Source organism: Bacillus cereus group sp. N8, assembly GCF_016483685.1.
Lineage (GTDB): Bacteria > Bacillota > Bacilli > Bacillales > Bacillaceae_G > Bacillus_A > Bacillus_A proteolyticus.
In genome coordinates, this window is sequence record NZ_JAEHBK010000001.1 from 516,409 (window position 1) to 574,079 (window position 57,671).

Consider the following 57,671-nt stretch of genomic DNA (forward strand, 5'->3'; position numbering starts at 1 on the left):
TATAAACTTAGGGGGAAATGAAAAATGGGAACAATCGTATGTCAAGATTGTGAAGGTACAATTGCACACTTTGAAGATGAGAAAGTAACGGTACTTTACGGGAAATGTGGATCTTGCGGATGTGATCACACAGAGCATACAAAAGCCCAATAATTGATAGGAAATGGACAGCTAAAAGTTTTTAGGACCATAAACTTAGGGGGAAATGAAAAATGGGAACAATCGTATGCCAAGTATGTGAAGGAACAATCGGACATTTTGAAGATGAAAAAACGACAGTGCTTTACGGAAAATGTGGTACAAATTGTGAATGTGCTAATAGAGACAATGCGAAAGCTTAATTATAAATAAGTAGATTATTATTAAAACTCAGGGGGAAATGAAAAATGGGAACAATCGTATGCCAAGTATGTGAAGGAACAATCGGACATTTTGAAGATGAAAAATCAACAGTACTTTACGGGAAATGTGGATCTCATTGCGAATGTGACCCAAAGGAACACTCAAAAGCTTAATAATGAAGAAAAAACGCCTACACATGTAGGCGTTTTTTTAATAGATTGTAGTTGTATGTCCGACTGTTGCAACGATTGCATCATCTCGAATTGGAATAAATCCTATTGATGTTTGTGGTGTGCTAGGCGAACTGTAGTGGCTCATAGCACGACTATCGATACGAGTAATAGTATCAGTCAAGAAAGCCGAAATAAATGCATAAGGGACTCGTCGTTCATTTAATGAGTAGATAATTTCCTCTTTTGTTTTTACACCTACGCCATGTCCGTAAAAAAAGAAATTTCCTAAATAGATTGTGTTTTCTCCTTGCCACTCGATTGTAGCTGGATTCACTTGTGGATTTTTAAAGTAAACGAGATCGCCTGGAACAAGATCGCCACCCGTTTTTGTTATGAGCTTTAAATCATGATCATAGTCCCATGTATAAAGTAAAAGGTTTGCAAATAGCCGGTTGAAAGTTTCTTCCTCATACAATGATAGTAATGCTTTGTAAAAAATAATTATCATAGCGGTTGCGCATTCAGTTCCATATAGTTTTCCGTTTTTGAAAATATCTTGGATGGCAATGGAAGGCGATATGTTTGGAAGTAGTTTAAATCCGCCAAGGGATGTTCTTTCCCAAAACTGAGTGTTGCAAAAAGATTGTTGAAATGTACGAAACTGAAAGCCACTTTGAAAAAGTTCTAGCGCGGAAGTAATAATATTAACTCGTAAATTAAGATCAAAGCTGAGTTCATCAGCTGTTCGGAAGGAATAAACTTCTTGATTTCCTGCCATTATGGATAAAATTTGTTGTTTCTCAGCTGCAAATGGCTCATATTCATTTGTGATATAAGGATGTACAATAGAACGGCCTATTACAATCATAATAGTATCCCCACCTATACGTTACATTCTTTAATATCGTATGAGAAAAGGAAAAAAAGGTGAAAGAAAAGCCTATCAACTGATAGGCTTGTACTCTTTAATAACACGTAATGTTTGTAACGTCATATCTTCGGGTCCTTGTACAGGTAACCCTGCTTCTAAATTTTTACGAATATACTCTAAGTTTTCTTGTGTAATAATTTCCCCCGGAGTAAAGATTGGAATCCCTGGTGGATAAACCATAACAAAATCAGCTATTATACGACCTGCCGCATTTTCAAATGGAATGACTTCCGTCTCTGAATAAAAAGCATCTCTAGGAGAAAGTGCTAGCACAGGTATTTCTGGAATGTCTACTTGTACTTGAACACCTGTATCTACTCTATTTCTGTATGTTGTTGCTAAATCTTGTAATGCTGTGATAAGTGTATCAGTTTCACTTTCGGTATCTCCAAAAGTGATAAGACAAAGTATGTTATATAGATCAGAGAGTTCTACTTCAATGTTGTAATGTTCTCTAAGCCATACTTCAGCCTCATGGCCAGTAATACCTAAATCTTTTACAGATACAATTATCTTTGTAGGATCATAGTTAAAAGTAGCATCTGTTCCTAGCATTTCTTTTCCAGGACAATAAAGATGCTCAATAGCATTAATAGCATCACGAACATGTTCAGCTAATTTTATTGTTTGTTCTATGAGAACTTTTCCTTCTGTAGCAAGACGTTTTCTAGCAACATCAAGGGATGCTAACAAAATGTAAGAAGTTGATGTCGTTGTAAGCATGCTAATAATGGATTGGACATGCTTTACGTTCACAAGACCTTCTTTTACATTAAGAATAGAGCTTTGGGTTAAAGACCCTCCTAATTTGTGAACACTTGTTGCTGCCATATCTGCACCTGCTTGCATAGCCGAGATTGGTAGTTCATCATGAAAATGGATATGAACACCGTGAGCCTCATCAACAAGTACAGGAATATCATAAGAATGAGCTAATTTTACAATCTGCTCTAAATCTGCAGCAAACCCAAAGTATGTTGGATTAATAACAAGTAAGCCTTTCGCATCTGAGTGCTCTTCGAGAGCTTTTTTGACAGACTGCATTGTGATCCCGTGTGAAATACCAAGCTTCGGATCGATCTCAGGATGCATGAAAATCGGTTTTGCACCTGAGAAAATAATAGCTGACATTACAGATTTATGCACGTTTCGTGGCACGAGGATTTTATCACCAGGGCCGCAAACGCTCATCACCATTGTCATAATTGCACCACTTGTACCTTGAATAGAAAAGAAAGTATGATCTGCACCGAAAGCAGCGGCGGCTAAATCCTGAGCTTCTTTAATCATACCTTTTGGATGATGTAAATCATCGAGTGGCGCAATGTTAATTAAATCAATTGCTAATGCATTATGCCCAATAAATTCGCGAAATGTTGGATCCATGCCCTGTCCTTTTTTATGACCTGGAATATGGAATTGAACTGGATTTCGCTTACTGTGCTCAACTAAAGCGGTAAACAATGGTGTTTCGTATTGGGACAATCTATACACCCCTTCTTCTTCGTAATATTTATTAGAATTTGTTTTATATGATTTCATCTCATTCTAAAAGGAATTTAAGATGACTAACTTTTAGAACGTGACTTGTTTTCCTGCCATTCACAAAAGCTTTTTTGGGGATGGTAGTCTCACTTTACTTTCTATAAAACAAAAGCATTATATCACCAATAATTATAGATGTATAGAAAAATTTCATTTTCAAGGTGAGTATGTTTAATAGTTATATTTTAAATACTGCAAAGAGGAAGACAATTCCATTGAAATGGATAAATGGTGTATAATGCAGAGTGGCTATAGTGAAGAATAAAAGGTTCTTTTAAAGGTAGCATAATGGAAAAAGAAAGAATACTGAATGAGGTGCAAAAATGGAATATCAATATCCACTTGATTACGATTGGTCAAATGAAGAAATGGTAGCAGTTGTAAAGTTTTATGAAGCGATTGAAAAGGTATATGAAAAAGGAGTTTTGAGAGAAGACTTGATGGAATTATATCGTCGTTTTAAAGAGATTGTACCATCGAAGGCAGCGGAGAAAAAAATTGATAAAGAATTTCAAGAAGTAAGTGGATATTCTATATATCGTGCGATTCAAAAGGCAAAAGAAGTAGCGGAAAAAAAGATTGTAAAAATGTAAAAATATTTTGAAAAATAAAATACAAAGTGCTATAATGTGATAACAACTAAAAACGGACAATATAAATTGTCCGTTTTCTACTATCGATTTATCGATTAGAAATTGCATATAAAGGAAGGAGTGATTGCATCGTAGATTCAATCTTAGCAAGGAATTGTTCGTTGGTCATTGCTGAAAACTCCTCTGGTGATATATGAATACCGATTAATAATTCTGCTTTTTTCACAGTAGCTAAACGTTCAATCATCTTTTGTAAGTCTTCCGTTTCAAGCGTTTTATGTAATTTTACACCTGGTTTAGTATGGTCAATGGACCATACGAAGTCATTTGGAATATTCGTTTTTAAATCATTTAAATGTTCTAAGAAGGCGTGAGCCGTCTCCACTTTTTGCGGACACTCATAGATTAAACCAAAGTATATGAAAGCGTGAGTACCCCATAAACCAATTTGAAAATGTGGTAACATTTTATATCCACGTTTATTTGTTGAAAAAGCAACCCAAGTATCATTTGGTGGATTGACTTTGCGGCGTGCGTGTTTGGCTACATGGTAGAAAAAGTTTTCATCGGTTTGTTTTGATAAGTATTCTGCAAACTGTTCCCCTAAAGCTTCTAGCTTAGGATGAATATTCGTTTTAATTGCGCTCATTCGTTCTTCAAGACCATCAACAGTAAAAACTTCAAAATCAGTTGATGTGAATGTTTGTAGTGGCATGATTGTTCCTCCAACTCCTATTTTGTTTTATTTTAGCATAGCTTGTACTATTCATAAAAAAAACAGCACAAAAAAATTTTAATAAAAAAATATAATTTTGTTGCATAGATGATTTATCCAACATAGTATAGTATAAAACAAAAAATCAGAAAATTGAATCAATTCTAGTCCGAGGGCAAACGAATATTGGGAGGAGGCAAATAATATGAGACAGGTGATTAATGCGTTAAAGAGAACAGATGCTGAAAAAAGAATTCCGGTGCTACGTTTGGAGCTAGATTATGAATTAGCAACTTTATATGATGCAATGATGGAGAATGACAAACAGAAAAAAGAAGAGTGTGTAGAAAAATTAGAAGTGTTAAGACTTGAAATGATTCGTTTAGAAGCGTAATAATAGTATATGAATAAAAAATTAGTTGGTGCGAACCTTATAAAGGGTTCGTTTTTTCTGTGAACAGTATAGATCGGAGTGTTTAAACATGCACGAGATATGGAAAGATATTGATACACACGCAAAACAGTGGATTCGAGAAGCGGGAGAACGTTTAATGGGATCGCTGAAAAAAGCACTTATTATAGAAACAAAATCTAATGCAGCGGATTTAGTAACAAACATGGATCGAGAAACGGAGCGGTTTTTAATTGGGAGAATTAAAGAAACATTCCCGTCCCATAATATTTTAGGAGAAGAAGGCTATGGAGATGAAATCACTTCTTCTAATGGGGTTGTTTGGTTAATTGATCCAATTGACGGCACGATGAACTTTGTTCACCAAAAAAGAAATTTCGCAATTTCAATTGGAATTTATGAGAACGGTATCGGAAAAATTGGCCTTATTTATGATCCAGTTCATGATGAATTATATCATGGGATAAAGGGAGAAGGGGCCTTTTGTAATGATTTACCTATTCCCATGCTAGAAGAAGGAACAATAGAACAGGGAATTATAGCTCTAAATGCGATATGGCTTACTGATAATCCATTGCTGAATACGAAAAAAATGATGAGGCTTGTTAAGAAAGCGAGAGGAACGAGGTCTTATGGTTGTGCTGCGCTAGAAATGGTATATGTTGCAACGGGAAGATTAGATGCGTATGTAACACCGCGTTTATCGCCATGGGACTTTGGCGGGGGACAGATTATCGTAGAAGAAGTTGGCGGGAGAGTAACAACCTTCTCTGGAACTCCTCTTTCTATCATAGAGAAGAGCAGTGTGTTAGTTGCAAAACCAGGAGTATATGAAGAGTTATTACCATTTGTATCGCAGTAACAAAAAAAGTAAGAGGCTATAAAAGAAGCTTCTTACTTTTTAACGTTATTGCGATTTACGCATTTTTCTTTTTGTTACAAAACCGTATCCAACTGTAACAAATGTGCCGATAATGCAAATGATAACACCGATGGGACTATTTTCAGCAATCATAATACCGATACCAATTAAGAAAATAACACCGATAATTGCAGTTAATAAAAAGCGATATTGAATGTGTTCCATTTCTTCACCCTCCAATCTCATTTTACTTTCACAAAAGTAAGAATACAACTATATTTTCATTCTTGATTTTATTTTGATTGCCATAGTATCCCCTTCGCTCTTATAATAGAGAAGGATTAAAAAGACATTAGGAGTTGGACATGTTGAAAAAACGACAAGATTTACGAAATATAGCAATTATTGCCCACGTTGACCATGGTAAAACAACACTTGTTGACCAGTTATTACGTCAAGCGGGGACTTTCCGTGCAAACGAACACGTTGAAGAACGTGCAATGGATTCGAATGATCTAGAAAGAGAACGCGGTATTACAATTTTAGCAAAAAATACGGCGATTCACTATGAAGATAAACGAATTAACATTTTAGATACACCTGGTCACGCTGACTTCGGTGGAGAAGTAGAACGTATCATGAAAATGGTTGATGGTGTTCTACTTGTTGTTGATGCATATGAAGGTTGTATGCCACAAACACGATTTGTTTTAAAGAAAGCTCTTGAGCAAAACTTAACGCCAATCGTTGTTGTAAACAAAATTGACCGTGACTTCGCTCGCCCTGATGAAGTAGTTGATGAAGTAGTTGACTTATTCATCGAACTTGGTGCAAACGAAGATCAATTAGAGTTCCCGGTTGTATTTGCATCAGCAATGAACGGAACAGCAAGCTTAGATTCAAATCCAGCAAATCAAGAAGAGAATATGAAATCATTGTTTGACACAATCATTGAACATATTCCAGCACCAGTTGATAACAGCGAAGAGCCACTTCAATTCCAAGTAGCGCTTCTTGATTACAATGACTATGTTGGTCGTATCGGGGTTGGACGTATATTCCGTGGTACAATGAAAGTAGGACAACAAGTTGCATTAATGAAGGTTGACGGAAGTGTAAAACAATTCCGTGTAACTAAATTATTTGGTTATATTGGATTAAAACGTCAAGAAATTGAAGAAGCAAAAGCTGGAGATTTAGTAGCTGTTTCAGGTATGGAAGACATTAACGTAGGTGAAACGGTATGTCCGGTTGAGCATGAAGAGGCTTTACCATTATTACGTATCGATGAGCCAACATTACAAATGACATTCCTTGTAAATAACAGCCCATTTGCAGGTCGTGAAGGTAAATTCATTACATCTCGTAAAATTGAAGAGCGTCTTCGTTCACAATTAGAAACAGATGTAAGTTTGCGTGTAGATAATACAGATTCTCCTGATGCATGGATCGTATCTGGACGCGGAGAATTACATTTATCTATCTTAATTGAAAACATGCGTCGTGAAGGTTATGAACTACAAGTATCTAAGCCTGAAGTAATTATTAAAGAAGTTGATGGCGTAAGATGTGAGCCTGTAGAGCGCGTGCAAATCGATGTGCCTGAAGAATATACTGGTTCTATTATGGAATCAATGGGTGCTCGTAAAGGTGAAATGTTAGATATGGTGAATAACGGAAACGGTCAAGTTCGCCTTACTTTCATGGTTCCAGCACGTGGTTTAATTGGTTACACAACAGAATTCTTAACATTAACTCGTGGTTACGGTATTTTAAACCATACATTCGATTGCTACCAACCAGTACATGCTGGACAAGTTGGTGGACGTCGCCAAGGTGTTCTAGTTTCACTTGAAACAGGAAAAGCATCACAATACGGTATTATGCAAGTTGAAGATCGCGGTGTAATCTTCGTTGAACCAGGTACAGAAGTATATGCTGGTATGATTGTCGGAGAACATACACGTGAAAATGATTTAACAGTTAACGTTGTAAAAATGAAGCAACAAACTAACATTCGTTCTGCGACGAAAGATCAAACTTCAACAATGAAAAAACCACGCTTAATGACTTTAGAAGAGTCATTAGAGTACTTAAACGAAGACGAGTACTGTGAAGTAACTCCAGAATCAATTCGTCTACGTAAAAAGATTCTTGATAAGAGCGAGCGCGAAAGAGCTGCTAAGAAAAAGAAATCTGTAGAAGCGTAAAATAATAGAACAGCTACCTTTAATAAAGGTAGCTGTTTTTTTATCGTGTGTATTTTTTAGAATATTTACTCTTTTTTTGTGGACAGTATTTTTTTCGCGGGTTACTCTTGTATTAAGTACATAAAGTGATTTTATTTTTTTATGAGAAGGGGGATAAATAGTGTTAGAAAGAATGTCGTTTTTTGCGAAATTGTGTAAAGTTGACGAAAATCCAGAACTAGGGATGTGGTTACTGTATGGCATCATTATTATATTAAGTGCGCTTGTGTATAACTTGGGATTCGCAAGAAAACTGTCGATAATAAAAAATATAGTGATATATATATCATTAGCGATTGGATGTACGGTTTTAACGTTCTTTGCAGTTTTTTTACCTGTGGGGGAGGGGCTTGTTGTAGCGGCAATTGTACTTGGAATTTATAGATTACGTTTACGTCAAGTGAAACAACAAAAAGCAGGGTGAAAAGGGGGAGCTTCATGCGCTCGGTACAAGATGCACTATATAATTGGTTAACAATTAAAACTGTTGCGGAAGCGCGTCCAGATGATAGCGCTGCACAAGAAACGTATGTATTATTTCGAAATATGATATATGAAGAGCATAAATTACGAAATGTAGAAGTGGAAAAGAACGAGGAAATGTATTTAATTACATATGAAATTGATGGAGAAATAAGGTGTGCAAGATTTCCAGTAGAAGCGATTGATTGTTTTTTGGATCAGATGAATCGTGAACCAGAAAAATACAAATAAGTCCTTATCTATATGATTAAGGACTTATTTACGGTTTACCAATCGTCTTCTACTTTTTTATCACGATATAATCGGAAATTACCACTTGCATGGCGTTCCATAGTACGCTCTGCAATGCGTTCCGTACATTCCATGCACATATATGTATGAATAGGGCGATTACGCAATTTTTTTGCCATAGGATTTTCGTCATCTAACATATCTTTTTTATCACAAATCATACATCTGACTCTCATTTCGTCACCTCAATACGAATTCTATCAGTATAAGTATATCATGGAAGTATAATGTTTTTGAATAATAGCGGGAAAAAATAATATTTTCGCAATTCGAAAAATAAGTTATGATAGGGATATAGAAAGATTATTTGGAGGTGGAGATATGGCGAATGTAGTAGAGCCTACATTGACAGATGATTTAGTACAATCGTTACGTAAAGAGTGTATCGTTATGGTAGCAACGACAGATTTCGAAAAACAAATTCCTAACGTAAGTGCTATTTCTTGGGTATATGCAGTGAGTGAAACTAGTATTCGATTTGCGGTAGATCAACGCTCACGTATTGTGGAAAATATACGGCGCAATATAGGGGTAGTATTGACTATAATGGCGAATGAATCCGTATTTTCCATATGTGGTGAAGGTAACATTTTAACAGATAGAATGGAAGGGATTCCTCTAAAATTAGCTGTAATAGAAGTGAATGTGCAAGAAGTTCGTGATGTTATGTTTTATGGAGCAAAACTTGCTACAGAACCAGTATATGAAAAAACATATGATCTTCGAGCTGCGAAAAAGCTGGATAATCAAGTGTTGGTAGGAATGAAAGAATTATAAATGGGATGAATAGGAAAGTCGTTCATTAACTTTTGTAATCGAGTATTGTGATTTAATGTGAAAAATAATAATTAAAAGTAATATATTGAATAGAAATGAATAAAAAATAAAGAAAAGGTTTAATTTCTATGAATTTCGATTCTACCTCGTTTATACGTTACATATAATTATAACAATGGTTCGTCCATATTTTATGGATGAAACCCTTGTTCTACAAATTTAAAAGTGGAGTCAGGGGGTAACAGGTTGGATAAAATTTATGTGTTAGATACGAATGTACTTTTGCAGGATCCTTTATCTATTTTTTCATTTGAAACAAATGAAGTAGTGATTCCAGCAGTTGTATTAGAAGAGGTTGACTCGAAAAAACGTTATATGGATGAAGTAGGACGAAATGCTCGTTATGTGTCTAAGTTAATAGACAAATTTCGTGAAATAGGAAAGCTGCATGAAAGTATTTCGCTAGAAAATGGTGGTACATTTCGTATTGAATTAAATCATCGCTCATTTGTTCAACTACAAGATATTTTTGTAGAAAAAACAAATGATAATCGAATTTTAGCTGTAGCGAAAAACCTATCTTTAGAAGAGCAAGAAAAAGAGGACGGGAAATCAGTTATTTTAGTAAGTAAAGATGTACTCGTAAGGGTAAAAGCTGATGCAATCGGATTACAGGCCGAAGATTATTTAAGTGATCGAGTAATTGAAGTGGAAAATATATATTCAGGATTTTTAGAAGGGTATATATCAAAAGAACAGTTAGACTATTTTTATGAAAAAGGTGAGCTACCTTTATCTGAAATCGCAAATCATCCTTTTTATCCAAATCAGTTTGTTGTAATGAAAGATGCACTAGGGGGCTCTAGTTCTGCACTTGGGATTGTGGATCATTTAGGTAAGAAGGTAAAGAAACTTATTTTTCACAATGAGCAAGTGTGGGGGATACGCCCACGAAACGTGCAGCAAATTATGGGATTAGAATTGTTGCTTCGGGAAGATATTCCGCTAGTAACGTTGACCGGGAAAGCTGGTACAGGAAAAACATTACTTGCATTAGCCTCGGGGCTCATGCAAACGGAAGATTTAGGATTATATAAAAAACTACTGGTTGCGAGACCAATCGTACCAGTAGGAAAAGATATCGGTTATTTGCCAGGAGAAAAAGAAGAAAAATTAAGACCGTGGATGCAGCCGATTTTTGATAATCTAGAGTATTTATTTAATACGAAAAAACCTGGAGAGCTAGATGCAATTTTAGCTGGAATGGGTTCGATTGAAGTAGAAGCGCTTACCTATATACGTGGGAGAAGTATTCCAGACCAGTTCATTATAATTGATGAGGCACAAAATTTAACGAAGCATGAAGTAAAGACGATATTAACAAGGGTAGGAGAAAAAAGTAAGATTGTATTAATGGGAGATCCTCAGCAAATTGATCACCCGTATTTAGATGAATATAATAATGGTTTAACATATGTTGTAGAGAAGTTTAAAGAGCAACGTATTAGTGGTCATGTAAAGTTTGTTAAAGGAGAGCGTTCTAATTTAGCTCAACTAGCAGCGGATTTATTATAAAAAGGAGTGAGCTTCAGCTCACTCCTTTTTTGTCTTTTAATTATACAATTTAAATGATTGTGAATTTACGGATGTTACGAATCGGATTTTGTTTATTAGATCCATCGTGGAAATATAGATGAACAGGTCCGTCTTCTCTTAATGGTTTACCTTCTTTTGAAAAACCGAGAATTGCTTGATTGGCTGTTTCTAACGGGAGTGTAATCGAATTGTCTGTGGTTTCAATTTCGACTTGAGTAGCACCTTCTAAAATTTCAGCATTTTTAAGAAATGGCTGAAGTGGTATACCAAATGTTCCGTTAATAAGCTGTTCTTTTTTATATTTCTTTACGCTTTGTTGGATTGGCGGGAAGGCAGCGCCATCACGGATTTCGCGATCCCAATGCTCTGAAGTATGTTTTAAGTATGTTTCTAATTCGGATGATTCTTCTCTAGTTTCATCAAAGTAAGTTGTCAAATCTAATTTTCGATCATCAAAAATCCAAACAGTTGGATCGATAGTGATTGGAAAACGTACTTTTCCATTAATAAATAAAATTTCGCTCATTGTTGTTCCCCCATTTGTGTTATACTCCCACTTTTCAGTATAATAGTATTAGACACTGTTGTCACAAAAAATGTTTCTATTGCAATTTATTAAAACTATCGCTAATATTAATAGATAGGTGAGAGTAGGACGGAAACGGAGGGAATCAATTTGGCGTCTGAGACAGTATCAAATCATCAGGAAAAGGCACTAGCCCTTCTACAAGCGGATGCGGAGAAAATCTTAAGACTTATTAAGGTGCAAATGGACAATCTTACAATGCCGCAATGTCCATTATATGAAGAAGTGTTAGACACACAAATGTTTGGATTATCCCGCGAGGTCGATTTTGCAGTTCGCCTTGGTCTTATTGCAGAAGAACAAGGGAAAGCAATGTTAGGAGAGCTCGAACGTGAGTTATCTGCACTTCATGAAGCATTTACAAACAAACAACAATAACGGGTTCAAATAGGGGGGCTCAAACTGAAATAGTTTGGGCTTTTTATTTGTATAATAAAGCAGGAAGAACCTATATACATATGGAATACAACAATAATTAAATTGAAACAGAAAGAGGAAATGAAATGAAAAAAGTATGGAAATCAATGGATTATTCATTGTTACTTCCTCTTGTTATCTTATGTGTGCTGGGAGTTATAATGGTATATAGTTCTAGTTCCATTGTTGCGATTTCGAGGCATAACTGGCCAGCAAATTACTTTTTTAAAAAACAATTAATTGCTCTAGCTATTGGAACGATAATGTTAGCGATTATCGTTTCTATTCCTTATAAGTTGTGGAGAAAGCGAATAGCTTTGATTGCAATGGGAATAGGGAGTATTGGTCTATTATTAGCAGCCTTGATTTTCGGTAAGGACGTAAATGGTGCAAAAGGATGGATATTAGGTATACAACCAGCTGAGTTTGTGAAAATAACGGTTATTATTACGTTAGCAAACTTTTTTGCTAAGAAACAAGAAACGCAAACAGCTTTTGTACAAGGGATAATTCCTCCTCTAGCTGTTGTCGGTGGAGCGATGGGGTTAATTTTACTTCAAAATGATTTAGGGACTGATATACTAATAGGGGGAACTGTACTGATTATGTTCTTTTGCTCGGGAATTAATGTTAATTTAAGTATAAAGCGATTCCTCTTAACGTCTATAATATGGATTCCAGCGCTATATTTTATTGGGAATTATATGTTAAGTCCGTACCAAAAAGCTCGCTTTTCAGTTTTTCTTGATCCATTTAACGATCCTCAGAATGATGGGTTCCAATTAATAAATTCTTTTATTGGAATTGCTTCAGGAGGGCTAAATGGTCGAGGATTAGGAAATAGTGTACAAAAATATGGATACTTACCAGAACCGCAAACAGATTTTATTATGGCAATTATATCTGAAGAGCTTGGTTTTATAGGTATAGCTGTCATTTTAATCTGTTTACTACTCATTATTATTCGTTCATTTAGAATTGCACAAAAGTGTAAAGATCCGTTTGGAAGTTTAATTGCAATTGGAATTGCAAGTTTGTTTGGAGTTCAAACTTTTATTAATGTCGGTGGTATGTCTGGGTTAATACCACTTACAGGGGTACCATTACCGTTTGTAAGTTATGGTGGTAGTTCTTTATTAGCTAATCTGCTTGCAATGGGTATACTGTTAAATATTGCTAGTCATGTAAAGCGACAAGAGAAACAACAAAACGAAATGACTAAAGAAAGAGAACAAGGTGGACCGCATCTTGTTGTTGTAAAATAAAAAGCACACTGGGATGAAGAACTCAGTGTGCTTTTTATTTCGTCCACTTTAATGTGATATACTATTTTGTTATATTGATTAAAAATATATCACATTAAAATTAATGTGATATACAATAAGGTTGTTAGAAAAGGAAGAGGTATGCTATACTGTTTTTGTGAAACAAATTGATCAGAAAACTTATCATTTGTTGAAAAATAAGGTATGATGGATAAAAATAAAGTGAAGCTTTCTAAGTATAATATAATGTGGAAAGTGAAGAACTTCACGCTCTTTAGAGTGTGTATGTATTTTATCTCTAGAGTGGTAGGAAAATAGAGGGGGAAAATCATGACAAAGCTGCAACGTATTCAAAAAGTATTGGTAGCTAACCGTGGAGAGATAGCAATTCGTGTGTTCCGAGCATGTTCAGAACTTGGATTAAACACAGTTGCAATTTATTCGAAAGAGGATAGCGGTTCTTATCATCGCTATAAAGCCGATGAGTCCTATTTAGTTGGGGAAGGGAAAAAACCAATTGATGCTTATCTAGATATTGAAGGCATTATTGAGATTGCGAAAAGTAATCATGTAGATGCAATCCACCCTGGATATGGTTTCTTGTCAGAAAATATTCAATTCGCAAAACGTTGTGAAGAAGAAGGAATTATCTTTATTGGTCCAAAAAGTAAGCATTTAGATATGTTTGGAGATAAAGTTAAAGCAAGAACGCAAGCGCAGTTAGCACAAATTCCAGTTATTCCTGGTAGTGATGGTCCAGTAAATTCATTAGAAGAAGTCGCAGAATTTGCTGAAAAGTATGATTACCCGATTATTATTAAAGCGTCCCTTGGTGGTGGCGGTCGAGGTATGCGTATAGTACGAGCTAGTGAAGAATTAAGAGAATCGTATAATCGCGCGAAATCAGAAGCAAAAGCGGCCTTTGGTAATGATGAAGTATACGTTGAAAAATTCGTTGAAAAACCTAAACATATAGAAGTACAAATTTTAGCAGATGAAGAAGGCAATGTTGTTCACTTATTCGAACGTGACTGTTCGGTGCAACGTCGCCATCAAAAAGTTGTCGAAATCGCACCGAGTGTATCGCTTTCAGATGATTTGCGTCAACGTATTTGTGATGCTGCTGTTAAGTTAACGAAAAATGTAAACTATTTAAACGCAGGAACGGTAGAATTCCTTGTAAAAGGTGATGAGTTTTACTTCATTGAAGTAAACCCACGTGTTCAAGTTGAACATACAATTACAGAAATGATCACAGGAGTGGATATCGTTCAATCACAAATATTAATAGCTGATGGACATGCATTACATAGTAAAATGGTAGGTGTTCCTAAGCAAGAGGAAGTGGTTGTGCATGGATTTGCAATCCAATCTCGTGTAACGACTGAAGACCCACTAAATAATTTCATGCCGGATACAGGGAAAATTATGGCGTACCGATCAGGCGGTGGTTTTGGTGTTCGTCTTGATACAGGTAATAGTTTCCAAGGTGCAGTTATTACACCGTACTACGATTCTTTACTTGTAAAAGTTACTACTTGGGCACTTACTTTTGAACAAGCCGCTGCAAAAATGGAACGTAACTTAAAAGAATTCCGTATTCGTGGTATTAAAACCAATATTCCATTCCTAGAGAATGTAGTAAAACATAAAAACTTCTTATCAGGGGAATATGACACTTCATTTATTGACGCTTCACCTGAACTATTCTTGTTCCCGAAACGTAAAGACCGCGGAACAAAAATGTTAAATTATATTGGTACAGTAACAGTAAATGGCTTCCCAGGAGTAGGGAAAAAAGAGAAACCAATTTTCCCAGATGCTCGTATACCAAATGTGATACACTCAGAGCCAATCCAAAATGGAACGAAACAAATTTTGGATGAGCGTGGGGCGGATGGATTAGTAAAGTGGGTACAAGATCAAAAGCGTGTACTTTTAACTGATACAACATTCCGTGATGCACATCAGTCATTACTTGCAACTCGTGTTCGTACAAAAGATTTACATCACATTGCAGAGCCGACAGCGAGAATGTTACCAAACTTATTCTCAGCGGAAATGTGGGGTGGTGCAACGTTTGATGTTGCATATCGTTTCTTGAAAGAAGATCCATGGGAACGATTACTAGATCTTCGTGAAAAAATGCCAAACGTTTTATTCCAAATGTTACTTCGCTCTTCAAACGCAGTAGGTTACAAAAACTATCCAGATAATTTAATTCAAAAATTTGTGGAGTGTTCTGCTCAAGCTGGAATTGATGTCTTCCGTATTTTTGATAGCTTAAACTGGGTAGAAGGTATGAGAGTTGCGATTGATGCTGTACGAGATACTGGTAAAATTGCAGAAGCGACAATGTGTTACACAGGAGATATTCATGATCCGTTACGTAGTAAATATGATTTAAATTACTATAAAAACTTAGCAAAAGAGTTAGAAGCATCAGGAGCTCACATTTTAGGAATTAAAGATATGGCGGGCTTACTAAAACCAAATGCAGCATATGATCTAGTTTCAGCATTAAAAGAGACGGTATCGATTCCGATTCACCTGCACACACACGATACGAGCGGAAATGGTATTTTAACGTATACGAAGGCAATTGAAGCAGGTGTTGACATTGTCGATGTAGCAGTAAGTTCTATGGCTGGTCAAACGTCACAACCAAGTGCGAACACGCTATACTATGCGTTAGGCGGAAACGAAAGACAGCCAGACGTTAATATAGATTCATTAGAAAAACTATCTCATTACTGGGAAGATGTACGTAAATACTACGCGCCGTTTGAAAGTGGTATGAATGCACCTCACACAGAGGTATATATGCACGAAATGCCAGGCGGACAGTATAGTAATTTACAACAACAAGCGAAAGCGGTTGGTTTAGGAGATCGCTTTGATGAAGTTAAAGTGATGTATCGCCGTGTTAATGATATGTTTGGTGATATTGTAAAAGTAACACCATCATCTAAAGTTGTCGGTGATATGGCATTATTTATGGTTCAAAATCACTTAACAGAACAAGATATTTTAGAGCGTGGACATTCTATGGACTTCCCAGGATCTGTTGTTGAAATGTTCTCGGGAGATTTAGGACAACCATATGGTGGTTTCCCGAAAAAATTACAAGAAATAATTTTAAAAGGGAAAGAGCCATTAACAGTAAGACCAGGTGAATTATTAGAGCCAGTAGATTTCGATGCTTTACAAGAAGAGTTATTCCATAAACTTGGACGCGAAGTGACGATTTTTGATGTAGTCGCATATGCGTTGTATCCCAAAGTATTTATGGACTATGAAAAAGTTGCTGAGCTTTATGGAAACGTATCTGTGCTTGATACACCGACATTCTTCTATGGAATGAGACTAGGTGAAGAAATCGATGTGGAAATCGAACAAGGTAAAACATTGATGGTTAAACTAGTATCAATCGGGGAGCCTCAGCCAGATGGAAACCGTGTACTTTACTTGGAGTTTAACGGTCAACCACGTGAGATTGTTGTGAAAGACGAAAGTGTAAAAGCAACAGTTGCACAACGTGTGAAAGGGAATCGTGAAAATCCAAACCATATTAGTGCAACAATGCCAGGAACAGTTATTAAAGTAGTTGTAAAAGAAGGCGATGAAGTGAAAAAAGGCGAGTCTATGGCAATTACAGAAGCGATGAAAATGGAAACGACAGTTCAAGCGCCGTTCAATGGTAAAGTGAAGAAGGTATATGTTAATGATGGTGATGCAATTCAAACGGGTGACTTACTCATTGAGTTAGATCACTAAAATAAAGAAAAGAGCTGTGTGAAAGCAGCTCTTTTTTTAGTATAAATAATCCCTTGCCGAATTGGCAAGGGATTAAAGTTTTACTTTGTTTTATTTTGCTTAGAATTCAATTCAGCTTCTTTTGCATTGACCGTACTTCTTGTACCTAACATAACTAAATAGCACAGTACAGCAAACAAGCAAGAAATGAAGAGAGAATGTAATAATGCCATTGATAAACTAGCATTTGTAAATACGACTAAAACTCCCACTACAGCTTGAAGTGTAACAAGGATAAATGAAATAATCCATCCCCAGTATACTACACGTTGCTGTTTGTAATGGCGAATAGCGATAATCATCGCATATAGTATCCAAGCGAAAATTAACATCGCTGCAACTCTATGTCCCATTTGAACCCACTCATGTAGTTGAGTTGGCATAGGTCTATTTTTGCTACATAAAGGGAAGTCTGGACAGGCTAAGCTCGCTCGTTCGTGACGTACTAGAGCTCCTGTGTAGACAACGATATAACTGTAAATTGTTACACCGTAAATATGAAATTTCATTTTTTTGTCCATAATAAGAGAACGTGCATCGAATTTTTGATCAATTTCAAAAATAAGACACGTTAACAAGATAACAGAAGCAAATGAAATTAAGGAAATACCAAAGTGAATAGCTAATACAGCAGGCATTTGTCCCCAAACAACTGCCGCCGCTCCCATTAATGCTTGGGCTACTAAAAATACGAAGGATAAAATTGCTAACGTCTTTGTTTCGCGCACATGTTTATAATATTTCCAGGACAAAATACAAAGAAGAGTAACAAGGATTCCTGCTGATCCTGATGTAAGGCGGTGACTTAGCTCAATAATAGTTTCCATTGATAAATTAGATGGAATCAATTCACCGTTACAAAGTGGCCATGATTTACCGCATCCTTGGCCAGACCCTGTTTTTGTAACTAAAGCGCCTCCTAGTAAAACTATTAGTAAATCGAGACTTGTAATGACTGCTAACCATTTAATAAAGCGTTGCAATCTCTTTCACCATCTTTCTGCTATGAAGTTATTGCGAAATATTTTCATTCCATTATGTATAGAATAAAACGTGCTACAGTCCTATGATATATAAAAAATAATAAAATAGCAAAGAAATGAAGGGTGAGGGCAATGTACGTATCGCGAAGAAAAAAATGGGAATTAACATACATATTTTAGGTGAAAATAAGGCGATTTTAAAAAGAAATAGGGAGAATATATGCTAAATATGACAAAATAGTTTATTATAGAAGATAACATCGTGTTATGATAAGGATAGAGTAGAATAAAGTTTTTTAATGTTCGACACAAAAAGTTCATGTTTTCTTCACAAAAAGTTCGGGAAATATGATTTAATATATTGGAGTATGGGCGTAGATTAGTAGTAGAATGGGTTAACAATATTTCTACTGTAATAATATTGCTATATAAAGCGAAATATTTCATATGAAATAAAAGCTAAGAAAGATGATAGGTTTAAGAGGGGGTTAAAGTGATGAACCATGCAACAAGTGAGCTGCATGATGAGTCAGCTGTTTCAAGTGTACCGGAAACAACTCGGTTACAAGATTTATCAGCACTCGTTAAAATGGGGATTGTAAACTCAAATACACTTACTGTATTTACAGGATTTTGGCTGGCTTTACATTTTAATGGATTAAGTGTTATGGACCATCTAGATAAGCTGTTTTTCACAATCGTTGGTTCTGCATTAATTATGGCAGGGGTATGTTGTTTAAATAACTACATTGACCGAGATATCGATCCATTAATGGAAAGAACAAAAAACCGTCCAACGGTAACAGGTAAATATAAACCTGGATTTGCACTGGCGTTTGGACTTGTAATTTTACTACTTGGATTTGCATTTTTATTACTTACTACACCAATGGCAGTATTCATCTCATTTATTGGTGCCTTCACATACGTTGTTTTATATACGTTATGGACGAAGAGAAAATATACATTAAATACTGTTGTAGGTAGTATATCAGGAGCAGTTCCACCTTTAATTGGATGGGCGGCAATTGATCCGTCTTTAAATCATCCAATTGCTTGGATGTTATTTTTAATTATGTTTATTTGGCAAATCCCACATTTCCTCGCATTAGCGATGAAACGTGTTGATGAATATCGAAATGCAGGAATCCCAATGCTTCCTGTTGTACAGGGATTTGATATTACGAAACGTCAGATTATGATTTGGACAGTATGTTTATTACCACTACCATTTTATATGAGTGGGCTTGGAATAACATTCATGGTAATTGCAACATTGCTTAACATCGGATGGATCGTACTAGGGTTTTATGGCTTCCGTAAGCAAGATGACATCAAATGGTCCGTAAAAATGTTTGTTTATTCCCTGAATTACTTAACAATCTTATTTGTGTCAATGATTGTAGTTACATTCTTCTAAGACAACGACATGATTGGATTTCTTTACGTTGAGATTTACTTTACTTAACTATAAAGTACAATCTAATTCACAAAGAAAGTGGGGGTTGTTTGTATGAAGAAACAGTGGCGACTGCTTTCGTTCGTTTCACTGCTGGCTTTACTGTTAGGGGGATGCGGTAAAGCCTTTCAATCTACTTTAATTCCGCAAGGAGAAGTAGCAAAAATGCAATATGATTTGCTCTTACTAGCGAGTGCAATCATGATAGGAGTAGTACTTGTAGTTACTATTATTTTCTTATATGTAATTGTGCGTTTCCGACAAAAAAAGGGTGAGGAAGATTATATTCCAGAGCAAGTTGAAGGAAATCACAAACTAGAAATTATATGGACAGTTATTCCGATTATTCTTTTGTTAATCTTGGCTGTTCCGACTGTTACATATACATTCAAGCTTGCTGATGTAAGTGCGATGGAGAAAAAGAATATTGATAAAGATACTATCGTTGTTGATGTAACAGCGAATCTTTATTGGTGGGAATTTTCTTATAAATCAGAAAAAATAGTAACTTCTCAAGATTTAGTCATCCCCACAGGTAAGAAAGTGTATTTGAATTTGAAGGGTGCCGATATTAAACATTCGTTTTGGGTTCCATCTTTAGCTGGGAAAATGGATACAAATACAGATAATGTAAACAAAATGTGGTTAAAGGCAGATAAATCGGGCACTTATAATGGTTTTTGTACAGAATTTTGTGGCCCATCACATTCTTTAATGCAATTCAAAGTGAAAGCTCTGGATGAAAGCGAGTACAAAAAATGGCTTGCTGATATGAAGAAGATTGATGGAAAAAAAGATGTAGCTTCTACAAAGGCGCAAGAGGGTCAAGAAATATTTAATAAAAGCTGTATTGGTTGTCATGCGGTTGGATCAAATGATAGTAGACCACCTTCTGCTCGTATCGCACCGAACCTAGCAAACTTTGCAGATCGCGATACAGTTGCTGGTATTGCCGAAAACAATGAAGAGAACTTAAAAAAATGGCTCAAAGATCCTGAAAGTATGAAGCCAGGTAATAAAATGACTGGTAAATATGGCAACTTAACGGATGATCAAATTAATGCATTAAATGCATATTTACAAACGTTAAAGATTGAAAAGTAAAGAGGGATCATTTGCGAAGGGGAGGTTGAAAACGTGAGTTCTGTAGCAAAAAAACAGGGGATGGGTGCTGTCATATGGGATTATTTAACGACAGTAGACCATAAAAAGATTGCCATTCTCTATTTAATTGCAGGTGGAGTGTTTTTTATAATAGGCGGAATAGAAGCGCTATTTATTCGCCTTCAGTTAGCGATTCCTAACAATGCTTTTCTTGTTGGGGATGCTTATAATCAAGTATTAACGATGCACGGTACAACAATGATTTTCCTCGCAGCTATGCCACTCGTGTTTGCATTTATGAACGCCGCAGTACCACTTCAAATTGGAGCACGTGATGTGGCGTTCCCGTTTTTGAATTCACTCGGATTTTGGTTGTTTTTCTTTGGTGGAGTATTTTTAAATTTAAGTTGGTTTTTAGGAGGAGCACCTGATGCAGGTTGGACATCGTATGCATCTTTAGCTTTAGCCTCAAAAGGGCATGGTGTTGACTTTTATGTACTCGGCTTGCAAATATCAGGTATCGGTACATTAATTGGAGGTATTAACTTCCTTGTTACAATTATTAATATGCGAGCGCCAGGAATGACCTATATGCGCATGCCGATGTTTACATGGACAACATTTGTAACATCGTCACTTATATTATTCGCATTTCCTCCATTAACTGTAGGATTAGGCCTTTTAATGCTAGATCGCTTATTTGGCACAAGTTTCTTTAATCCGGCATTGGGCGGGAATACAATTATATGGGAGCATTTATTCTGGATCTTCGGTCACCCAGAAGTATACATTCTTATACTCCCAGCTTTCGGAATATTCTCAGAAATCTTCGCCACATTTTCGAAAAAAAGATTATTTGGTTATTCATCAATGGTGTTCGCGACTGTATTAATCGGCTTTTTAGGGTTTATGGTATGGGCGCATCATATGTTTACTGTTGGTCTTGGTCCTGTTGCGAACGCTATCTTCTCAGTTGCAACTATGGCAATTGCAGTTCCAACAGGTATTAAAATATTTAACTGGCTCTTTACAATGTGGGGTGGAAGTATTAGGTTTACAACACCAATGATGTGGGCAGTAGCCTTTATTCCATCATTCGTTATGGGTGGAGTTACAGGCGTTATGCTTGCATCTGCACCAGCTGATTATCAATTTCATGATAATTATTTTGTAGTAGCACATTTTCATTATGTAATTGTCGGCGGTGTTGTATTTGGTTTACTTGCAGGTGCACATTATTATTGGCCACTTATGTTTAATAAGGTATTAAATGAAACGCTAGGAAAGATAACATTTTGGTTATTCTTTATCGGTTTCCATTTAACGTTCTTTATTCAGCATTTCCTTGGATTAATTGGTATGCCACGTCGTTATTACACATACCTAGAGGGACAAGGATTAGAAATGGGGAATATGATTAGTTCTATTGGAGCAGTATTTATGGCTCTTGGCACAATCGTTCTTTTATTCAATGTAATTAAAACAACAGTGTCAAAAGAGAAGGCTGGTCGTGACCCATGGGATGCACGTACATTAGAGTGGACAATGCCAGCACCTACACCGGAATATAATTTCAAACAATTACCATTTGTTCGCGGGTTAGATCCGTTTTGGATTGAAAAACGTGAGGGTAATAAAGAGATGACAGCTGCGGAACCGGTTGGTGATATTCATATGCCAAACCCTTCGTTTTCACCGTTTATCATTTCTTTAGGTTTATTTATAGCCGCGTTTGGTGCGATGTATATGCAGGGTGGAAAAGATAAGTTTTGGTTGTTAGTAGCAATTATTGGTTTAATCATTACATTTGGTACAATGTTCCTTCGCTCAGTAGTCGATGATCATGGATATCATATTCATAAAGAAGATTTAGAGGATAAGGGGGGCAAGGCATAATGCATGTAGATGAAAAATTAACGAATGAAACATTTCCAGCAGAGCCTGAAAAAGCAACCCTTGAGGGAAAAAATAAGTTTGTCGGTTTTTGGTTATTTCTTGGAGGCGAAACAGTGTTGTTCGCTTCCTTATTCGGCACATATTTAGCGTTAAAGAACTCTACAAATGGCGGACCGACATCTCAAGAGATGTTTCAAATGCCACTCGTTTTCATCATGACGATGCTTTTGTTAACAAGTAGTTTAACGAGTGTATATGCAATGTATCATATGAAAAATTTCAACTTTAAGAAAATGCAACTTTGGTTACTCGTAACAGTGTTGCTTGGCTTAGGATTTTTGGGGTTTGAAATATATGAGTTTTATCATTATACGCATGAATTTAAGCATACTATGAGAAGTAGTGCATTTGGTTCTGCATTCTATGCTCTTGTTGGTACACACGGGCTCCACGTGTTGTTTGGATTATGTTGGATTTTAACATTAATCTTTAGAAACGCGAAGAGAGGCTTAAATTTATACAATGCACCAAAGTTTTATGTTGCATCAATTTATTGGCACTTTATTGACGTAGTTTGGGTGTTTATTTTCACTGTAGTATATTTAATGGGAATGGTGGGATAAACAATGGCCGTAAAGCAAACGAATAACCCTAAAGTTGATCTTGTTTATCGGAAGAGAAAAAGTGCGGAGGAGATGAGGCATCAAGTTATTACGTTTGCATTAATGATTTTTTTAACATTAGTTGCATTTGTAGCAGTTGCATATCCGAAAACTTTTAGTCCGACTTTCTCTGTACCGTTTATTTTACTATTAGCAGTGGTACAAGTAATTTTTCAATTGTATTATTTTATGCATATGAGTCATAAAGGACATGAAGCGGCAAGTTTCTTTCTTTATTCTGGTCTGTTAATAGGGTTAATTACAATTTTAGCTTTTATGACGATCGTGTGGATTTGAAAAGTGAAAAATAAGGGAGCTTGTGTTGTCACAGCTCCCTCTTCACATTATGTGAAAGGATAACCTTAAGAAGGTGGGTGTGACAATGAGTAACTTGTGGATATTTGGTTTTCAAGCTCTATGGAGTCCGATCTTTTTATTATTTATGCTTTCGATTCTTATTGGGTACTTTTTAATTATTGGACCATATAGAACGCGATTTGAAAATGCGACGAAGGTAAGTAAGAAGCAAATTTTTTATTTTACGACTGGGATTGTCCTCTTGTATTTTGTAAAGGGAGGACCTATTGATTTAATTGGTCATATTATATTTAGCGCGCATATGTTCGAAATGGCGATAATGTATATTGCAGTTCCCCCGTTATTACTGCTTGGTATACCTGTATGGTTATATCAATATATTACTTCTTTTAAGTTCGTTCAAATTGTGCTAAAGGTTTTTGCAAAGCCGCTTATTGCGTTGTTCGTATTTAACGGTCTGTTTTCCTTTTATCATTTGCCAGTTGTTTTTGATACAGTAAAACAAAGTCAAATAGCGCATCCTATTTGCCTTGCTATATTGTTTTTTGCAGCAATAATGATGTGGTGGCCTATGCTGAATCCGTTGCCGGAATATCAAACGTTAAGTGATATAAAGAAGCTTGGTTACATGTTTGCTAATGGTATATTATTAACACCAGCTTGTGCATTAATAATTTTTGCGACTGCACCATTATTTGCAACATATACGGATCCAGCCGCTTGGATGAAGGCGATGGAACTTTGTGTACCAGCGGGTACTTTATCAGATTTAAATATAACCGGACCAGAATTTTTACATTGGATGCCGGTAGTACAAGACCAGCAAACAGGCGGTATCATTATGAAAATTGTCCAGGAAATAGTGTACGGTACGATTATCGGCTATGTGTTCTTTAAATGGGCACGTAGAGAGCGTGAAAAGGATAAAGAGCAGTTGCAAGAATTACCCCCTTATTTGCAGACAAAATAAAAACGAGAGCATCTTATTGATGCCTCGTTTTTTGTTATTCAATAATCTGAAGTTCTTTCAATTCTTTTTCAATATTTTGTAGGAGTTGTTCGCTTTTTTGAAGTACATTCGTTGGGAAAATCTCATCATCACCATATTCAACGCCATGAGGATAATAATGTTTTCCTAATAAGGGGGGTAATAGTTTTACTTGAGCGTGTCTACCGCCGATGTCACCGTCAACAGCAAAACCTTGTACACGTAAATAATAAATATCCTTTAATATTTCAAATTTATAATCATATGTAATGCGTTCATAATCCCATTGTCCAGCGAGTACAAAATGGTTGTTTTCCATGATTTCAGTTAAAAGAGTTAAATCTACGACTGCATCATTAAACTTCGCATTTGTAAATTGCATAAAATACCTCCTTCTTATTATTTATACTATTATTTTTATAATAGTATGAATAATAAGAAAGTGCAATTCATATTGAGAGAAAAGGGATAATCCAGACTTTTTTCGTGAAAATATGATATAGTGAAAAGAGTACGGTACACACAAAAAGGAAAGAAAAGGATTTGTGTATATCTCAATTTTATGTTTTATTCAGGAGGTATATCGTTTGAAAAAAGTATTACGTATCGTAATCATTACATTTTTAATTTTAGCTGTGGATTTATACGGGAAATTACTCGTTTCGCAATATATATTAACCCCATCTCACTCTAAGCAAGAAAATAAAATTGTGAAAAAGAAAAAGCAAATAAATGAAGAAATCTCAGACACTGTTTTAAATATGATTGGTGGGGACTCTGAGAATTTATTAGCAAAGTGGGGCGAACCGTCTCGAATAGAGCCGTCTGCTTATGGATATGAATGGTGGGTGTATAATCAAGATTTAACTCAGTATGTTCAATTTGGAGTTGCTGAACGTAAAGTTGTAACGGCGTATGTTGCTGGTGAACAAGTTAAGGTGACACCTTATTATATAAATGAAAAGTATGAAGAAGTATATAAAAAGAATCCGATTTCACATGAGATTTCATTAAAAAGAGGGAAAAATAGTTATCAATTTGAGTTATCTGATACAGAAGTAATGGAACAACCACTAATACCTGTAGAAGATGGATGGGCACAATTATACTTTGATCATTTTACACATGAGCTTGTTGGTGTTCGTTACATGGATGATGAAACGTTATTACGCCAAAGACCGTATCAGCTTGTTTATTCAGGAGAATTAATAGCGGAACAACCATTGACTCCAGAAAAAATGAAGCAAGTAGAAAATGGAAATATGCAGCAAATCCTAGATTTAACAAATATTATTCGAAGTCGTCATGAATTACCGTTGTTAACGTGGGATCAACAAACGGCAGACGTTGCATTTGGCCATAGTAAAGATATGAAGGATAATAATTATTTTTCCCATGACTCGCCTACTTTTGGTACGTTAGGAGATCGCCTGCAACGTGGTCAAGTAGCTTTTCAACTTGCTGGTGAGAATATAGCGGCGAAACATAGTGATGGAATTGCAGCGGTACAAGGCTGGTTAAATAGTGAAGGTCATAGAAAAAATTTATTAAATGAGCAATTTACTGGATTAGGTGTTGGGGTGTACGATAAGTTTTATACTCAAAACTTTATTCGAAAATAAAAAGGTGCATGAATCGTCTAAAAATAGGCGAACCATGTGCCTTTTTTTTCTTACTATATAGTAGATATACATGAAGAGGTGAGGATTATGCCAACAACAAAAGGACCGTTACATCCATCGGTTCAACAGTTTAAAGAGTTTGTAAACCATCACCCTAAAATGGTTCATGAGGTTAGAAGTGGTCACAAAACTTGGCAACAGTTTTATGAAGAATGGTACTTACTTGGTGAAGAAGATCCGATATGGGCAACTTTTAGACCTGATGGAGCGCCTGCTTTTTCTTCGGTAAAAGAAAATAAACAAGAAAAAGAAAAAGATAATCGAACTGAAGAGGAAAAAACTGCTGATGTGATGGGACAAATGCTTTCTTTCTTTAAAAAGTTAGATGTGGAACAAATGCAACACCATTTAGCTAATGTGACGAGTGCCATTGGTAGTGTGCAACAAGTTATTCAACAATTTCAAGGGAAGCCCGCGCGGCAAGCAGAAAGTACTTCCGAAAATAATCCATTTTTCTTTCAGAAGGATTAGGGGGAAAGAGGATGAGAGCAGAAATTATGGAGTTTATAAAGGCTGATGAGGATTTATCTCGCTATATTAGGGAGCAACCGTACTGGTATAGAAAACTAACGCGAAACCCTGAAGAAAAAGAAGCCTTTGAGTTAGCTGCTATGCAACATTTCAAAAAAACGATACCAGATAAAGTTGAGAAGTTCCAAAATCAATTGGCAGTTGCTTCCATTATGATCGATATGTTTCAGTATATGAAGCAGCAAAATACAACATAATTGGAAGGGAAAACTATGTCCGTCATGCAGAACTTTTGATACAATAGAAGCGGATTATTTAAAAAGGAGTTGCAGCATGACGGAAATTTGTTTAGTACGACATGGACAAACTGATTGGAATTTTCAAGAGATTATTCAAGGACGCGAAGATATTCCGCTTAACGAAGTTGGGAAAAAGCAAGCGAGTCAAAGTGCAGCTGCCTTGCAAGCGGAATCGTGGGATATTATTATCAGTAGCCCTTTAATTAGAGCTCAAGAAACAGCTAGGGAAATTGCTGAGGCTATTGGATTGCAATCTATTTTATTAGATGAGCGATTTATGGAACGTAATTTTGGAGAAGCTTCTGGGAAACCAGTTGCGACAGTTAGAGAGTTAATTGCAGAAGGTAATGTAAAAGGTATGGAGCGGGACGAAGAGATTGTAGAACGCTGTTTTACCGCTTTACAAGAGGTTGCAGCAACCCATGGAGATAAGCGTATTATCATTGTTGCGCATTCACATGCAATAAAAGCGATTTTACATGCGATTACACCAGAGGAAATTACATTTAAAACGCCGTTAAAAAACGCATGTATTAGCTATGTGAAAGAAAATAGTGGGAAATGGGATGTTCTTAAATACAATATTGCGGAGCATATTAGCGTATAGGAGTATAAGAGGATTATATGAAAAGAAGTTAGAAGCATATCTTTCTTTTAGGTGAGAGACTTCAATTAGTAGTTCTGTCCCAAATGTGTTATGATGAATACTCGGAGGTGTCTCTCATGATTGTAGCGACGCTGGAAAGCGTACTGATTTTAGATAAGGCAGAGCAGCTTGCAAAATCAATCATTTGTTCAGATATAGCAGAAGATTATCGTAAGTGTTATAAGGATATACAAGAAGATATAGATGTCCAGACGCTAATTCAACAGTTTACAGCGATGAAAGAGCGATATGAAGAAGTGCAACGCTTTGGTAAATATCATCCTGACTACACTTTCGTTTCAACGAAAATGAGGGAATTAAAGCGTTCTGTAGATTTGCATGATAAAATTGCAGCCTTTAAAAAAGCAGAAACTGCTTTACAAAAGTTATTAGATGAAGTTAGTGTAGCAATCGGTTCGGAGGTATCCTCTTCCATTAAAGTTCCAACAGGAAATCCGTTTTTTGATGCGGGTGGCTGTGGCGGTGGTTGTGGTACCGGAGGCGGTTGTGGTTGTAAAAAAACGGGGTAATTTACCCCGTTTTTTAGAATATGGAAGAAAACGTATACAGAGTTTGTCCTTTAATGTCATAAATTTCTGATTGGTTTTCATAAAAGATAAGAATATAAGTTTTTAAAAGGAGAAGATGGAGAAGATTATGTTCGGGCAACGACAAAGTATGATTGTTTATTTACATTCATTGAAACATGCCAAGATTTTAAGGAAATATGGTAACATTCATTACATATCAAAACGATTGAAATATGCGGTTGTATATTGTGATATGGAACAAATTGAGCATATGATGCAAAAATTGAATAAACTTCCTTTTGTAAAAAAAGTAGAACAGTCGTATCGCCCATTTTTAAAAACGGAATTCGAAAATTCACGTCCTGATCGGGCGAAGGAATACGATTATAGCTAATAAAAAAAAATCCCCTGCTAAATTTAGCGGGGGATTTTTTTACTTGAAATAACGTGTTACTTCATTGGAGGAATGAAATTGTTCATTCGTAAAATACCAATTAGATGATTAAAAAAGAGTTCTTTTTCAGGGAAGGTTGTCGACGGTTTTACAGTAAAGGTAGTAACTTTTTTCCCTATTTGTTCTGCCGTTTCTTCAAATAAAATAACACGTTTGCTTTTTTTATTTTCAAGTACAGGAATGCCTTCACGACATATGTATAATGGCTGGAAATCACCAGTAGTTGTAGGTTTTAGTATTACAACAAGTGAACACACTTTTTTTTCGTTTTTTACAGTTTCAAATTGTAACATATGTGTTATACGTTCTTTGTTTGCTTTGGCAATTTCGAGTAATTCATATAAATCAGAGTAGCCTTCTCCGAGTTCTATAAAGCGTTGAATCATATTTTTTCCTCCTCTTTCTTTTACTGTACCATCTCACTTTTTAAATGAAAAGTAGACAAAGAAAAAAAACCCTGCAATGCAGGGCCCTTCTTATACTAGTATGAACTAGTAAGAAGGCAAAGGGAGAGGAGAAACCGGAGGAAGAACTTATGGGGAAACGTAAGTCTTCTCCGCGGTTGGCAACAACATCGAAGGTGATGTTGTTATATTTATTTATGTCCAATCTAAATGAAGATATACATAATGAAATTAAAATTTATGTTAGGCTTTTTATTTTTCTTTTTTTTATTTTATGATAGGATAAAAAAGGTAAAGTGGAACTGATGTACATAGAGGGTTGTTGCTTGCAAATAGTGAAATGGATATGAAAGAAATAGCGAGCGGTTATTTTAACTGAGGTTTTCAATTAGTTAAATAATAGATTAATGAAAAAATGTATGAAATAGTATGAATTGGTGGCGGTTACCTAATTGAAATGAATTTGCTGTAATCGCTCTATAGATTGAAATAAAGGTAGTGACAACAGATGAGAGTAGTTTCAGGAAAATGTAAAGGGCACCCACTTAAAGCGGTACCTGGTAATACAACGCGTCCAACGACAGATAAAGTGAAAGAATCTATTTTTAATATGATAGGTCCTTATTATGATGGTGGTATCGCTCTTGATTTATTTGGTGGTAGCGGTGGTCTTGGAATTGAGGCCATAAGTAGAGGGATTGATAAAGCGATTTTTGTTGACCGAGATAGTAAAGCGATAAAAGTCATTCATCAAAATTTAGAAAGCTGTAGACTACAAGGACAAGCTGAAGTGTACCGAAATGATGCAGAGCGTGCGGTAAAGGCGCTTATAAAGCGTGAAATATCATTCGATCTTATACTAATAGACCCTCCATATAAAGCTCAAAAAATTGTGTCTTTAGTTAGTGTGATGGATCAACATGGATTGTTAAATAAAGATGGAATCATTATGGCAGAGCACGGGGATGACGTGGTTTTACCTGACTCTATAGGAGAACTTGTAAAAGTACGAGCGGAAAACTATGGGATTACAGCAATTTCGATTTATAAGTATGAAGGTGAGGGGACGGAATGACAAGTATAGCTATTTCTTCAGGGAGTTTTGATCCAATTACCCTTGGACATTTGGATATTATTAAAAGGGGAGCAAAAGTATTTGATGAAGTATATGTAGTTGTTTTAAATAATTCATCAAAAAAACCATTCTTTTCGGTAGAAGAACGCTTAGAGTTAATTCGAGAGGCGACAAAGGATATTCCGAATGTAAAGATTGATTCACATAGTGGATTATTGGTGGAATATGCAAAAATGCGTAATGCAAATGCAATATTGCGTGGTTTGCGAGCGGTTTCTGATTTTGAATATGAGATGCAAATTACTTCAATGAATCGAAAATTAGACGAAAATATAGAGACCTTTTTTATTATGACAAACAATCAATATTCATTTTTAAGTTCAAGTATTGTGAAAGAAGTTGCGAGATATGGAGGAAGTGTAGTAGACCTTGTTCCTCCGATTGTAGAGCGAGCTTTAAAAGAAAAGTTTCAAACCCCGTTAAAGTGAACGGGGTTTTTCTTTATAAATACGTAAAAACAATAAGATAACATATAAATATAAACAAAATAAGGTGAAGATTGGTCCGTAGTGTATAAATGCTGTCCAAATATCATTTAGTGTAAAAGAATGATTCAATAAAAATACGGGAATATCTTCTTGTGTAGGCGAGACAGAATGAACTTTTTCATAAAATGGTTCCCAAAATATAAAAGTGAAAATAGGAGCGATAATGCTTTGGATAATTCGAGCTAAAAAATATGGTTTAAAACGGATATCTGTCTCCGCTAATATGCTTGCTACTTGTGCCTGAATAGAAAGACCACTAAATGCTAAAATGAAGCTTGTTACCATTGCTTGTTGAAGAAGTGTTGTTTCATTTATTTGGCTGATCATTTGGCTTCCAAGCGTCATTTCAAAAATACCGGATAATATCGGAATATTAAATTGGGAGGTAAGTTGGAAGAATGATAAAATATGTTGCATAATAAAAGAAAGCGCTTCTGTAATTTCGAAAACAGTAATCATTTTATTTAAAACAGAGAATAAAATAATAAACCCACCAATCATGAGCAGTGTTTGAATAGAAGAAACGATAGCGTCACCAAGTAGTTTTCCGATTGGCCTTTTTTCTTGCATACGTGTTTGGTGGAGAATGGAAAAAGGATTTTGAAAGGCACGTTTTTGATTCGTATGTTTTTCTTTTATGTAAGTATCGTTGCTACCATAAAAGCGCATCAGTAACCCGACGGTAAAGTTACTTATATAATGTGCTGCTGCTAATACGAGCCCTAATTTCGGATTATTGAAAAAACCAATAGAAACCGCTCCAAAAATAAAAAGCGGATTAGAAGAATTTGTGAAAGATACGAGTCGTTCCGCTTCAATTTGTGTTAGTTGATTGCTCTTGCGTAGTCTAGCGCTTAATTTGGCGCCAGCGGGGAATCCTGAAGCCATTCCCATTGCCCAAACAAACCCGCCTACCCCTGGAACACGAAACAATGGACGCATTAGTGGTTCTAATATAACGCCGATAAATTTTACAATACCAATACTGATTAGAAGTTCCGCAATGATGAAAAACGGTAGTAATGAAGGGAATACAACTTCCCACCATATATTTAACCCTCGAATTGAAGCTTGCAAAGCAGCTTGGGGGTGGAGTACAAGAGAAAAGGTTAAAAATAACATTGATATGGTAAGAAAAGCAGTTTTCCATTTTTCGTACATGTAAGAAAATCCCCCTTTGTCCCAAAAACGTTCATTTCAGTATACGTGGATATGTAGTGAATTTAGACCATAAGTATGAAAAAGGAATGAAAAAAATTAAAGGGTGAGAAAAATGAAGGAACCAAAAATCGGTTTAGCACTTGGATCCGGAGGTGCAAAAGGTTTTGCTCATATAGGGGTAATAAAAGTGTTAAGGGAAGCTGGCATCCCTATTCATATGGTAGCAGGTAGTAGTATAGGAGCATTAATTGGTACATTTTATGCAGCGAGTTGTGACGTTGAAAGACTGTATAGATTGGCCGCTGTTTTTAAAAGGAAATATTATTTGGATTTTACAGTTCCTAAAATGGGATTTATTGCTGGAAAACGTATTAAAGATATGATTAAAATGTTTACATATAATAAAAATTTAGAAGAGTTAGATATCCCGACGGCTGTTGTGGCTACTGACATTTTGAAGGGGGAAAAAGTTGTTTTTACAAGCGGTCCGATTGCGGAGGCGGTTCGAGCTAGTATATCTGTGCCGGGGGTGTTTGTTCCAGAGAAAATAGATGGCCGCTTATTAGTGGATGGAGGGGTAATTGACCGTATTCCCGTATCGGTTGTAAAAGATTTAGGGGCTGATATTGTTATTGCTGTTGATGTATCTCCAATTAAGGTGAATGGAGAGGTTACATCGATTTATGATGTGATTATGCAGAGTATTGAAATCATGCAACATGAACTTGTGATGAATCGGCAAATAGCATCAGATTTAATGATGCGGCCAGCAGTAGAACAATTTAGTTCGCGTGCTTTTACACATATTGAAGACATTATTCGGGTCGGAGAAGTGGAAGCAGAAAAACACATTTCAAACATTTATTTACTAATTGAGCAGTGGAAGGAGCAACATAATGTTTAAGCGTTTTCGGTTTATATATGCAATTTTAATAGGGGTTATATTGGCGATGCTACTTGTTTATGTGCGTTTGCCATACTATGTGACTAAACCGGGTATGGCCGCGAAATTAGCGCCGTACGTGCAAGTTGACGGTGGAACTAAAGAGTCTGGTGATTTTATGCTTGTCACAGTCTCAATGGGACCTGCAAATGTTGTGAACTTAATAGGCGCGCAATTTAATAAATATACACACGTTTCGAAGGCGGAAGAAATATTGCAAAAAGGTGAGAGTGATGAAGAATATCAATTTCGCCAAAATTATGCAATGAAAGATTCACAAAACGCCGCAATTTATAATGCATATAAACGTGCAAATCGTTCCGTATCTTTTGAAAATAAAGGGGTACTAGTTGCTGGTGTGACAAAGGGAATGCCGTCAGAAGGGAAGCTTAAGCTTGGAGATGTCATCATAGCTGTCGACGGAAAAACATTCGAAAAGACGGAACAATTTATTGAGTATATGACAGGGAAAAAAGAGGGAGATACAGTAAATATTGAATACAAGCGAGGTGGAAAACAGTTTAAAGAAAATTTAAATGTAAAGACAATTCCTAATGGAAATGGCCGCGTTGGAATAGGTGTATCTATCGTTACAGAAAGAGAGTTAGTGGTAGATCCGAAAGTGAAAATTGATTCCCATGAAATAGGGGGGCCATCAGCGGGTTTAATGTTTACCTTAGAAATTTATAATCAACTCGTGGAAGAAGATTTAACAAACGGACATGAAATAGCTGGAACAGGTACAATCAATGATAAAGGAGAAATTGGTCCCATTGGTGGTATTCAGCAAAAAGTAGTAGCTGCTAGTGATGCGGGAGCTGAAGTGTTCTTTGCGCCAAATGAAAAGGGTGTAGAGAAATCGAATTATAAAGATGCTCTTGAAGCTGCGAAAGATATTAAAACAAAGATGAAAATTGTACCGGTGGACACACTGGATGATGCATTAACATATTTGGGAAAAATGGGTAAAACAAAGTAAACCTCTCTGAAGAAGAGAGGTTTTTCTTATAGGAATTTTTTCGTTGTTTCATCATAACGAATTGGATGATGTGTTGCTTCTTGTTTTAGCATTTGTGTCCGCAAAGGTTCTTGCATTATGGAGAAATATACAGCATTTGATTTTCGCTCTATGTCTAAAGTAGGGTGTTCGAATGATTTTGTATGAGTAAGGATTGGCAGTTCTATTCTTTTCTTATTTTTAGAAAGATAAGTTTGTCCTTTTTGTGACATTCCGAGTAGACGAATATACGGCGCGTGCTGTTCTATATTTGCTTTATACATTTCTTCCTTCGTTGTATTTGTTAAAATGTGTGTACAAGCTCTTTGTAATCTAGTCCATGTATAACGTTTTGTTTTTAATGCTTCCATGAATGAATAGAAAGATGAACTGTCTTGTATTTTTGATAAAATACGATGCTCTAAACCCTCTTCAATTTCATATATATGTTGTAAGTCCCCCGGAGACATCGTCATAAGTTTGTATTTGAAAAATGAAAAGTATTTTTCCCAGTTATGTAACATCCCATAGTTTTGCTTGTAGTTTTCTAAAAGAGAAGCAGTTGTTTTCGGAATAAAAGGCTCAATAGTTATAGATGAACCGTGTTCATTAAATAGCTGTTTGCGGATACTTGTTGCACTTGCAATATGTTGATCGTGAAATGTTTCATCATGATAATGAGAGGCGAATCTTTTTATAGTTTGTGCTTGCATGGAGCTATTTTGTAAAAGGATAGCTTTAATGTACTGTAAACCTAAAATGTTATTTGGTTGTGACATATCTACAGTTTTTTCAGGTGGTAAGATGTGTTGAAAGGCTTCAGATGTAGCTTTTGCATAACTATTACCCGCATTCATAAATTGCTTCACAAGACGATTGAAAGTCTCTTCTTCATTTTTTTGTACAGAGATGGTATTGTAGAAATTTTCAGTTTTTCCATCTTCACTACCGAAACAAATCTCAGAAACATGAAGGGCGTTTAAAATCGAAATTGCACCATTTGCAAAAGTTTCGGCCTTTTGTGTTGCAAATGCATAAGGAAGCTCTACAACGAGGTCTACGCCGTTTGTTAAGGCCATTTTAGTACGATACCATTTGGAGATGAGTGCTGGCTCACCACGCTGCAAAAAAGGACCACTCATAACGGCGATAATAATATCAGACTGTGTTAACTTTTTTGTTTGTTGCACATGATAAGCATGACCGTTATGAAAAGGGTTATATTCAACAACAATACCACTGGCTTTTATGGTAATCTCTCCTTTCGATGTAGCATCTTTTTGGAAAACGTGATAATCTATATATTATTTCCTATGATGACTTCATTATAGTGTAAAGAAAAAACATTGACAAATATAAAATGGCTAGCTATAATTTTGTTTGTTGCCTTGAGGTGATATGATATGAAATGGTCCATCCATCAATTGAATAAATTGAGAAATAAAGGATTGACATTAAATGAAATGGTAGATGTAAGTGAGCTAAAAGAGGTCGAGAAAGATATTCGTGAAATTAATCCCGTTCATGTAACAGGAAGAGTTGATTTTGGCTCCGGTAAGTTTACGTTTCATCTACATATAACTGGAAGCATGGTTTTACCATGTTCTCGCTCTTTAGTAGATGTGACATTACCATTTGACATTAAAACAACTGAGGTGTTCCAAACTTCAGAAGAAGAATTTGAAACAGAAGCTGAAATTCATTGTTTAGAAGGAGAAGTACTTGACTTACTGCCCGTAATCAAGGAAAATATACTTTTGGAGATTCCAATGCAAATTTTCAGTGATGATGTTTCTGGTGGAGCACCGATGCAAGGTCAAGACTGGCAAGTGATTTCGGAGGAAAACAAAGAAAAGACTGTTGATCCAAGATTAGCAGGACTTGCAAAGTTTTTTGACAAATAATCGGAAGACTGGTTTAGGCCTTCATATGAAAATAACTATTTCTTTTAAGGAGGTGGGAAGAATGGCTGTACCTTTTAGAAGAACTTCTAAAACAGTAAAAAGAAAGCGTCGTACGCATTTCAAATTATCAGTACCTGGTATGGTAGAGTGCCCAAGCTGTGGTGAAGCGAAATTAGCTCACCGTGTATGTAAAGCATGCGGTACTTACAAAGGTAAAGAAGTAATCAGCAAGTAATTGCGGGAAAATAAACGCAGAAGATATCTTCTGCGTTTATTTTTTTTGTCTTATTCTTTATTTGTTGTATTCTATCTTTTCTAGTAACTGCATATGCTTAATAAAAAATGCATAGGGAGGACTAGAGAGATGGCGACAACAAGACAAGATGCTTGGACTGATGATGAAGATTTGCTTCTGGCAGAAGTAGTACTCCGGCATATTCGTGAAGGTGGAACCCAACTGTCCGCTTTTAAAGAAGTGGGGAGACATTTGTCTCGTACACCTGCAGCTTGTGGATTTAGATGGAATTCTTGCGTTAGAAAGCAGTATAAAGAACGTATTGAAGAAGCAAAGCAACTTCGTAAGGTAGAAAATTATGAAGTGAAAGAGACAAAGGTATTAGAGCAGAAATCTATTACGTTGAATGATGTTATTGATTTCTTGCGAAATTATAAAGATGAAAACTCTTTAATGGTGTTGCAACAACAAATTGAATCGTTACAAACAGAGCGAGAGCGTCTTCTGGAGCGATTATCAGTATATGAGGAAGAATATAGAACATTACTTGATTATATCGATCAAAAAAGAAGTGTAATGGTAGCGGAAAGAAATGGTGCTCGCTCGAATGGGAAATTAGAGAAGTTAAAGAAATAAAAAACAGCTGTTACGCAGCTGTTTTTTTTATTTCTTATGCAGATTCTTCATTTGTAACCGCATTCACATTTGTTTCTGGAAGCCAAATATAAAAATCACCATCAGTTACTGATACTGGTTGGAAACTTAATTTATCCCAAAAACCAGCTGAATGGATACGTGCTATCGTTTTAATTGGGAATTTCAGTTGCTTCGCATAGTTAACAAGTATTTGTCCGAATCCTTGTTTTTGAAAAGTCGGTAACACTTCAAGTTTATAAAGTTCTAGGTAAGGTCCTGTAATTTCAAATGGTTCCCCGCCGTTTCTTTTCATGTATAGACTCATACGCGCGATTAGCGATCCTCCGTAATAAATACCGTAAAACGGAGATTCGCTATCATTTTCAATAATGTTTGCTTCTAATTCTTCCAACATGGATAGTTCTTGAGCTCCGCAACCTTTAAACTTTTTAAATTCATCTAATGTTTTATAATTGATGAGCAAGCGCTCAACTTTTGGGAATCCCATTACATCACATCCTTTTCATATCTTGTTGAATGCAGAAAAGTTAAAATATTTATAATAATATTATAACTCATTTTTTAGTTTTTATGAAGAAGATAGAATATTTCTTTCATTATTTTTTTGAGGATTTGCTAAACTAAGAGTAGAACTATGTATATAAGTAGTATATACATAGTGAAAGAAGAGGTTGCATTTGTTAAAAGATAATTGAATCCTTAACTATGCGATTATAATTTAATAAGCTGTAAAGGGGGAAGGGCAAGGGAGCGTATATTACTTGTTAATATACGTTCCTTGTGTGAAGATGAAAATTGGAATTGTTGGACCAGGAGCTATTGGTCTACTATATACATTTTATTTACAAAAAAATAATCAGGATGTTACGTTGTTTACAAGGACGGCTAAGCAGGCTGAGGAATTGAATGTAACAGGTGTAACTTGTATTAGAGATGGGGAAAGTGAAACGGTATTCCCAACTTTTTTACCAATAGAAAGTATGCGAGATGAGAAGTTGGATTATACATTTATTGCTGTAAAGCAGTATCATATAACTGACATATTACCTTTTGTGCAGGCTGAATCGTCATTAATCTTTTTGCAAAATGGAATGTCTCACCTTCACATTATGAAAAAATTAGGGAATGAACGTATAGCGGTTGGGATCGTGGAGCATGGTGCGAAAAAAGAAGGGAAACATACAGTACATCACACTGGAATAGGTGTTACAAAGTTTGGTGTAGTGCGTGGTCAATCTAATGGTTTTGAAAAGGTATTGAATCATTTTCCTTTACATTATTTTCCGATTCAAATAGAAGATGATTGGAATGGGATTATGCGTAATAAATTAGTGGTGAATGTATGTATTAATCCACTGACCGCATTATTACGGGTTGAGAACGGAGAGTTAATTTCAAATCCGTTTTTTTATCAAATGATGGAGCAAGTATTTCAGGAAGTTGCATTTCTTATTAAAGAAGAGGACGAAAGAATGGTATGGCAAATGGTATGCCAAGTATGTAAAAAAACATCTCGTAATACATCATCTATGTTAGCGGATGTAAGAGAGAATAGACAAACGGAAATTAATGCGATTGTCGGATATGTATTAGAAGAAGCGAAGGGACGACAACAATCCGTTCCGACACTTCAATTTTTGTATAATGCAATAAAAGGGATGGAATTATAAGTGTTTTTCTTTGCTTTTACGTGAAACATTGACTACAATGTGGGTTGGTGAGAGAACAGGATACGAAAGGAAGAATTATATGGAGATAAAAGAAATCTCTGTTCCACTACAAGGTGTTGTAGCGGACTATGTGAACGGTAAAAAAGAGATAGAGTCATGTTTTGACTATTTGTTAACAGAAGATGCTTTTAAACAGCGTTTACATGATTTACGTGAGAGAGAGTTTTTCCGTCAAGATTTAGTAACGCATTTATTAGAATATAATACACAATTGCAAGCGGGAGAATCTACAATTCAAAATATAAAAGCGCTTGAAGATGAAAATACATATGTAGTTATAGCTGGACAACAAGCTGGATTGTTAACTGGACCACTTTATACAGTGCATAAAATCATTTCGATTTTACAGCTTGCAAAAGAAAAAGAAGAGAGCTTAGGGGTTCGAGTTGTTCCGGTCTTTTGGATTGCTGGTGAAGATCATGATATGGATGAAATTAATCATACATTTGTAACGAAAAATAAAAAAATAAAAAAGACCATTTTTCATGATCGTCATCCGAAAAAAGCGAGTGCTTCTGAGTCAGAGCTTTCTATTGAAGACTGTAGAAAATGGATCGAAGAGATTTTTAAAACATATCCGGAAACGAATTTTACAAAGGATGTATTACAATTTGTTGAGGATGCTTTAGATAAATCGCATACATATGTAGATTTCTTTGCGCACCTTATTACAAAAATGTTCGTGAATTCTGGTTTAATTCTTGTAGATTCTCATCATCCTGCCTTAAGAAAATTAGAAGTACCGTTTTTACAACAAATAATAAGTAAATATAAAGAAATTCAAGTAGGCCTTCATAATCAACAGGAAGTAATTAAGGAATTAGGATTTAAACCGATTATTGAAACGAAGGCAAATGCAGTGCATATATTTATGGAAATTGATAATGAGCGAGTATTGCTTGAAGAGAATCAAGGCAAATTTATTGGAAAAGATGGAGTGCATTCATTTTCGTATGAAGAATTGATGGAAGAGATGGAAAGAAGTCCAGACCGTTTTAGTAATAATGTTGTAACGCGTCCTCTTATGCAAGAGTATGTGTTTCCTACGTTAGCGTTTATTGGTGGTCCGGGAGAGTTAGCTTATTGGAGTGAATTGCAACAAGTGTTTCATACTGTCGGTTTCCAAATGCCACCTGTCGTTCCACGGCTTACGATTACTTATATGGAGCGAGATATAGCGACAGATTTACACGATTTAGATTTGCAAGAAATTGATCCATTTCTAAAAAAAGTAGATAATTTGCGTGACAACTGGCTTTCTAATCAAATAGAGGAACCGATAGACGAACGATTTCTAGAAGCGAAAAAAGAAATAATGGATATTCATACATCATTACAACTATTCGTGAAAAAAATAGATCCAGGATTAAATGAGTTTGCAGGGAAAAATGAACTGAAAATTAATGAGCAAATTGAACTGTTAGAAAAAATGTTGAAAAGAAACGTTGAGAAGAAGCATGAGGTTCAACTAAATAAATTCCGACGTGTGCAATTTGCGCTTCGTCCATTAGGAGCACCGCAAGAACGTGTGTGGAATGTCTGTTATTATTTAAATCGCTTCGGTCTTGATTTTGTGGACCGGGTAATGGAACAATCATTTTCATGGGATGGAAAACATCATGTAATAAAACTATAAAATCTTGCTCTTTTGAGCAGGATTTTATTTTTATTTCGTTGAATTAACTGTGAAGTGAAAAATTTCTGAATTATCCATCTTATATTGATGTAATGAATCGCTATGTACCAGGTTTATATATATGACAAAATAGCACAAAATGTAAACGGATTAATATCTTTTTCGACAGGTTTTTGTTTAAATTCCCGCAAAAAATGATAAAATTTAGTATATAATAAAATAAAATAGCGATTTGTATAGTAGGCTACCTTGCTGGAAGTTAAATGAGTCGTTCTTTAGTAGCATTTCATCCTCTAGTAGTAAATAATGTTTGTAGAGTGAGAAATGTATTTAACATAATTAATTGGAAAAAGAGTAGGTGCAGCAATGTTCAAACACGTAACAGTACTTTTGAAAGAAACAGTAGATGGCTTAGATATAAAGCCGAGTGGTACATATGTAGATTGTACACTGGGTGGAGGAGGACATAGTTCTTATTTATTATCTCAGCTAACAGATGGTGGAAAATTAATAGCATTTGATCAAGATGAAATAGCGATTCAAAATGCAAAGGAAAAATTTTCTTCTTATGGTGAACAATTTGTAACAGTGAAGAGCAACTTCCGTTATTTATCTGAAAAACTACATGAATTAGGTATCACAGAAGTAGACGGGATTTTATTCGATTTAGGTGTTTCATCCCCACAATTAGATACACCAGAGCGTGGCTTTAGTTATCATCATGATGCACCGTTAGATATGCGGATGGATCAAGATGCCCCATTAACAGCATATGATGTTGTAAACAGCTGGTCATATGAACAACTCGTAAGAATTTTCTTCCAATACGGCGAAGAAAAATTTTCAAAGCAAATAGTAAGGAAAATTGAAGCGTATCGCGAGAATAAGGCTATTGAAACGACGGGAGAATTAGTAGAATTAATTAAAGAAGGTATTCCAGCTCCGGCACGTAGAACAGGTGGACATCCTGCGAAGCGAGTATTCCAGGCGATTCGTATTGCTGTAAATGATGAATTAAAAGTATTTGAAGAGGCGTTGGAGTCTGCAATTGATATGGTCAAGCCTGGTGGAAGAGTTAGTGTTATAACGTTCCATTCTTTAGAAGATCGTATTTGTAAAACGACGTTTAAGCGAAATAGCACAACGCCACAATTACCGCCGGGACTACCGATTATTCCGGATGAATTTAAACCGAAATTAAAGCTTATTACAAGAAAACCGATTTTACCTTCTGACATTGAATTAGAAGAAAATAATCGAGCGCGTTCTGCGAAGTTGAGAATCGCTGAAAAACGATAAAAAGGAGAGAGAGGTATGACTAATTTAGCTGTAAAGTATAAACAACAGGCGCAAGAAGAGGTACAAATTCAAACGCCGCCACAGCAGATGGTTAAGCCAAAAGTTAAAGCGAAAATTACAAGAATTGAAAAGCTATTGTATGTAACGTTTATTGGATTTTTATTATATGCTTGTGTAGCTTTTATTGGGAATAAAGCGGGTCTTTATCAAGTGAATGTAGAAGCAGCGACGATAGAAGAACAAATTGTGAAAAACCAAAAGGAAAATCAAGAATTGCAGGCTGAAGTAGAGAAATTAAGTCGTTATGAGCGTATCGCTGAAGTTGCAAAAAAACACGGGCTAGAAATTAATGCGAATAACGTGAAAGGCCTAAAGTAAGGCAAATAGGTGTGAAGAAAAGATGAAGAGAAATATGACCAAATTTCATACCAATAAGGGAGCAGGTTATTTTATGATATTTTTCCTCCTGCTCTTTTTGCTGTTATTAGCCCGATTTTTTTACATACAAGTAACCGGAACAGTGGACAATCATGATTTAAAGAAACTTGCTGAGCAGAAACATAGTAAAAAGGGAGTTCTCGAAGCGAATCGAGGAACAATTTATGATCAAAATGGTCATGTCCTAGCGCAAGATGCAAATTCTTATAAACTTGTAGCCGAGTTAAAAGGGGCTAACGCTGTTAAGGATAAAGAGGATACTGCAAAGAAAATCGCAGGAGTACTCGGAAAAGATGAAGATAAAATTTTAGCTACTTTAAATAAAGAAGGCAGAAGCCAAGTGGAATTTGGAACATTGGGTAAGGACTTGACGAAAGAAAAGAAAGAACAAATAGAAGCATTGAAATTGCCGGGAATCTCTTTTATTACCGAAAATGCGAGAGTTTATCCAAACGGTGATTTCGCATCTTACGTCATAGGTCATGCGAAACCTGATGAAAATGGAATCTCAGTCGGTCAATTTGGTTTAGAAAAGAGTTTGGATAAATATTTAGGTGCTTCTAATGGTGAGGTAGCTTATACAGGTGACCGTAAAGGAGTATCTCTTGACGGTGGGAAAGTGAATGTAAAGGCACCTAAAAATGGAGATAATGTGTATTTAACGCTTGACCAACGTATTCAAAGTTATTTAGAAGACGCGATGAAAGAAGCGAGTAAACATTATGAACCAGAAAATTTAATAGGGATTGTTGCGGATCCGAAGACAGGGAAAATATTAGCGATGTCTAGTAAACCTAGTTATGACCCTAATGATCGTCAAATTAAATATTTCTTCAACGACGCCATTGCAAATGCGTTTGAACCGGGATCAACAATGAAGATTTTCACATTAGCGGCGGCCATTAATGAAGGTGTATACAATGGGCAAGACTTTTATCAGTCTGGTACATATCAAGTTGATAATCGCAAAATAAAAGATCATAACGGCGGCGCTGGATGGGGTTCTATTACTTTTGATGAAGGGGTAGAGCGATCTTCAAACGTAGCGTTCGCAATTTTAGGGGATCAAAAACTTGGTCCAGAGCGTTTTCGAAAGTATATTCACAGTTTTGGATTAGATGAAAAAACAAACATTGATTTACCTGGTGAAGGGTCAAATACAATTTTATTTGATCAACAAATACAACAAGTAACAACGGCATTTGGACAAGGTTCTACAGTTACACCGATTCAACTTGTACAAGCTGCAACAGCGATTGCAAATGATGGTAAAATGATGAAACCTTATACAGTTGATAAAATTGTAGATCCAATAACAGGTAAAGTACAGCTAGAGCATAAACCAGAAGAAGTAGGAAAACCTGTTACCAAAGAGACAGCCGCGCAAGTAAGACAATTACTAGAACGTGTTGTTACATCACCGAAAGGAACAGGGACTGCATATAAAATTGATGGCTATTCAGTCGGTGGTAAAACAGGTACAGCACAAATTCCTGACGGGAAAGGTGGCTATATGACAGGAAGAGAGAATTATATATTCTCATTCTTAGGTATGGCACCGATGGACGATCCACAACTTGTTGTGTATGTGGCCGTTAAACAGCCGAAATTAAAAGATGATGAAAACGGGGCTAAACCTTTAGCTGATATCTTTAAATATGTAACGAAAAATAGTTTAGAGTATTTAAAGATTAAGCCAAATGAAGTAAAGGATCCGAAGAAATATGTGAAAGAGCAACAAACTGTCGTTCCGGATGTAACAGGAAAAACGATGGATGAAGCGAAAAAAGCAATTGATAAAGCAAAACTTCGTCCAATTGTATTAGGTGAAGGTAAAGTACAGCAGCAAGTGCCAAAAGCAACTGAACAAACATTAAAAGGTGATCGAGTCTTCTTAGTAGGAGATAAGCCTACAATGCCAAATATACAGGGATGGGCACTGCGTGATGTTATGAATTTAGCAAAAACATTAAAGCTTAACTTAAAACCTTCTGGTACAGGATATGTAACGGAACAAAGTGTGGCGGAAGGAACATTGTTGCAACCTGGTACAGAACTAGGTGTAACACTCGTACCACCACTTGAGCCACAGCAAGAAGCAGAAAAGTCATAATGGTAATAGGGAAGAAGTTCTAATTAAATAAGTACAAGCATATATTGGAACAAGCTAGGCGTAAGGGAGGCTTGTTCCAATATGCGTGTATCAAATGTAACAGTTAGGAAACGACTTATTTTTATACTTATATCGGGTATACTCATTTTCACCATCATCGATATTCGTCTTGGATATGTGCAATTTTTTCTTGGGAATATGTTAACAGATCGTGCGAAGGATTCATGGAGTCGTAATATTACTTTTGAACCAGAGCGAGGGAAGATTTTAGATCGAAATGGTGTGGAGCTTGCTACGAATAAAAGTGCACCGACCGTCTTTGTTGTGCCGAGGCAAATTGAAAAACCAGCAGAGACTGCAGAGAAGTTAGCTGCAGTATTAGGTGTGGAAAAAGATGATATTTATACGCGGATTACAAAAAAAGAGTCGATTGTAAGGCTTGATAAAGGCGGAAGGAAAATATCGCATGACAAAGCGAAAGAAGTACGCGGATTAAGTTTAAAGGGTGTGTATATTGCTGAGGATTCTATCCGGTACTATCCATTCGGTAATTTTTTATCACACGTATTAGGATTTGCGGGCAGTGATAATCAAGGGCTTATGGGACTAGAGAAATATTATGATAAAGAGTTAAATGGTGATAAAGGTCATGTGCGATTTTTTGCAGATGCGAAAGGGCAGAGAATGCCTAATGTAGGTGATGATTTCAAAAAGCCAGAAGCTGGTTTGAATTTGGGACTAACGATTGATGCACGCATTACGAGAATTATGGAAAGAGAAATGAATATTGCGGAGTCAACGTATAATCCAGATGGCATGATCGCAATTGCAATGAATCCGAAAAATGGTGAAATTTTAGGTATGTCAAGTCGGCCGAGTTTTGATCCAGCAGATTTCCAAAGTGTTTCTCCCGAAGTATATAACAGAAACTTACCTGTATGGAGTACGTACGAGCCGGGGTCAACATTTAAGATTATTACATTAGCTGCAGCCTTGAATGAAAATTTGGTAGACTTAGAGAAAGATACGTTTTATGATGATGGAGCAGCTGAAGTTGGTGGAGCTAGATTGCGCTGCTGGAAAGCTGGAGGCCATGGTAGCCAAACGTTTTTAGAGGTAGTTCAAAACTCTTGTAACCCAGGATTCATTGAACTCGGTGATCGACTTGGTAAAGATCGGTTGTTTAAATACATTCGCAATTTCGGGTTTGGACAGAAGACCGGAATTGACTTGCAAGGTGAAGGTAGCGGGATTTTATTTAATTTAGATAAAGTTGGTCCAGTCGAGCAAGCGACGACTTCATTTGGGCAAGGTGTTTCTGTTACACCGATTCAACAAGTAGCAGCAGTAGCGGCCGCTGTAAATGGTGGAACTTTGTATCAGCCATATATAGCGAAGGAATTTATTGATCCGAAGAATAATCAAGTTGTCAGCAAAAAGACACCAGTTGCGAAAAGGGAAGTTATTTCCAAGGAAACTTCAGAGAAAGTTCGGTATGCATTAGAGAATGTTGTAGCGAAAGGTTCTGGTAAAGGAGCGTACATTGATGGATATCGTGTAGGTGGAAAAACTGGAACTGCCCAAAAGGTAAAAGACGGAAAATATTTAGATAATAACTACATTGTATCATTTATCGGTTTTGCTCCAGCCGATGATCCGCAAATTGTTGTTTATGTAGCTGTGGATAACCCAAAAGGAGTCACTCAATTTGGTGGAGTTGTAGCAGCACCTATTGTTGGGAATATTCTTCGTGACGCACTTCCTGTAATGGGAGTGGAACCGAGAAAAGAGCAAGTTGAGAAAGAATATAAATGGGGCGATACACCAACTGTGGAAGTTCCGAATTTAATTGGTATGAAAAAGAAAGATTTACAAACGCAACTTGTAGACTTGAAGCTTGATATAAGTGGTGATGGTGGGAAAGTAATTAAACAATCACCAGAAGCAGGAGCTAAAGTAAAAGAGGGTTCAAAAGTTAGAATTTACTTCGGGAATTAAAGGTAACTGATTGTTTTTTATGGTACAATTGGTGGAAGTGAGTTTTTTATAGGGAAATTGCTTTATTTGAGACGATAAGTGTCTCGTTAATAAATAAATCTATTGATTAGGCTATAGTAGCACTTACCTTCTATTTTTATATAAATAGGAGGTAACGTGTTACTTGCTAAAATAAGAGATAAATAAACAATGTAGAGAGGGTTTAGTGAAATGAAGTTGCATACACTTTTATCATGTTTGCATGATTTTCCAGTTGTTCCAAAAGAAAATCCAGAAATAACATCTATTGAAGCGGATTCACGTAAAGTGAAAGAGGGAAGCCTATTTATATGTATGAAAGGATATACGGTTGATAGCCATGACTTTGCTAAGCAAGCAGCCGCACAAGGAGCGGCTGCTATTGTTGCGGAAAGACCAATTGATGTTGACGTTCCAGTTGTACTTGTGAAAAATACTTTTCGTTCGCTAGCGGTTTTAGCTGATTATTTTTATGGCCAACCAACACACAAGTTACATTTAATCGGTATTACAGGTACAAATGGAAAGACAACAACATCGCATATTATGGATGAAATTATGCGCGCACATGGTCATAAAACGGGGCTAATCGGAACGATTAATATGAAAATCGGTGATGAAACATTTGAGGTGAAAAATACAACACCAGATGCACTAACACTTCAACAGACGTTTTTTAAAATGGTTGAACAAGGTGTGGATAGCACAGTAATGGAAGTTTCGTCTCATGCTTTAGATCTTGGCCGTGTACACGGGTGCGATTACGATGTTGCAGTATTTACGAATTTAACACAAGATCATTTAGACTATCATAAAACGATGGAAGAATATAAGCATGCGAAAGGGTTGCTTTTTGCACAGCTTGGCAATAGTTATCATCATAATCGTGAAAAATACGCTATATTAAACAGTGATGATCCAGTAGCAGAGGAGTATATGAGAAGTACAGCAGCTACTGTTGTAACATACGGTATAGATGTTGCAAGCGACATTATGGCACGAGATATCGTAATGACGAGTGGCGGTACAACATTTACCCTTGTAACACCGTATGAAACTGTCAATGTTACGATGAAATTAATTGGCAAGTTTAATGTATACAACGTGTTAGCTGCTACAGCAGCAGGTCTTGTTTCAGGAGTGAGCTTGCAAACAATTATTGATGTAATTAAAGAGCTTGCTGGTGTTCCTGGACGTTTTGAAGTTGTTGATGGTGGACAAAATTACACAGTTATTGTTGACTATGCACATACACCGGATAGCTTAGAGAACGTACTTAAAACAGCGAAACAATTTGCAAAAGGGAATGTATATTGTATTGTTGGTTGCGGTGGTGATAGAGATAGAACGAAAAGACCGATAATGGCAAGTGTCGCAACAGAATATGCAACACATGCAATTTATACATCAGATAATCCAAGAAGTGAAGATCCGAAGGCTATTTTAGATGATATGGTAAATGGTGCAAATGGGAATAATTACGAGGTAATTATTGATAGAAAAGAAGCGATACGTTGTGCAATTGCTAAAGCAAAAGATGCGGACATCATTATTATTGCTGGTAAAGGGCATGAAACATATCAAATTATTGGTAAGGAAGTTCATCATTTTGACGATCGTGAAGTCGCTAAAGAAGCAATCACGGAGCGTTTAAACAACAAAGAGTAACAGCATGAGAGGAGGACTACATGTGCTTGAACAAGGTTTATTAGTAACGGCCGGGGTAGCATTTTTAATTTCTGTTGCCCTTTCGCCATTATTTATTCCATTTTTAAGAAAGTTAAAGTTCGGACAGAGTATTCGTGACGAAGGACCGAAGTCACACCAAAAGAAATCGGGGACACCAACGATGGGTGGTATTGTCATATATGTATCCATGATGGTAACTACGCTCATTATGGCGATTAAATTTAACAATTTAGGTGCAGAAGTATCATTATTGTTATTAGTTACATTTGGATATGGGTTAATCGGATTTTTAGATGACTATATAAAAGTAGTTAAGAAAAGAAATCTTGGTTTAACATCAAAACAAAAATTGATTGGTCAGCTTGTAATTGCTATTGCGTTCTTTTTAATTGGAAAAGGGCAAGCATTTCATACTTATATTATGATTCCAGGAACGGATGTTGAATTCGAATTAGGATGGGCATACTTTGTTCTTGTATTATTTATGCTTATTGGTGGATCGAATGCGGTTAACTTAACAGATGGTTTAGATGGTTTATTATCAGGAACAGCTGCTATTGCATTCGGGGCATTTAGTATTATTGCTGTGGCTCAAGAACAATTTGGTGTAGCGATTTTCTGTATGGCAGTTGTAGGAGCTGTACTTGGCTTTTTAGTATTCAATGCGAATCCAGCGAAAGTATTTATGGGCGATACAGGATCTCTAGCTTTAGGGGGAGCAATTGCAGCTGTAGCGATTTTGTTAAAACAAGAATTGTTACTCGTTATTATTGGCGGTGTATTCGTAGCAGAAACTTTATCTGTTATTATCCAAGTTATTTCGTTCAAAACAACAGGAAAGCGTGTCTTTAAAATGAGTCCATTACATCATCATTACGAATTATGTGGTTGGTCAGAATGGCGCGTTGTTGTAACGTTTTGGTCTGTAGGATTTTTACTAGCTGTGTTAGGAATTTATATCGGGGTGTGGATGTAATTGAAAACTATAACTGAATTTGAAAATAAAAATGTTCTTGTATTAGGTATTGCTAAAAGTGGTTATGCAGCAGCTACTTTATTAAAAGAATTAGGTGCAAGCGTTATTGTAAATGATGGGAAACCATTAGCGGGTAACGTGCCTGCAGCTGAATTGCAAGCGAAGGGTATGGATGTTGTTTGTGGTGGACATCCGTTAGAATTGTTGGAAAGAAACATTTCACTTGTCGTAAAAAATCCAGGGATTCCATATTCTAATCCACTACTAGTGGCGGCGAAAGAAAAGCAAATTCCGATTGTCACTGAAGTTGAATTAGCATATCGTATTTCAGAAGCCCCATTTGTTGGAATTACGGGATCTAACGGTAAAACAACAACGACAATGCTTGCGTTTGAAATGTTAAAAGAAGGCAAAAAGCAACCTGTTATTGCGGGAAATATCGGAACAGTAGCTTGTGAAGTTGCACAAGCTGCAAAAGAAAATGAAGTTGTAGTTACAGAACTTTCATCATTCCAGTTGATGGGAGTAGAGACGTTCCAACCTAAAATTGCTGCATTTTTAAATTTATTTGAAGCGCATTTAGATTACCATGGAACGAAGGAAGAGTATGGTTTGGCAAAAGCGAATATTTTCAAAAACCAAACTGAAACAGATTATAGTGTAATTAATGCGGATGATGCAGATGTAATGGCGTTATCGGCACAAAGTAAAGGACAAAAAGTACTATTTTCGACTACGAAAGAAATTGAAGATGGTGCATATATAAAAGAAAACGCTCTTTATTTTAAAGGCGAAAAAGTGGTTGAAGTAAGCGATATTGTTTTACCTGGTAAGCACAATTTAGAAAATATTTTAGCAGCGATGAGTATTGCGAAGTTACTAGGTGTTTCTAATGAAGCAATTACTGCTGTGCTAAAAAGTTTTACAGGTGTAAAGCATCGCTTAGAATATGTAACAACGATTAATAATCGTAAGTTTTATAATGATTCAAAAGCGACGAATATGTTAGCGACAGAAAAAGCATTGTCTGCATTTACACAACCGATTGTTTTATTGGCTGGCGGACTTGATCGCGGAAATGAATTTGACGATTTAATTCCATACTTTAAACATGTCAAAGCGATTGTAACATTTGGACAAACTGCGCCAAAATTAGTAAGAGCGGCTGAAAAAGCGGGATTAGATGTAATTGAAAGTGTCGATACTTTAGGTGAGGCAGTAGTGAAAGCTTACGCTCATTCTACGGATGGCGATGTAATTCTTCTTTCACCAGCATGTGCAAGCTGGGATCAATTTAAAACATTTGAAGAAAGAGGAGACATTTTTATACAAGCTGTGCATAAACTTATATAAAGTAAATCAAAACATCAGTAGGCTAACACCTACTGATGTTTTGTTACATAGGGCAAAAGGTTCTGCCTAAAGAGGTGGTGTTCATGGGTAATGAAGAAAACGCCTGATTTTATTCTCATCATCGTTACACTTGCGTTGTTAACAATCGGAATGATTATGGTTTATAGTGCGAGTGCGGTTTGGGCCTCTTATAAAATGGGGGATTCATTCTTTTTTGCAAAAAGACAATTGTTGTTTGCGAGTATTGGTGTAGTGGCTATGTTTTTTATAATGAAAATTGATTATTGGGTGTGGCGCACGTATTCAAAAGTAATTTTGCTAGTTTGTTTCGTTCTTCTTATTCTCGTTTTAATTCCAGGAGTAGGTCTCGTTCGCGGGGGAGCACGAAGTTGGATTGGAATCGGGGCATTCTCCATTCAACCGTCAGAGTTTATGAAATTCGCGATGATTATTTTCTTAGCAAAATTTTTAGCGGAACGACAAAAATTAATTACATCTTTTAAACGTGGATTACTACCTGCTCTAAGTTTTGTATTTCTTGCTTTTGGGATGATTATGTTACAGCCAGATCTTGGTACGGGAACGGTAATGGTTGGGACATGTATTATTATGATATTTATCTCGGGAGCAAGGGTCTTTCACTTTGCAATGTTTGGTTTGCTTGGTGCAGCGGGATTTGTAGGGTTAATTGCATCAGCACCATATCGAATGAAACGCATCACATCATATTTAGATCCGTGGTCGGATCCGCTCGGAAGTGGATTTCAAATTATTCAATCGTTACTCGCAATTGGACCTGGTGGTTTATTTGGTCTTGGACTTGGACAAAGTAGACAAAAGTTTCTTTATTTACCTGAACCACAAACAGACTTTATATTTGCAATCTTATCCGAGGAATTAGGTTTTATTGGCGGTTCATTTGTGTTATTATTATTTAGTCTATTACTATGGCGCGGGATTCGTATAGCATTAGGAGCGCCAGATTTATATGGTACGTTTTTAGCAGTAGGTATTGTGGCGATGATTGCGATTCAAGTAATGATTAATGTTGGTGTTGTAACAGGACTGATGCCTGTTACGGGTATTACTTTGCCATTTTTAAGTTATGGTGGATCAAGTTTGACCTTAATGTTAATGGCAGTAGGTGTATTATTGAATATAAGTCGCCATTCTCGCTATTAAACCCTGTTTAAAAGACAGGGTTTTTCGTATGTGTGGAAAATACAATATGTATATAGAAATAAATACGATTGAATAAGAACAGGGAAGTGGAGGAATTAGTAGTGCGAGTATTAGTAAGTGGTGGGGGTACTGGAGGTCATATTTATCCAGCTCTTGCTTTAATTAGAGAAATAAAAAAATTAAATCCGGAAGCAAGGTTTTTATACATTGGTACAGAGAATGGATTAGAGAGTACCATCGTACCGAAAGCGGGTATTCCGTTCCAATCTATTGTTATAAGTGGATTTAAACGGAAAATATCTCTTGATAATGTAAAAACGGTGATGCGTTTCCTAAAAGGTGTTCAAGATAGTAAACGATATATTCGTCGTTTTAACCCTGATATTGTTATTGGTACGGGTGGATACGTATGTGGGCCAGTTGTATATGCTGCGGCTAAATTAGGTATTCCGACTATTGTACATGAACAAAATAGTGTACCTGGTGTAACGAATAAATTTTTAAGTCGTTATGTCGATAAAGTTGCAGTTTGTTTTGAAGCAGCTGCAGAACATTTCCCACAGTCAAAAGTGGTTATGACAGGTAATCCACGTGCATCAGAAGTATTGGACCAAAATGGAATGAAAGGAAAACGCTCGGTAGGACTATCTCTTTCAAAAAAATCAGTGCTTATTTTTGGTGGGAGTCGCGGGGCTAGACCGATTAACGATGCTTTTGTAGAAGCGATTGAACAATTTGGGAATAAAAGTTACGAAGTATTATATGTAACAGGCGAAGTACATTATGATAAAGTTATGGAAGCTGTGAAACAAAAAGGGAATCCGAATAATGTTATTATTAAACCTTTTATTCATAATATGCCAGAGGTACTGACTGGTGTAGATCTTGTTGTTTCAAGAGCAGGGGCTACAACGCTTGCAGAATTAACAGCATTAGGAAAGCCAAGTGTATTAATTCCGAGTCCGTATGTAACAAATAATCATCAAGAAAAAAATGCACGATCAGTTGTTGATAAAGGAGCAGCTAAAATGCTACTTGAAAAAGATTTAACATCTGAAATGCTTATTCGTGATATTGATGAAATTTTATTGGATACACAAACATTACAAAATATGAAACTGGCTGCTAAACAACTTGGTATTCCAGATGCAGCAAATAAGCTATATGAGGTAATGAACAAGCTTATTAAAAAATAACATTAGGTGAACGCCCTGCATATTACTGTAATAAGGAGACTTAATATGGGGGAGATTGTCTATGGAACAATTAGTAAAAGAGCTTTTAGAAGCAAATGTTGGTCGCGTGTTAGTTAATGAACCGTTAGCGCGTTACACGACTATGAAAATAGGTGGACCAGCTGATATTTTAATTGTGCCAAAGCATGTTGCTGATATTGAGAAAACGCTAAAGTTAGTAAAGAAGTACAAGGCACGGTGGACTGTAATTGGTCGTGGTTCGAATCTTCTTGTATCTGATCAAGGTATAGAAGGTGTGGTTATTCGTTTAGGGGAAGGATTAGACCACTTAGAAGTCGAAAAACATAAAGTAAGAGTTGGTGCTGGATATCCTCTTATTAAATTGTCAACTTTACTTAGTCGACAGGGATTAGCTGGCTTGGAATTTGCAAGTGGTATTCCAGGAAGTGTCGGTGGTGCAGTGTATATGAATGCAGGCGCTCATAAGTCTGACATATCGAGTGTACTAACGAAAGCTCGTATTTTGTTTGAAAATGGAACAATTAATTGGTTGACGAATACCGAAATGGGGTTTTCTTATCGTACATCTGTATTGCAAACGAAACGCCCTGGTATTGTTTTGGAAGCTGAATTCCAATTGGAAGTAGGCGAACGTAAGGAAATTGTAAGAAGCATGCAAAAGAATAAAGATTATCGCCGTGAAACGCAGCCTTGGAATCATCCTTGTGCAGGAAGTATATTTCGAAATCCAGTCCCATATTTTGCAGGAGATTTAATAGAAAAAGCAGGGCTTCGTGGTTATACAATAGGTGGAGCTCAAATTTCTGAAATGCATGGGAATTTTATTGTTAATACTGGTGTGGCCTCAGCGCAAGATGTATTAGACTTGATTGCATTGATAAAGCGTACAGTTAAGGGTAAATTTGGTGTTGATATGCATACCGAAGTAGAAATAATTGGAAGATAACGGTTATTCGTTCCGCTCATTATCATTTATGTTATAATAAGAAGATAAGAACGGCATGAGGAACATGCCGTTTTTTATGTTACATAGGGGGATCGTACATGAAAAATAGTAAAGTGATTAAACTACAAGATCGTGTACCAAAGTTAAAGCATCAAAAGAAAAAGAATAAAAAACCTGTTAATCATCGGTTAATTTTATACATATCGATTTTATTTTTATTAGTACTCTTTTTAATTTATTTTCGGTCTCCACTTAGTAATATAAAAAAGATAAGTGTGTTTGGAAATCATTATATGACAGATGAACAAGTTATGAAGGAATCAGGTGTGACATATGACACGAGTTATTTCCGAGTAACAGCACATAAAGCAGAAGAAAACTTAACGAAACGAAAAGAAATTAAAGCGGTAAATGTAAAGAAGCGTTTCCCAAACAAAATTGATGTTCATATAGAAGAATATTTAACCATCGGCTATATAAACAAAGATGGAAAATTACAACCGTTATTAGAAAATGGGAAAACATTGGATGTACTTCCGAATGGGAAACTTCCAGTTGCAGCACCAATTTTTGAACCGTTTAAAGAGGAAAAAATGAAGGAGTTAATTGCAGAACTAGAAAAAGTAACGCCGACTATTTTAAGGTCTATTTCTGAAATTCGTTATACACCAACGAACGCAAATGAAGATCATCTTACTTTATATATGAATGAAGGATATGAAGTGAGCACTACTATTCAAAATTTCGCAAAGCGAATGGAAGCTTATCCACTTATTATAAAAACAATTGAACCTGGTAAGAAGGTGTTAATTGACTTAGAAGTGGGGGCTTATACGAAGGAACTAGGTGCTGAAGAAAAGAAAGAATAGAATGATAGTTTTCACTGCGTTATTACGTATAAAACGAAACGAATGTTCTTTTATATGAATGCTAATTTGTAAGAATGCTTAATTTGATGAAAAATATGTAAAAATTATTAGATTCATACTAGGATTGGTACAAGTTTCACTTTTCTATGAGTACATCTTAGTGTAGACTTATACTTGGCGGTAATCTTTACACTTGGAATAGAATTATTTCAAGATAAGCAGTTATTCACAGTTTACTGCGATATTCTTAAATGAATGTTAAATAAAAATAAGAAAAGTATAGGGTTAAAAAAGGGAAACGTATAAAGACGTTGAATATTTTTCTTATAAATAGTAAAGTTGCGATTGTTGTTCCATATATTGAGTTGTATGGTATAAATAAAGAAGGAGGTGCCAAAGAATGAACAGCAATGAAATATATGTTAGTCTTGACATCGGTACATCCAATGTTAAAGTCATCATTGGTGAAATGGTTAATGACAGCTTAAACATAATTGGTGTTGGAAATGTAAAATCAAATGGTTTAAAGAAGGGATCGATAGTCGATATAGATGAGACTGTTCGATCAATTAAAAAAGCAATTGAACAAGCTGAGCGCATGGTGGGAATCCACATTGAGCAAGTTGTAGTGGGTGTCAATGCAAACCAGGTACAGCTACTTCCTTGTCATGGCGTAGTCGCTGTTTCAAATGAAGATCGTGAAATCGGAAATGAAGATGTCTTACGCGTTCTAGATGCAGCACAAGTTGTGTCAATTGCTCCTGAACGTGAATTTATTGATGTGGTACCTCGACAGTTCATTGTAGACGGTCTTGACGAGATTAACGATCCACGCGGGATGATCGGTGTAAGATTAGAAATGGAAGGTACACTTATTACAGGCTCGAGAACTTTACTACATAACCTACTTCGTTGTGTAGAAAAAGCAGGTCTTGAAATTGTTGATATTTGTCTTCAACCTTTAGCGGCTGCAACAGTTGCTATATCTTCAGATGAAAAAAATAGAGGAGTGGCCCTTGTTGATATTGGGGGAGGCTCTACAACTTTATCTATTTTTAAAGATGGAGAGTTACAAACAACGAGCGTATTGCCATTAGGTGGAGACCATATAACGAAGGATATTGCGATTGGGTTGAAAACTTCAACTGAAAATGCAGATCAAATTAAGTTGAAATATGGACATGCTTTTTATGATACAGCATCTGAAGAAGAAATGTTTACGGTTCCTATTATGGGAAGCGATCAGACAGAACAGTATTCACAATTGGAATTATCGGATATTATCGAGGCTCGTGTAGAGGAAATTTTAATGTTTATTCAAGATGAAGTGCATAAGTTAGGAATAAAGCAAGTTGCTTCTGGCTATGTATTAACCGGCGGAATTGCTTCTATGCCAGGTGTTCTTGATCTTGCATATGATATCTTACATGAAAATGTTCGTATAGCAACTCCTGATTATATTGGTGTGCGTGAGCCACAATATACAATTGGAGTAGGTTTAATTAAACACTCATATCAAAAAGCTAAATTACGTGGGAAAAACGTGCAGGAAAAGCAAGAGCATTTTGAACCAGTACCAGCACCAATGCCGGTACAACAGCAACCTGCAAAACAAAAAACTCGTAATCAAAACAATAATAATCAAAATGATGACCGTATGATGTCAAAAGTAAAACGTGTATTCCGTTATTTATGGGATTAAAAATGGACACGAAAAATGAGGTTCTAGGGGGATTTCGACATGTTAGAGTTTGATACTACTCAAGATCAATTAGCGAATATAAAAGTTATCGGTGTCGGCGGCGGCGGAAACAATGCTGTAAACCGTATGATTGAACACGGTGTACAAGGTGTAGACTTTATCGCTGTGAATACTGATGCACAAGCATTAAATCTATCAAAAGCTGAAACAAAAATGCAAATTGGTGGAAAATTAACGCGCGGACTTGGTGCAGGCGCAAACCCTGAAGTAGGGAAAAAAGCGGCAGAAGAAAGTAAAGAACAGATCCAAGAAGCACTTCGTGGTGCAGACATGGTATTCGTAACTGCTGGTATGGGTGGCGGAACTGGAACTGGTGCAGCTCCAGTTGTTGCTCAAGTTGCAAAAGAATTAGGTGCGTTAACAGTTGGTGTTGTAACACGTCCATTTACATTTGAAGGACGTAAGCGTGCGACGCAAGCTGCATCTGGTATTGCGGCATTTAAAGAAAATGTAGATACACTTATTGTAATTCCAAACGATCGCTTACTAGAGATTGTTGATAAAAATACGCCGATGTTAGAAGCATTCCGTGAAGCTGATAACGTATTACGCCAAGGTGTTCAAGGTATTTCTGATTTAATTGCAACACCAGGTTTAATTAACTTAGACTTTGCAGACGTAAAGACAATTATGTCTAATAGAGGTTCTGCTTTAATGGGTATTGGTTCTGGTAATGGTGAAAATCGTGCTGCTGAAGCTGCGAAAAAAGCTATTTCTAGTCCATTACTAGAAACATCTATTGATGGAGCTCAAGGTGTTATTATGAACATTACGGGCGGCGCGAACTTAAGCTTATACGAAGTACAAGAAGCAGCAGACATTGTAGCTTCAGCTTCGGATCCAGAAGTAAATATGATCTTCGGTTCTGTTATTAATGAAGGATTAAAAGATGATATTGTTGTCACTGTAATTGCAACTGGTTTTGATGATAGTGCTTCGACGCAGCCACCAAAACCAATTATCCGTCCGACTGTGAATCACACGCAACAGCAACAACAGCCAGTAGCTCAACCTTCAAAACAACGTGAAGTTAAGCGTGAAATGAAACGTGAAGAGCCGGTTGTGCATGATCGTCATACAGATTCAGATGACATCGATATTCCAGCATTCTTACGTAACCGTCGTAGACGATAAAAGAAAAGGAGCTTTCATGCTCCTTTTTTGTTATTGGAATGAAAAAGATCTGCTTAGCAGGTCTTTTTTTATTTGTAGATGAAGTTGTGAGAAAGAGGATGTAAATTTGCTTACATATAATTCAATTATTATGTATATAAGTAAGAAATTCATATTATTCTATGAAAAATACACTTTTATTTTTTACCGACAGATTATGTCTAGAAATCACAAAATAACAAAAAAACACCTCCGTAAATTGACACACTTTCCCATTGGATATGCATTATACTAGTCTCAACTTAAAAAAAGAGGTGAATTGTTTGGTTGTTTACGCCGACGTTGTTTGGTTGTTAAACGCCTGCATTGATTTTCTTTTACTTTTATTAACAGCTACCGTGTTAAAAAAGAAGATCAAAAGATGGAGGCTTGTGTTAGGGGCATTTATAGGTTCCACCATTGTTATTTTTGCCTTTACTCCTTTTGCTTCTATGATGACACATCCGATTATGAAACTACTGTACTCGTTACTTATTGTGTATACAGCCTTTGGGTTTACAACGTTTAGAAATTATACACAAACTGTTTTTACTTTTTACTTTGTCACTTTTATGGTTGGTGGAGGATTAATGGGAACTCATTTCTTTTTGCAAACGAATGAGATGGTAAATGGATTGGTTCAATCTCAATCGATTTCTTACGGTGATCCAATTAGTTGGTTGTTTGTTATTTTAGGTTTTCCAGTAATTTATTATTTTTCTAAAAAGCGTATTGAAAGCGTAGAAATCACGAAAATACACTATGACCAAGTTGTGAAAGTGAAAATTCAATTAGCTGAAGAAGAATTGGAACTAGCAGGTTTA

At 36.1% G+C, this 57,671-nt stretch carries 61 protein-coding genes (1 of these 61 running past the window's edge); 49 read left to right on the forward strand and 12 right to left on the reverse strand.

Features of this window, described 5'->3' with window-relative positions; genetic code table 11:
* Window positions 1-24 precede the first annotated feature (24 nt).
* Genes JDS80_RS02815 through JDS80_RS02825 form a run of 3 tightly spaced genes read left to right on the forward strand, consistent with a single transcriptional unit; the run spans window position 25 to window position 515 of the window.
* Window positions 25-153, forward strand: coding sequence for a GapA-binding peptide SR1P (locus JDS80_RS02815; RefSeq protein ID WP_000536778.1), 129 nt, complete (start codon window positions 25-27; stop codon window positions 151-153).
* A gap of 59 nt (window positions 154-212) precedes the next feature.
* On the forward strand, window positions 213-341 hold the full coding sequence (locus tag JDS80_RS02820) for a GapA-binding peptide SR1P (RefSeq protein ID WP_000536808.1): 129 nt from the start codon (window positions 213-215) through the stop codon (window positions 339-341).
* Between the two features lie 45 nt (window positions 342-386).
* The gene (locus tag JDS80_RS02825; protein ID WP_199637031.1) at window positions 387-515 is read left to right on the forward strand and encodes a GapA-binding peptide SR1P; all 129 of its coding nucleotides are present in this window, start codon (window positions 387-389) and stop codon (window positions 513-515) included.
* Between the two features lie 37 nt (window positions 516-552).
* On the opposite strand, the gene JDS80_RS02830 is transcribed toward JDS80_RS02825, so the two are convergent.
* A complete protein-coding gene (locus tag JDS80_RS02830; RefSeq protein WP_071746876.1) occupies window positions 553-1,383 on the reverse strand; it encodes a protein-glutamine gamma-glutamyltransferase in 831 nt (276 codons plus the stop codon).
* 75 nt (window positions 1,384-1,458) lie between these two features.
* The gene (gene speA, locus JDS80_RS02835) at window positions 1,459-2,931 is read right to left on the reverse strand and encodes an arginine decarboxylase (RefSeq protein WP_071746875.1); all 1,473 of its coding nucleotides are present in this window, start codon (window positions 2,929-2,931) and stop codon (window positions 1,459-1,461) included.
* 383 nt (window positions 2,932-3,314) lie between these two features.
* On the opposite strand from speA, the gene JDS80_RS02840 reads away from it, so the two are divergent.
* On the forward strand, window positions 3,315-3,584 hold the full coding sequence (locus JDS80_RS02840; RefSeq protein ID WP_071746874.1) for a UPF0223 family protein: 270 nt from the start codon (window positions 3,315-3,317) through the stop codon (window positions 3,582-3,584).
* A gap of 88 nt (window positions 3,585-3,672) precedes the next feature.
* On the opposite strand, the gene JDS80_RS02845 is transcribed toward JDS80_RS02840, so the two are convergent.
* Entirely contained in the window at window positions 3,673-4,299 is a 627-nt protein-coding gene (locus JDS80_RS02845) for a YktB family protein (RefSeq protein WP_199637033.1), read from the reverse strand.
* Window positions 4,300-4,504: 205 nt separating this feature from the next.
* Here JDS80_RS02845 and JDS80_RS02850 point away from each other — a divergent pair, with 205 nt between their 5' ends.
* Together JDS80_RS02850 and JDS80_RS02855 are read left to right on the forward strand one after the other, a co-directional pair.
* Complete coding sequence (locus JDS80_RS02850) at window positions 4,505-4,693, forward strand: hypothetical protein (RefSeq protein ID WP_001250167.1); 189 nt, start codon at window positions 4,505-4,507, stop codon at window positions 4,691-4,693.
* Window positions 4,694-4,781: 88 nt separating this feature from the next.
* Entirely contained in the window at window positions 4,782-5,573 is a 792-nt protein-coding gene (locus tag JDS80_RS02855) for an inositol monophosphatase family protein (RefSeq protein ID WP_098888642.1), read from the forward strand.
* A 45-nt stretch (window positions 5,574-5,618) separates the two neighbouring features.
* Here the strand turns inward: JDS80_RS02855 and JDS80_RS02860 are convergent, their stop codons facing one another.
* Window positions 5,619-5,798, reverse strand: coding sequence for a DUF5325 family protein (locus JDS80_RS02860; RefSeq protein ID WP_071746871.1), 180 nt, complete (start codon window positions 5,796-5,798; stop codon window positions 5,619-5,621).
* A 140-nt stretch (window positions 5,799-5,938) separates the two neighbouring features.
* Here JDS80_RS02860 and typA point away from each other — a divergent pair, with 140 nt between their 5' ends.
* The 3 genes from typA (at window position 5,939) to JDS80_RS02875 (ending at window position 8,536) form a co-directional block, all read left to right on the forward strand.
* Complete coding sequence (gene typA, locus JDS80_RS02865) at window positions 5,939-7,783, forward strand: translational GTPase TypA (RefSeq protein WP_071746870.1); 1,845 nt, start codon at window positions 5,939-5,941, stop codon at window positions 7,781-7,783.
* 160 nt (window positions 7,784-7,943) lie between these two features.
* Window positions 7,944-8,246: a YlaH-like family protein gene (locus tag JDS80_RS02870; RefSeq protein WP_071746869.1), complete on the forward strand. Its 303-nt coding sequence runs from the start codon at window positions 7,944-7,946 to the stop codon at window positions 8,244-8,246.
* A gap of 14 nt (window positions 8,247-8,260) precedes the next feature.
* Window positions 8,261-8,536 carry a hypothetical protein gene (locus JDS80_RS02875; protein ID WP_002033723.1) on the forward strand — a complete coding sequence of 92 codons (276 nt, stop codon included), beginning with the start codon at window positions 8,261-8,263 and terminating at the stop codon, window positions 8,534-8,536.
* Between the two features lie 35 nt (window positions 8,537-8,571).
* Here JDS80_RS02875 and JDS80_RS02880 read toward each other — a convergent pair whose 3' ends face one another.
* Window positions 8,572-8,772 carry a YlaI family protein gene (locus JDS80_RS02880; RefSeq protein WP_002094429.1) on the reverse strand — a complete coding sequence of 67 codons (201 nt, stop codon included), beginning with the start codon at window positions 8,770-8,772 and terminating at the stop codon, window positions 8,572-8,574.
* A gap of 145 nt (window positions 8,773-8,917) precedes the next feature.
* On the opposite strand from JDS80_RS02880, the gene JDS80_RS02885 reads away from it, so the two are divergent.
* The gene (locus tag JDS80_RS02885) at window positions 8,918-9,373 is read left to right on the forward strand and encodes a PNPOx family protein (RefSeq protein WP_071746868.1); all 456 of its coding nucleotides are present in this window, start codon (window positions 8,918-8,920) and stop codon (window positions 9,371-9,373) included.
* Between the two features lie 246 nt (window positions 9,374-9,619).
* Entirely contained in the window at window positions 9,620-10,948 is a 1,329-nt protein-coding gene (locus JDS80_RS02890; RefSeq protein ID WP_071746867.1) for a PhoH family protein, read from the forward strand.
* Between the two features lie 49 nt (window positions 10,949-10,997).
* On the opposite strand, the gene JDS80_RS02895 is transcribed toward JDS80_RS02890, so the two are convergent.
* On the reverse strand, window positions 10,998-11,495 hold the full coding sequence (locus JDS80_RS02895) for a hypothetical protein (RefSeq protein ID WP_071746866.1): 498 nt from the start codon (window positions 11,493-11,495) through the stop codon (window positions 10,998-11,000).
* A 150-nt stretch (window positions 11,496-11,645) separates the two neighbouring features.
* Between JDS80_RS02895 and JDS80_RS02900 the strand changes: the two genes are divergently transcribed.
* The 3 genes from JDS80_RS02900 (at window position 11,646) to pyc (ending at window position 17,014) form a co-directional block, all read left to right on the forward strand.
* Entirely contained in the window at window positions 11,646-11,933 is a 288-nt protein-coding gene (locus tag JDS80_RS02900; protein WP_000135698.1) for an Fpa/YlaN family protein, read from the forward strand.
* 125 nt (window positions 11,934-12,058) lie between these two features.
* Window positions 12,059-13,237 carry a putative lipid II flippase FtsW gene (ftsW, locus tag JDS80_RS02905; RefSeq protein ID WP_071746865.1) on the forward strand — a complete coding sequence of 393 codons (1,179 nt, stop codon included), beginning with the start codon at window positions 12,059-12,061 and terminating at the stop codon, window positions 13,235-13,237.
* 330 nt (window positions 13,238-13,567) lie between these two features.
* Window positions 13,568-17,014 (forward strand): pyruvate carboxylase, encoded by a 3,447-nt coding sequence (gene pyc / locus JDS80_RS02910; protein ID WP_071746864.1) that lies wholly within the window; start codon window positions 13,568-13,570, stop codon window positions 17,012-17,014.
* Between the two features lie 80 nt (window positions 17,015-17,094).
* On the opposite strand, the gene ctaA is transcribed toward pyc, so the two are convergent.
* On the reverse strand, window positions 17,095-18,036 hold the full coding sequence (gene ctaA, locus JDS80_RS02915; protein WP_071746863.1) for a heme A synthase: 942 nt from the start codon (window positions 18,034-18,036) through the stop codon (window positions 17,095-17,097).
* A 496-nt stretch (window positions 18,037-18,532) separates the two neighbouring features.
* On the opposite strand from ctaA, the gene ctaB reads away from it, so the two are divergent.
* From ctaB to ctaG, 6 genes are all read left to right on the forward strand, one after another.
* Window positions 18,533-19,456, forward strand: a complete 924-nt coding sequence (gene ctaB, locus JDS80_RS02920) for a protoheme IX farnesyltransferase (protein WP_071746862.1) — start codon at window positions 18,533-18,535, stop codon at window positions 19,454-19,456.
* Window positions 19,457-19,549: 93 nt separating this feature from the next.
* Window positions 19,550-20,599 carry a cytochrome c oxidase subunit II gene (gene coxB / locus JDS80_RS02925; RefSeq protein ID WP_199637035.1) on the forward strand — a complete coding sequence of 350 codons (1,050 nt, stop codon included), beginning with the start codon at window positions 19,550-19,552 and terminating at the stop codon, window positions 20,597-20,599.
* Between the two features lie 60 nt (window positions 20,600-20,659).
* Window positions 20,660-22,495, forward strand: coding sequence for a cytochrome c oxidase subunit I (gene ctaD / locus JDS80_RS02930; RefSeq protein WP_175472357.1), 1,836 nt, complete (start codon window positions 20,660-20,662; stop codon window positions 22,493-22,495).
* Window positions 22,495-23,118, forward strand: coding sequence for a cytochrome c oxidase subunit III (ctaE, locus tag JDS80_RS02935; RefSeq protein ID WP_000557861.1), 624 nt, complete (start codon window positions 22,495-22,497; stop codon window positions 23,116-23,118). Before ctaD ends, ctaE begins: the two co-directional genes overlap by 1 nt.
* 3 nt (window positions 23,119-23,121) lie before the next feature.
* On the forward strand, window positions 23,122-23,454 hold the full coding sequence (gene ctaF, locus JDS80_RS02940) for a cytochrome c oxidase subunit IVB (protein ID WP_071746860.1): 333 nt from the start codon (window positions 23,122-23,124) through the stop codon (window positions 23,452-23,454).
* Window positions 23,455-23,539: 85 nt separating this feature from the next.
* Window positions 23,540-24,445, forward strand: a complete 906-nt coding sequence (gene ctaG / locus JDS80_RS02945) for a cytochrome c oxidase assembly factor CtaG (protein WP_071746859.1) — start codon at window positions 23,540-23,542, stop codon at window positions 24,443-24,445.
* Window positions 24,446-24,479: 34 nt separating this feature from the next.
* Here the strand turns inward: ctaG and JDS80_RS02950 are convergent, their stop codons facing one another.
* Entirely contained in the window at window positions 24,480-24,845 is a 366-nt protein-coding gene (locus tag JDS80_RS02950) for a YugN family protein (protein ID WP_071746858.1), read from the reverse strand.
* Window positions 24,846-25,050: 205 nt separating this feature from the next.
* Here JDS80_RS02950 and JDS80_RS02955 point away from each other — a divergent pair, with 205 nt between their 5' ends.
* The 6 genes from JDS80_RS02955 (at window position 25,051) to JDS80_RS02980 (ending at window position 28,485) form a co-directional block, all read left to right on the forward strand.
* The gene (locus JDS80_RS02955) at window positions 25,051-26,085 is read left to right on the forward strand and encodes a CAP domain-containing protein (RefSeq protein WP_199637037.1); all 1,035 of its coding nucleotides are present in this window, start codon (window positions 25,051-25,053) and stop codon (window positions 26,083-26,085) included.
* Between the two features lie 87 nt (window positions 26,086-26,172).
* The gene (locus JDS80_RS02960; RefSeq protein ID WP_098765114.1) at window positions 26,173-26,616 is read left to right on the forward strand and encodes a YlbD family protein; all 444 of its coding nucleotides are present in this window, start codon (window positions 26,173-26,175) and stop codon (window positions 26,614-26,616) included.
* Window positions 26,617-26,627: 11 nt separating this feature from the next.
* Window positions 26,628-26,873 (forward strand): YlbE-like family protein, encoded by a 246-nt coding sequence (locus JDS80_RS02965; protein ID WP_001200991.1) that lies wholly within the window; start codon window positions 26,628-26,630, stop codon window positions 26,871-26,873.
* A gap of 76 nt (window positions 26,874-26,949) precedes the next feature.
* Window positions 26,950-27,522 carry a histidine phosphatase family protein gene (locus JDS80_RS02970; RefSeq protein ID WP_071746855.1) on the forward strand — a complete coding sequence of 191 codons (573 nt, stop codon included), beginning with the start codon at window positions 26,950-26,952 and terminating at the stop codon, window positions 27,520-27,522.
* Window positions 27,523-27,638: 116 nt separating this feature from the next.
* Window positions 27,639-28,091: a YlbF/YmcA family competence regulator gene (locus JDS80_RS02975; protein WP_000634367.1), complete on the forward strand. Its 453-nt coding sequence runs from the start codon at window positions 27,639-27,641 to the stop codon at window positions 28,089-28,091.
* A 127-nt stretch (window positions 28,092-28,218) separates the two neighbouring features.
* Window positions 28,219-28,485 (forward strand): YlbG family protein, encoded by a 267-nt coding sequence (locus JDS80_RS02980; RefSeq protein WP_002088292.1) that lies wholly within the window; start codon window positions 28,219-28,221, stop codon window positions 28,483-28,485.
* Window positions 28,486-28,541: 56 nt separating this feature from the next.
* Here JDS80_RS02980 and JDS80_RS02985 read toward each other — a convergent pair whose 3' ends face one another.
* Window positions 28,542-28,931: a DUF7147 family protein gene (locus JDS80_RS02985; RefSeq protein WP_000616004.1), complete on the reverse strand. Its 390-nt coding sequence runs from the start codon at window positions 28,929-28,931 to the stop codon at window positions 28,542-28,544.
* A gap of 526 nt (window positions 28,932-29,457) precedes the next feature.
* On the opposite strand from JDS80_RS02985, the gene rsmD reads away from it, so the two are divergent.
* Both rsmD and coaD read left to right on the forward strand, forming a co-directional pair.
* Entirely contained in the window at window positions 29,458-30,024 is a 567-nt protein-coding gene (gene rsmD, locus JDS80_RS02990) for a 16S rRNA (guanine(966)-N(2))-methyltransferase RsmD (protein WP_199637039.1), read from the forward strand.
* Window positions 30,021-30,512 carry a pantetheine-phosphate adenylyltransferase gene (gene coaD / locus JDS80_RS02995; protein WP_070144650.1) on the forward strand — a complete coding sequence of 164 codons (492 nt, stop codon included), beginning with the start codon at window positions 30,021-30,023 and terminating at the stop codon, window positions 30,510-30,512. The genes rsmD and coaD overlap by 4 nt, the downstream gene beginning before the upstream one ends.
* Here the strand turns inward: coaD and ylbJ are convergent.
* Window positions 30,504-31,733, reverse strand: a complete 1,230-nt coding sequence (ylbJ, locus tag JDS80_RS03000; protein ID WP_071746854.1) for a sporulation integral membrane protein YlbJ — start codon at window positions 31,731-31,733, stop codon at window positions 30,504-30,506. The two genes, coaD and ylbJ, sit on opposite strands and share 9 nt — an antisense overlap.
* Before the next feature lie 112 nt (window positions 31,734-31,845).
* Between ylbJ and JDS80_RS03005 the strand changes: the two genes are divergently transcribed.
* Both JDS80_RS03005 and JDS80_RS03010 read left to right on the forward strand, forming a co-directional pair.
* Complete coding sequence (locus JDS80_RS03005; RefSeq protein ID WP_199637041.1) at window positions 31,846-32,637, forward strand: patatin-like phospholipase family protein; 792 nt, start codon at window positions 31,846-31,848, stop codon at window positions 32,635-32,637.
* Window positions 32,630-33,655, forward strand: a complete 1,026-nt coding sequence (locus JDS80_RS03010) for a SepM family pheromone-processing serine protease (RefSeq protein WP_199637043.1) — start codon at window positions 32,630-32,632, stop codon at window positions 33,653-33,655. The genes JDS80_RS03005 and JDS80_RS03010 overlap by 8 nt, the downstream gene beginning before the upstream one ends.
* Window positions 33,656-33,681: 26 nt before the next feature.
* On the opposite strand, the gene JDS80_RS03015 is transcribed toward JDS80_RS03010, so the two are convergent.
* Entirely contained in the window at window positions 33,682-34,923 is a 1,242-nt protein-coding gene (locus JDS80_RS03015) for a nucleotidyltransferase (protein WP_199637148.1), read from the reverse strand.
* A gap of 153 nt (window positions 34,924-35,076) precedes the next feature.
* Between JDS80_RS03015 and JDS80_RS03020 the strand changes: the two genes are divergently transcribed.
* The 3 genes from JDS80_RS03020 to JDS80_RS03030 all read left to right on the forward strand — a co-directional run bounded on the left by JDS80_RS03020 (window position 35,077) and on the right by JDS80_RS03030 (window position 36,448).
* On the forward strand, window positions 35,077-35,577 hold the full coding sequence (locus JDS80_RS03020) for a YceD family protein (protein WP_000872151.1): 501 nt from the start codon (window positions 35,077-35,079) through the stop codon (window positions 35,575-35,577).
* A 61-nt stretch (window positions 35,578-35,638) separates the two neighbouring features.
* On the forward strand, window positions 35,639-35,812 hold the full coding sequence (gene rpmF, locus JDS80_RS03025) for a 50S ribosomal protein L32 (protein WP_001984764.1): 174 nt from the start codon (window positions 35,639-35,641) through the stop codon (window positions 35,810-35,812).
* Window positions 35,813-35,941: 129 nt separating this feature from the next.
* Entirely contained in the window at window positions 35,942-36,448 is a 507-nt protein-coding gene (locus tag JDS80_RS03030) for an RsfA family transcriptional regulator (RefSeq protein WP_199637045.1), read from the forward strand.
* A gap of 34 nt (window positions 36,449-36,482) precedes the next feature.
* Here JDS80_RS03030 and JDS80_RS03035 read toward each other — a convergent pair whose 3' ends face one another.
* On the reverse strand, window positions 36,483-36,956 hold the full coding sequence (locus JDS80_RS03035; RefSeq protein ID WP_071746849.1) for an N-acetyltransferase: 474 nt from the start codon (window positions 36,954-36,956) through the stop codon (window positions 36,483-36,485).
* A 295-nt stretch (window positions 36,957-37,251) separates the two neighbouring features.
* Between JDS80_RS03035 and panE the strand changes: the two genes are divergently transcribed.
* The 16 genes from panE to spoIIGA all read left to right on the forward strand — a co-directional run.
* The gene (panE, locus tag JDS80_RS03040; RefSeq protein WP_199637150.1) at window positions 37,252-38,139 is read left to right on the forward strand and encodes a 2-dehydropantoate 2-reductase; all 888 of its coding nucleotides are present in this window, start codon (window positions 37,252-37,254) and stop codon (window positions 38,137-38,139) included.
* A 79-nt stretch (window positions 38,140-38,218) separates the two neighbouring features.
* Entirely contained in the window at window positions 38,219-39,835 is a 1,617-nt protein-coding gene (gene bshC / locus JDS80_RS03045; protein ID WP_199637047.1) for a bacillithiol biosynthesis cysteine-adding enzyme BshC, read from the forward strand.
* Window positions 39,836-40,201: 366 nt separating this feature from the next.
* Window positions 40,202-41,134 carry a 16S rRNA (cytosine(1402)-N(4))-methyltransferase RsmH gene (gene rsmH, locus JDS80_RS03050; protein ID WP_000472513.1) on the forward strand — a complete coding sequence of 311 codons (933 nt, stop codon included), beginning with the start codon at window positions 40,202-40,204 and terminating at the stop codon, window positions 41,132-41,134.
* Window positions 41,135-41,149: 15 nt separating this feature from the next.
* Entirely contained in the window at window positions 41,150-41,512 is a 363-nt protein-coding gene (ftsL, locus tag JDS80_RS03055; protein WP_000182807.1) for a cell division protein FtsL, read from the forward strand.
* A 22-nt stretch (window positions 41,513-41,534) separates the two neighbouring features.
* On the forward strand, window positions 41,535-43,685 hold the full coding sequence (locus JDS80_RS03060) for a penicillin-binding protein (RefSeq protein WP_472926349.1): 2,151 nt from the start codon (window positions 41,535-41,537) through the stop codon (window positions 43,683-43,685).
* Between the two features lie 81 nt (window positions 43,686-43,766).
* A complete protein-coding gene (locus JDS80_RS03065) occupies window positions 43,767-45,683 on the forward strand; it encodes a stage V sporulation protein D (protein WP_002121911.1) in 1,917 nt (638 codons plus the stop codon).
* Window positions 45,684-45,893: 210 nt separating this feature from the next.
* Window positions 45,894-47,369: a UDP-N-acetylmuramoyl-L-alanyl-D-glutamate--2,6-diaminopimelate ligase gene (gene murE / locus JDS80_RS03070; protein WP_199637051.1), complete on the forward strand. Its 1,476-nt coding sequence runs from the start codon at window positions 45,894-45,896 to the stop codon at window positions 47,367-47,369.
* Window positions 47,370-47,391: 22 nt separating this feature from the next.
* Window positions 47,392-48,366, forward strand: a complete 975-nt coding sequence (mraY, locus tag JDS80_RS03075; protein ID WP_000893066.1) for a phospho-N-acetylmuramoyl-pentapeptide-transferase — start codon at window positions 47,392-47,394, stop codon at window positions 48,364-48,366.
* The gene (murD, locus tag JDS80_RS03080; protein ID WP_199637053.1) at window positions 48,367-49,719 is read left to right on the forward strand and encodes a UDP-N-acetylmuramoyl-L-alanine--D-glutamate ligase; all 1,353 of its coding nucleotides are present in this window, start codon (window positions 48,367-48,369) and stop codon (window positions 49,717-49,719) included.
* A gap of 90 nt (window positions 49,720-49,809) precedes the next feature.
* On the forward strand, window positions 49,810-50,901 hold the full coding sequence (gene spoVE / locus JDS80_RS03085; protein ID WP_000753514.1) for a stage V sporulation protein E: 1,092 nt from the start codon (window positions 49,810-49,812) through the stop codon (window positions 50,899-50,901).
* Between the two features lie 101 nt (window positions 50,902-51,002).
* Window positions 51,003-52,097 (forward strand): undecaprenyldiphospho-muramoylpentapeptide beta-N-acetylglucosaminyltransferase, encoded by a 1,095-nt coding sequence (gene murG, locus JDS80_RS03090; protein ID WP_071746844.1) that lies wholly within the window; start codon window positions 51,003-51,005, stop codon window positions 52,095-52,097.
* Between the two features lie 61 nt (window positions 52,098-52,158).
* On the forward strand, window positions 52,159-53,064 hold the full coding sequence (murB, locus tag JDS80_RS03095; protein ID WP_071771519.1) for a UDP-N-acetylmuramate dehydrogenase: 906 nt from the start codon (window positions 52,159-52,161) through the stop codon (window positions 53,062-53,064).
* Window positions 53,065-53,162: 98 nt separating this feature from the next.
* Complete coding sequence (gene divIB, locus JDS80_RS03100) at window positions 53,163-53,933, forward strand: cell division protein DivIB (RefSeq protein ID WP_071746842.1); 771 nt, start codon at window positions 53,163-53,165, stop codon at window positions 53,931-53,933.
* A 400-nt stretch (window positions 53,934-54,333) separates the two neighbouring features.
* Window positions 54,334-55,635 (forward strand): cell division protein FtsA, encoded by a 1,302-nt coding sequence (ftsA, locus tag JDS80_RS03105; protein WP_199637055.1) that lies wholly within the window; start codon window positions 54,334-54,336, stop codon window positions 55,633-55,635.
* Between the two features lie 39 nt (window positions 55,636-55,674).
* Window positions 55,675-56,829 carry a cell division protein FtsZ gene (gene ftsZ / locus JDS80_RS03110; RefSeq protein ID WP_071746840.1) on the forward strand — a complete coding sequence of 385 codons (1,155 nt, stop codon included), beginning with the start codon at window positions 55,675-55,677 and terminating at the stop codon, window positions 56,827-56,829.
* 302 nt (window positions 56,830-57,131) lie between these two features.
* Window positions 57,132-57,671: the 5' portion of a sigma-E processing peptidase SpoIIGA gene (spoIIGA, locus tag JDS80_RS03115; RefSeq protein WP_199637057.1), read on the forward strand. Its footprint extends 378 nt past the window's final position; 540 of the gene's 918 nt are visible here — the first part of the coding sequence; the start codon lies at window positions 57,132-57,134; its stop codon lies off the right edge, out of view.

What these genes read in the sequence shown, in the direction of transcription:
- typA (WP_071746870.1), top strand. Translation starts at nt 5,939, where the DNA reads ATGTTGAAAAAACGACAAGATTTACGAAATATAGCAATTATTGCCCAC.
- JDS80_RS02825 (WP_199637031.1), top strand. Translation starts at nt 387, where the DNA reads ATGGGAACAATCGTATGCCAAGTATGTGAAGGAACAATCGGACATTTT.
- coaD (WP_070144650.1), top strand. Translation starts at nt 30,021, where the DNA reads ATGACAAGTATAGCTATTTCTTCAGGGAGTTTTGATCCAATTACCCTT.
- JDS80_RS02855 (WP_098888642.1), top strand. Translation starts at nt 4,782, where the DNA reads ATGCACGAGATATGGAAAGATATTGATACACACGCAAAACAGTGGATT.
- JDS80_RS02880 (WP_002094429.1), bottom strand. Translation starts at nt 8,772, where the DNA reads ATGAGAGTCAGATGTATGATTTGTGATAAAAAAGATATGTTAGATGAC.
- rsmD (WP_199637039.1), top strand. Translation starts at nt 29,458, where the DNA reads ATGAGAGTAGTTTCAGGAAAATGTAAAGGGCACCCACTTAAAGCGGTA.
- JDS80_RS03030 (WP_199637045.1), top strand. Translation starts at nt 35,942, where the DNA reads ATGGCGACAACAAGACAAGATGCTTGGACTGATGATGAAGATTTGCTT.
- JDS80_RS02970 (WP_071746855.1), top strand. Translation starts at nt 26,950, where the DNA reads ATGACGGAAATTTGTTTAGTACGACATGGACAAACTGATTGGAATTTT.
- JDS80_RS02950 (WP_071746858.1), bottom strand. Translation starts at nt 24,845, where the DNA reads ATGCAATTTACAAATGCGAAGTTTAATGATGCAGTCGTAGATTTAACT.
- JDS80_RS02975 (WP_000634367.1), top strand. Translation starts at nt 27,639, where the DNA reads ATGATTGTAGCGACGCTGGAAAGCGTACTGATTTTAGATAAGGCAGAG.
- bshC (WP_199637047.1), top strand. Translation starts at nt 38,219, where the DNA reads ATGGAGATAAAAGAAATCTCTGTTCCACTACAAGGTGTTGTAGCGGAC.
- JDS80_RS02840 (WP_071746874.1), top strand. Translation starts at nt 3,315, where the DNA reads ATGGAATATCAATATCCACTTGATTACGATTGGTCAAATGAAGAAATG.
- JDS80_RS03005 (WP_199637041.1), top strand. Translation starts at nt 31,846, where the DNA reads ATGAAGGAACCAAAAATCGGTTTAGCACTTGGATCCGGAGGTGCAAAA.
- JDS80_RS03035 (WP_071746849.1), bottom strand. Translation starts at nt 36,956, where the DNA reads ATGGGATTCCCAAAAGTTGAGCGCTTGCTCATCAATTATAAAACATTA.
- JDS80_RS02850 (WP_001250167.1), top strand. Translation starts at nt 4,505, where the DNA reads ATGAGACAGGTGATTAATGCGTTAAAGAGAACAGATGCTGAAAAAAGA.
- ctaD (WP_175472357.1), top strand. Translation starts at nt 20,660, where the DNA reads ATGGGTGCTGTCATATGGGATTATTTAACGACAGTAGACCATAAAAAG.
- JDS80_RS03010 (WP_199637043.1), top strand. Translation starts at nt 32,630, where the DNA reads ATGTTTAAGCGTTTTCGGTTTATATATGCAATTTTAATAGGGGTTATA.
- JDS80_RS02895 (WP_071746866.1), bottom strand. Translation starts at nt 11,495, where the DNA reads ATGAGCGAAATTTTATTTATTAATGGAAAAGTACGTTTTCCAATCACT.
- JDS80_RS02815 (WP_000536778.1), top strand. Translation starts at nt 25, where the DNA reads ATGGGAACAATCGTATGTCAAGATTGTGAAGGTACAATTGCACACTTT.
- JDS80_RS02980 (WP_002088292.1), top strand. Translation starts at nt 28,219, where the DNA reads ATGTTCGGGCAACGACAAAGTATGATTGTTTATTTACATTCATTGAAA.
- rpmF (WP_001984764.1), top strand. Translation starts at nt 35,639, where the DNA reads ATGGCTGTACCTTTTAGAAGAACTTCTAAAACAGTAAAAAGAAAGCGT.
- ftsW (WP_071746865.1), top strand. Translation starts at nt 12,059, where the DNA reads ATGAAAAAAGTATGGAAATCAATGGATTATTCATTGTTACTTCCTCTT.
- ctaB (WP_071746862.1), top strand. Translation starts at nt 18,533, where the DNA reads ATGAACCATGCAACAAGTGAGCTGCATGATGAGTCAGCTGTTTCAAGT.
- JDS80_RS02885 (WP_071746868.1), top strand. Translation starts at nt 8,918, where the DNA reads ATGGCGAATGTAGTAGAGCCTACATTGACAGATGATTTAGTACAATCG.
- JDS80_RS03060 (WP_472926349.1), top strand. Translation starts at nt 41,535, where the DNA reads ATGAAGAGAAATATGACCAAATTTCATACCAATAAGGGAGCAGGTTAT.
- JDS80_RS02960 (WP_098765114.1), top strand. Translation starts at nt 26,173, where the DNA reads ATGCCAACAACAAAAGGACCGTTACATCCATCGGTTCAACAGTTTAAA.
- pyc (WP_071746864.1), top strand. Translation starts at nt 13,568, where the DNA reads ATGACAAAGCTGCAACGTATTCAAAAAGTATTGGTAGCTAACCGTGGA.
- ylbJ (WP_071746854.1), bottom strand. Translation starts at nt 31,733, where the DNA reads ATGTACGAAAAATGGAAAACTGCTTTTCTTACCATATCAATGTTATTT.
- coxB (WP_199637035.1), top strand. Translation starts at nt 19,550, where the DNA reads ATGAAGAAACAGTGGCGACTGCTTTCGTTCGTTTCACTGCTGGCTTTA.
- ctaE (WP_000557861.1), top strand. Translation starts at nt 22,495, where the DNA reads ATGCATGTAGATGAAAAATTAACGAATGAAACATTTCCAGCAGAGCCT.
- JDS80_RS03065 (WP_002121911.1), top strand. Translation starts at nt 43,767, where the DNA reads ATGCGTGTATCAAATGTAACAGTTAGGAAACGACTTATTTTTATACTT.
- JDS80_RS02965 (WP_001200991.1), top strand. Translation starts at nt 26,628, where the DNA reads ATGAGAGCAGAAATTATGGAGTTTATAAAGGCTGATGAGGATTTATCT.
- spoVE (WP_000753514.1), top strand. Translation starts at nt 49,810, where the DNA reads ATGAAGAAAACGCCTGATTTTATTCTCATCATCGTTACACTTGCGTTG.
- JDS80_RS02845 (WP_199637033.1), bottom strand. Translation starts at nt 4,299, where the DNA reads ATGCCACTACAAACATTCACATCAACTGATTTTGAAGTTTTTACTGTT.
- JDS80_RS02820 (WP_000536808.1), top strand. Translation starts at nt 213, where the DNA reads ATGGGAACAATCGTATGCCAAGTATGTGAAGGAACAATCGGACATTTT.
- divIB (WP_071746842.1), top strand. Translation starts at nt 53,163, where the DNA reads ATGAAAAATAGTAAAGTGATTAAACTACAAGATCGTGTACCAAAGTTA.
- ftsZ (WP_071746840.1), top strand. Translation starts at nt 55,675, where the DNA reads ATGTTAGAGTTTGATACTACTCAAGATCAATTAGCGAATATAAAAGTT.
- JDS80_RS02860 (WP_071746871.1), bottom strand. Translation starts at nt 5,798, where the DNA reads ATGGAACACATTCAATATCGCTTTTTATTAACTGCAATTATCGGTGTT.
- JDS80_RS02830 (WP_071746876.1), bottom strand. Translation starts at nt 1,383, where the DNA reads ATGATTGTAATAGGCCGTTCTATTGTACATCCTTATATCACAAATGAA.
- ftsL (WP_000182807.1), top strand. Translation starts at nt 41,150, where the DNA reads ATGACTAATTTAGCTGTAAAGTATAAACAACAGGCGCAAGAAGAGGTA.
- JDS80_RS02875 (WP_002033723.1), top strand. Translation starts at nt 8,261, where the DNA reads ATGCGCTCGGTACAAGATGCACTATATAATTGGTTAACAATTAAAACT.
- ftsA (WP_199637055.1), top strand. Translation starts at nt 54,334, where the DNA reads ATGAACAGCAATGAAATATATGTTAGTCTTGACATCGGTACATCCAAT.
- rsmH (WP_000472513.1), top strand. Translation starts at nt 40,202, where the DNA reads ATGTTCAAACACGTAACAGTACTTTTGAAAGAAACAGTAGATGGCTTA.
- murB (WP_071771519.1), top strand. Translation starts at nt 52,159, where the DNA reads ATGGAACAATTAGTAAAAGAGCTTTTAGAAGCAAATGTTGGTCGCGTG.
- ctaG (WP_071746859.1), top strand. Translation starts at nt 23,540, where the DNA reads ATGAGTAACTTGTGGATATTTGGTTTTCAAGCTCTATGGAGTCCGATC.
- murE (WP_199637051.1), top strand. Translation starts at nt 45,894, where the DNA reads ATGAAGTTGCATACACTTTTATCATGTTTGCATGATTTTCCAGTTGTT.
- ctaF (WP_071746860.1), top strand. Translation starts at nt 23,122, where the DNA reads ATGGCCGTAAAGCAAACGAATAACCCTAAAGTTGATCTTGTTTATCGG.
- JDS80_RS03020 (WP_000872151.1), top strand. Translation starts at nt 35,077, where the DNA reads ATGAAATGGTCCATCCATCAATTGAATAAATTGAGAAATAAAGGATTG.
- JDS80_RS02985 (WP_000616004.1), bottom strand. Translation starts at nt 28,931, where the DNA reads ATGATTCAACGCTTTATAGAACTCGGAGAAGGCTACTCTGATTTATAT.